Below are 47273 nucleotides of genomic sequence, written 5' to 3' on the forward strand. Positions count from 1 at the left end.
ACCGAACCTGTCAGGCCATGGTTGCCTGCCTTGGTGCCCACGCTGAAACCGCGCGGTACTCACAAGGCGTACCGGGTGATGGCACAGGATTGACCGGCCCGAAACAGATGTAGGAGCGGCCTTGTGCCGCGATGCGCCGCGCGGGCGGCGCTCGATCTGATAGGCGCTGCAACGGTTACGGCGAACACCCCCAGAGCGAGTCAGAGCAACTGGCAAAAAGTAAATGATAAGAATTATCATAAGCACCTTTTCGCCCTCCCCAGAGAGTCGCCGCATGTCTTCAACCCACCGCGACCCGGCACTGGACCTGATCCAGAACCGTGACTCCCAGCCCCAGGGTGGCCGGGCGAAGGTGTCGCGGCGAACGCTGCTCGGCGGCCTGACCGCGACCGGCGTACTTCTCGCCAGTGGCTATGGCGTGAACCAAGGTGGCGCGCTGCCAACGCTGTTCAGCGATTGCGCCACCGGCACCGGACAACGACGCGGTTGGCGACTGGCACCGGGCCTTTCGGTGCTACTGGACAGCCGCAGCGCACTGGACAACGCTGGCCGCGCCGTGACCTTGCAACGTGGGCGGGTGCTGCTGGAGGTGACACAGGGCGCCGGTGTCAGCCTGCGAACCACCCAGGTACGGATCATGCCGGGGCAGGCGGCGCGCTTGATCGTCCAGCAACAAGCATCCGCGACCGTGGTGCAGATGCTTGATGGCGTGGCATCGATCGCGTGGGGTTCGGCCGCTCCGCTGGCACTGGAAGCCGGGTGGCAGCAACTGTTCGGCGACACGGGCAGTACCCCGAGGGTCGCACTGCCAACTGGGGCCGGAGCCTGGACCCATGGACACCTGGTGGCCGAGCGCATGCCCCTGGCCGAGGTGCTCGAGGAACTCGACAACTATCGCCCAGGCGTGCTCAGGTGCGACCCGCAGATCGCGCGATTGCAGGTCAGCAGGTCATTGTCCCTCGACCAACCGGATGCCAGCCTGATGCTGCTGACCGAGACCCTGCCGGTTCGGATCCAGCGGGTACTGGGGTACTGGGCCAACGTGGTGCCGGCCTGAGCCCACTCACTTCACCTGGCCGTTGTACACCACGGTCGCGGCGCCATCCTTCTTGATGGTCAGCTTGTTGCCTTCGGCCATGCTTTCGACCATTTCCGAACAGCCGTCCACCTCAGCCTTGCCGTCCACGTACTCGCCGCTGGTATCGAAGCTGAAGACATAGGTGGACGCCGGGCAGGCATTGCCGCCTTCGCCCGTGGACACCACCAGCACATAGCGGCTCGGGCCGAAGGCGTAGGCTTTCTCGATGGCGACGTAGCCGGTGCCTTCGGCGTCGGCGACGACGGACTCCATGACGTTCATCACGCCTGCCCGGGACTGGTAGTTCAACGCGGTGCCCATTTCCATGCCCTGGACGCTGAACGGACCGGCACCTTCGTCGCTGATCGGCAGCGGCTCATAGGCGATGCTCGGCGCCAGCGGTGCGCTGACGGTAGGCTTGGCCAATAGCGCGGCCTGAGGCTGCGGGTTGACGCACTGGCCGCTTTCACAGATGCGCTCACCCTTGCAGTCGGTGTCCTTGGCGCATTGGCCGGTCGCCGCGGTGGTCTGGTCGGCCTTGTCGCAGCCGGCGATGGCCAGGGTGAGGAGGGTGAGGGCAAGCAGTCGCTTCATCAGCGAAGTCCTTTTCATGGATGAGGGCTGAGCAGTATCGCCAAACTGTGGGCCGATGTCGCGGGCTGTATCTCAATCTAGTTGTTCACCAACAACTCCGGCCCCAGGTACCGGTTGATCTGGTCGATGTCGTCATCCCCCAGGCTGCCCACCGCCGAGGCCAGGCGCAGGCGCGACATCAGGTAGCGCAGCTTGGCCTCGAACAGGTCATGCCGTGCCACGAACAGCAGCTCCTCGGCGTCGAGCACATCGGCGTTGGTGCTGGTGCCGCCGGCACTGAAACCCTTGCGTGCCGATAGCAGCGAGCGTTCGTTGGAGGCCACCGCCTTTTCCAGCGCGTGCACGCGCAGGGCGCCGCTTTGCACGCCGCGAAACTCGCGGGTGGTGCCAGTGATGACTTCCTGTCGCGTGGCATCGAGCTCGTCCAGGGCCTTGGCGCTGTTGGCGCTGGCCTGGCGGCTCAGCGCGCTGACGCCGCCGCCGCTGTACAGCGGGATGTTCAGCTCCAGGCCGATCGAACTGTAGTGGTTGCGCTGGTTCAGCTCGGAGATCGACTGGCTCTTGCCAGCGGTGTAGCCGGCGACGAAGTCCAGGGTCGGCCAGTGGCCGGCCTTGGCGCGCTTGACCTCTTCCTCGGCCAGCGCGTAGCTGTGCCGGCGCGCCTGGATCACCGGGCTGTCGGCCTGGGCCCTGGCCAGCCAGTCGCGCAGGTTGTCCGGTAGCAGGGGCGGGGTGGCGAAGTCCGCCTGCAGGGTGGTCAGCGACACGGGTGTCTCGCCGATGTACTCGGCCAGTTTGCGGCTGGCGTTGGCCAGGTTGTCCTGGGCCTCGATCAGCTCGGCCTCGGCAAGGTCGCGCCGGGCCAGGGACTCGTCGATGTCGGTGATGGTGCCGGCCCCCAGCTGCATGCGTCGCCTGGCCGAGCCGAGCTGCTCCTCGAAGGCACCGAGCTTGGCCCGGGCCAGGGTGATGGTCTCGCTGGCCAGGAGCACGTCGAAGTAGCTGTCGGCCAGGCGCACGGCGGCGTCCTGGCTCTTGGCGTCGAATACCGCCACGCTGTAGTCGGCGCGTTGCTGGCCCTGGCGGTATTCGGCCATCTTCTGCTTGTTGAACAGCGGCTGGCGCAGGCGCAGGTTGGCGCCGGTGGCGTCATAGTCGAGGTCGTTGTCGATGCCGTGCTGGCGCTGGCTGCCGTCGATGCGGTTGGCGTAGGCCGAGGCGTTGACCTGCGGCAGCAGGCCGGCCTGGCCGATGGCGCGGTTTTCCAGGCCGGCCTGCTGCTCATGCACCGCGGCGCGGTAGATCGGCCCCTGGTACTGCAGCAGGTCCCAGGCCTGCTTGAGGTCCATGGCGCCGGCCGGCAACGCCAGCGTCAGCAGGCACAGGCCAAGGCAATGGCGATTCATCTCATTGCTCCTTGAACGCGGCGTCGACGCGTTCGAGCAGGGGTTTGAGCAGGTAGCTCAGCAGGTTGCGCTCGCCGGTCTTGATGGTGACGGTGGCGGGCATGCCGGGGCGGATATGGTTGCTGCCGAGTAAAGCCATGCCGTCGGCGGTGACTTCCACCTGGGCCAGGTAGAACGGCTGCTTGCTCTCCTCGTCGAGCAGGCGGTCGGCGGAGACGGTCAGCACGCGCCCGGGAATGTTCGGCGTGCTGGCGTGGTTGAAGGCGGGGAAGGCGATGTCCACGGCCAGGCCCGGGGTCATGCGGTCGATGGCCTGCACCGGGATCATCGCGTCGACCTGCAGTGGCTCGTCGAGCGGGACGATCTCCATGATCCGGCTGCCGGGCTGGACCACCCCGCCGACGGTGGCGATGCTCAAGGCCTGGACCATGCCGTCGATGGGCGCGCGGATGATCGTATGGGTCACTTCGTAGTCCAGGGCGCGCAGGCGGTCGGCCAGGGTGGTGCTTTCCTTGGCGGTGTCGGTCAGCTGCGACTGCACCTCCTTGAGGTAGTCGTGGCGGCGCTGCAGGACGCGCAGCCTGAGCTCGTTGATCTGGCTGCGCACCCGGGCGATGTTGTTGAGGTTCTCGGCCTGGCCGGCGGAGAGGTCGGCGTTGCTGCGCTCAAGCTCCAGCAGGCGGTTGCGCGGTACATAGCCTTCGGCCGCGAGCATGCGCGTGCCTTGCAGTTCCTGGCCGAGGAAGCCGATCTGCGAGGCGCGGGCGCCATACACCTGCTGCAGGCCCTTGAGCTGCACCGCCGAGGCGGCGATGTTCTCCTCGAGGATGCCGATTTCGCCGGCCAGGCCCGCGCGCCGGGTCGCCAGCAGGTGCTGTTGCAGGTCCATGGCCGCCAACAGCCGCGGATCGTCTTCGAACTGGCGCAGCAGGGCAGGGGCGAAGGTCACCGTGTCGTGGCCGTCGCGTTCGGCCTCCAGGCGATTCTCCACGGTCTTGCTGACGATGTACTGGGCGCTGACCGCGCCTTGCTCGGCCAGCGCATGCAGGGCGTCGAGGCGCACCAGCGCCTGGCCTTTGTTCACCCGCTCACCCTCGTGCACCAGGATCGCCTCGACGGTGCCGCCGGTCAGGTGCTGCACGGCCTTGCGGTTGCTGGTGACCTTGACCGTGCCGGTGGCGACCACGCCGGCGTCCAGGGGCGCCAGCCATGACCACAGGAGGAAACCGCCGAAGCCGGCGAGCACCAGCCACAGGCCCCAGCGCACGGGTTTGCCGACGTCGAGGTCGATCGGGTTGGCGTCGGCCGGAAGCAGTTCGGTTTGCATGGAATGGATCATGATCGGTCACTCCCGTACCTTGACGGCGGCCAGCGGGGTCGCGGCGCCAGCGGGGATCACGCTGGCCGTGCGCAGGGCGGCGAACACTTCTTCACGGCTGCCGAGCATCTGCACGGCGCCGTCGCGCAGCATCAGCACCTTGTCGACGGCGCAGAGCACGTTGGGGCGGTGCGAGATCAGCACCACCGTGGCGCCGCGGCCCTTGAGTTCGGCCAGGGCGTCGACCAGGGCTTTCTCACCGAGGTCGTCGAGGTTGGCGTTCGGTTCGTCCAGCACGATCAGGTTGGGTTCGCCGTACAGCGCGCGGGCCAGGGCGATACGCTGCTTCTGACCGCCGGACAGCGGGCCGCCGTCGCTGTCCAGGCGGGTGTCGTAGCCTTGGGCAAAGCGCAGGATCATGTCGTGCACGCCGGCGCTTTTGGCGGCGCGGATCACCGCCTCGCTGTCCACCTCGGCGAAGCGGGCGATGTTGTCGGCGATGCTGCCTTCGAACAGCTCGACATCCTGGGGCAGGTAGCCGAGCCAGGGGCCCAGTTCACGCTTGTTCCAGGTGAAGATGTCGGCGCCGTCCAGGCGCACCTTGCCGGCCTGGGCCGGCCACACCCCGACCAGCAACCGCGCCAGGGTCGACTTGCCCGAGGCTGACGGGCCGATCACCCCGAGGCTTTCACCCGGGGTCAGGCCCAGGCTGACACCGCGCAGGATGGTGCTGCCGGTGCCGGGCGCGCCGGCATACACGTTCTCCACCGCCAGCATGCCCAGCGGCCGTTGCAGCGACATGCTCGGCGGGCGCTGCGGATAGTCCTGCAGCAAGCCGTTGAGCCGGCCCCAGGCCAGGCGGCAGCCGAGCAGTGGCTTCCACGCGGCGATCACCTGTTCCACCGGGCCCAGGGCCCGGCCGGTCAGGATCGAGCAGGCGATCATCATGCCCGGGGTGATCTTGCCCTCGATCGCCAGCAGGGCCCCGGTGCCGAGGATCAGCGACTGCAGGGTGATGCGCACGAAGCGCCCGATGCTGCCGATGACGGCGGCGCGGTCGGAGGCCAGGGTCTGCATCTGCAGGATGCGCAGGTGGCTCTGGAACCAGCGCTGGCTGATCGACGCCAGCATGCCCATGGCCTCGATCACCTCGGCGTTGCGCAGGTTGTTGTTGGCGTAATGGGCGCAGGCGAGGGCGGCGTGGTTGGCCTCGCCCAGGGGCTGCTTGGTGGCCTTTTCGGTGAGCCAGGCCAGTGCCGCGAGGATCAGCGAGCCGACCAGCGTGACCAGGCCGAGCAGCGGGTGGATCAGGTAGGCGACGAGCAGATAGATCGGTGTCCAGGGCGCGTCGAAAAAGGCGAACAGGCCGTTGCCGGTGAGGAACTGACGCACCTGCGCCAGGTCCTGCAGGGCCTGGCCGGGGCTGCCACCGGCACGGCTGAGGTTGCGCTCGAAGGCGGCGCTGAACAGGCGCCGGTTGAGCGCCATGTCCAGGCGGTTGCCGACCCGCACCAGCACCCGGCTGCGCAGCATCTCCAGGGTGGTCATCAGCAGGAACAGCCCCACCACCAGCACCGTCAGCATGCCCAGGGTCGTGAGGTTGCGGCTGACCAGCGCGCGGTCGTATACCTGCAGCATGTACACGGCGGGCGTCAACATCATGACGTTTATCACCCCGCTGAACACCGCCAGGGCATAGAAACTGCGTCGCAGTTGAAACAGTGCCTCGGCCAGCTCGGAGCGGGTACCTGTCTGCCTGGTCATCGGGGGAGCCTCCCTCTGCGAAAAATGCCGGCCGCCGTTGCGGTGGTCGGGCTAAAAGCCTTGTGGTTACTGGCCTGCAGAAGGTTTTGTCGCTCTTTTGGCGGGTTATTCCAAATACGCTGCAGGGAGCCCACAAACAGCAGAGTAGGTTGCGTAGAAATATCTTGTAATATCTTTTTGCTCTATTGATTCCTTCAAGTTCCTATTAAAAACAGTGGCTTGATAAGCATTATCGATGCGCGACATTTTTTGCTGACGAGATATTGACAATATTTTGCCGCGCAACTTTAGTCTTAATCAGTTCGTGGGAACTTTCGCCGCAGGCCAGCTGTCGCCCCGACCCCTCGCGAATCCTTGTCGACATTCCTGTGGGAGCAGAACATGACTCGTATCCTGTTCTTGTACCGAGTGAATGGGCTCTACAGGACGTTCCCCTGCCATTCGAGAAACCATGGCCCGCCCCGGGCCCGGGAGCGCCGCGCCTGAGCGACGGCGAGCCCTGAACCTTCGCGAATCCGAGGCACGTAGCCCGCACGACGGGTAACGCTGTCGCGCACCCGTATTCGCCATAAAAAAATCAACTGCATGACCGTGCACGCCACCGACCGGGCGCGACGGGCGCCTGCGCCTCGCTCCCGACAGACAGAGGTCAACCATCATGGCCAATTTCAGCAAGTCCGACCTGCAATTCATCCTCCAGCAGATTTTCATCGCCGAGGCCCACGCCAAGGGCGCCAGCCTCATCGACCTGCTGCCCAACAGCCAGGTGCCGTTCGGCCTGCGCACCGTCGATGGCAGCTACAACAACCTGGTGACCGGGCAGAGTGAGTTCGGCGCCTCGGACAACGCCTTCCTGCGCCTGATGGATGCCCAGTACCGCGCGGCGTATGCCGGCACCGGCACGGTGAGCGACAGCCAGCCGCGCACCATCAGCAACCTGATCGTCGACCAGACCGCCAACAACCCGGCCGCGGTCGACGCCAACGGCGGCGCCGCTCCGGTGCTCAGCCCCGGCATCGACGGGGTGTTCGGCACCGCCGATGACAAAGAGGTGTTCTTCATCCCCAACCAGTCGCCGGACGTCGGCCTGACCGCCGGCTTCAACGCCTGGATGACCTTTTTCGGCCAGTTCTTCGACCACGGCCTGGACCTGGTCACCAAGAGCAGCAGCCAGATGGTGTTCATCCCGCTGCAACCGGACGACCCACTGTACGTGGCCAACAGCCCGACCAACTTCATGGTGCTGCCGCGTGCCGTGCGCACGGCCGGCGCCGATGGCGTGGTCGGAACCGCCGACGATGGCCAGCCCAACACCACCTCGCCCTTCGTCGACCAGAGCCAGACCTACAGCTCGCACCCCTCGCACCAGGTATTCCTGCGCGAGTACGCCCTCGACGCGGCCGGTCACCCGGTGGCCACCGGGCGCTTGATCACCAACCGTGACCTGGGCGCCGATGGCAAGTTCGGCACCAGCGACGATGGCAACGGCGAGAACGGCGGCATGGCCACCTGGGCCGTGGTCAAGGCCCAGGCCCGCGACATCCTCGGCATCAACCTGACCGACGCCGACGTGCACCGGGTGCCACTGCTGGCCACCGACGCCTATGGCAACTTCCTGCGCGGACCCAACGGCATGCCGCAGGTGGTGATCCGCGTGGGCAATGGCGCCGACGGTATTGCCGGCACCGCCGACGACGTCACCCAGCTGGTCGAAGGCAACCGCGCCGCGCCCATCAGCCTGGTCAATGCCGTGAGCAGCGGCCATGGTTTTCTCGACGACATCGCCCACAACGCCGAGCCGGTGCTGGTCGGCGGGGTGCTGCAGGCCGATGCCGACAGTGCCGTGGGCAATGCCCAGCCCATGGGCCCGGGCGGCAACAACCTGACCTACGACAACGAACTGCTCGACGCCCACTACATTGCCGGTGACGGCCGGGTCAACGAGAACATCGGCCTGACCGCCGTGCACCACGTGTTCCACGCCGAGCACAACCGCCTGGTCCAGCAGACCAAGGACACCATCCTCGCCTCGGGCGACCTGGCGTTCCTCAACGAGTGGCTGATCGACGATGTGGCCGCCTTGCCCGCCACGCCCGCCGAGGTGGCGGCGCTGGTGTGGAATGGCGAACGCCTGTTCCAGGCGGCCAGGTTCGGCACCGAGATGCAGTACCAGCACCTGGTGTTCGAGGAGTTCGCCCGCACCATCCAGCCACAGATCGACGAGTTCCTCGCCCCCAGCGGCTATGACACCTCGATCAACCCGGCGATCCTCGCCGAGTTCGCCCATGTGGTGTACCGCTTCGGCCACTCGATGCTGACCGAGACCGTCGACCGCTTCGACCCGGCGTTCAACCCGATCCTCAGCGACCCGGACAACCCGGACCAGCAACTGGGCCTGATCGCCGCCTTTCTCAACCCGCTGGCCTTCGCCGGCAGCGGCGCCACCGCCGATGAAGCGGCCGGGGCGATCATCCGTGGCGTGACCCGCCAGCTCGGCAACGAGATCGACGAATTCGTCACCGAGGCGCTGCGCAACAACCTGCTCGGCCTGCCCCTGGACCTGCCGGCGCTGAACCTGGCCCGTGGCCGCGACACCGGCATCCCCTCGCTCAACGAGTCGCGCCGCGAGTTCTACGCCATGACCGGCGACAGCCAGCTCAAGCCCTACATCAGCTGGGTCGACTTTGCCGACCACCTCAAGCACCCCGCGTCGCTGGTCAACTTCATCGCCGCCTACGGCACGCACGCCTCGATCACCTCGGCAACCACCCTGGCCGACAAGCGCGCCGCCGCCCTGGCCCTGGTGCTGGGCGGCAGCGGCGCGCCGTCCGACCGCCTGGACTTCCTCAACGGAAGCGGCGCCTGGGCCAACGTGACCAAGGCCGGCAAGGATGGCGTGCTGGGCACCGCGGACGACCTGAGCGGGGTGACGGTGACCGGGGTCGACGCCATCGACTTCTGGGTCGGCGGTTTGGCCGAGCAGAAGATGCCCTTCGGCGGCATGCTCGGCTCGTCCTTCAACTTCGTCTTCGAGACCCAGCTGGAGGCCCTGCAGAACGGCGACCGCTTCTATTACCTGTCGCGTACCGCCGGCCTTAACTTCGGCGCTGAGTTGGAGAACAACTCGTTCGCCAAGCTGATCATGGCCAACTCCGATGTCACCCACCTGTCCAACACCGTGTTCCTCACCCCGACCTTCACCCTCGAGGTCAACCAGGCCAACCAGTTCACCGGTCTTGGCGGCGACGGTCGCGCCGACCCCACCGGAGGGATCGAGATCAACGGCGTGGAGATCGTGCCGCTGGTCATTCGCGACAACCCCGACACCGTCGGGCCGGACGACAACTACCTGCACTACACCGGCGAAGACCACGTGGTGCTCGGCGGTACCTCGGGCGATGACATCATCCTTTCCGGCGAAGGCGACGACACGCTCTATGGCGATGGCGGCAACGACTACCTCGAGGGCGGCGCCGGCAACGATGCCGTGCTCGGTGGCGCAGGCGACGACATCATCACCGATTCGTTCGGCGACAACCGCCTGGAAGGTAACGCCGGCAACGACGTGATCGTCGCCGGCAGCATGCTTGCCGCCGGCAACCTGATCCTCGGCGGCGACGGCCAGGACTTCATCATCACCACCGAGGACATCAGCACCACCTTCGGCGGCCAGGGCGATGACTTCATCCTCGGCGCCAAGACCAACCTGCCGCCCACCGGCAACGAAGGCGATGACTGGATCGAGAAGGGCACCCAGGACGGCGCGCCGGGCGACAACTTCGCGCCGCTGCTTACCGATGAAGTGGTGGGCAACGACATCTTCGTCGGTGGCGGCGGCTTCGACGAAATGATCGGCGAGGGCGGCGACGACATCTTTGTCGGCAGCGATGCTCAGGACAAGATGGACGGCATGTCCGGCTTCGACTGGATCACCTACAAGAACGACCAGGTCGGCGTCACCGCCGACCTGAGCCTGGCCGCGCTGGCGCAGCCCCATGGCAACGCGCCGAACCAGAACGCCGGGGTGTTCAACCCGGTCGGCGCTTCGCCGGCGTCGATCCTCGATCGCTTCGCCGAGGTCGAGGGGCTGTCCGGTTCGCGCTTTGCCGACGTGCTCAAGGGCGACGATGTCGATGCGGTCACCATCCTCAACCACGGCGGCACCACCGGCAGCGCCCTGAGCAATGTCGCGCTGATCCGCGGGCTGGCGCAGTTCCTCGCCGACGCCGGGCTGCCGACCACCGGCTTTGCCACCGGCAACATCCTGCTGGGCGGCAATGGCAGCGACCTGATCGAGGGCCGTGGCGGCGACGACCTGATCGACGGCGACAAGTGGCTCAACGTGCGTATCGCGGTCTACGCCGCCGATGACCTCGACCACACAGGGCCAGAAATCGCCAGTTTCGACAGCATGGTCGAGATGATCCCGTTCATGCTCGACCGCACCTACAATCCCGGCCAGCTCAAGGCCATCCGGGAAATCCTGCCCGGCACCTCGACTGGCGGCGCGGCCTTCGACACCGCGGTGTTCTCCGGGGTGCAGGCCGAGTACGTGGTGACCCAGGACACCCGCGGCACCGCCGACCTGGCGGACGATGTGTGGACCGTGGCCGATACCGTGGCCGGGCGTGACGGCACCGATACCCTGCTGCACATCGAGCGCCTGCAGTTCGCCGATGCCCAGCGCGTGCTGGTGCCGGGGCTGAACGCGCAGCCGACCGGCAGCCCGAACCTCAGTGACGGCAACGGTGGCGCGATCACCGTGGGCGATATCCTCAGCGTGAGCATGGCCGGGGTGCGCGACGGCGACAACGTCACGGCGGGCAACCCGCTGGGCACCCTGGCCAATGCTTCGGTGTCCTACTACTGGCAGTTCGAGGCCGACCCCGGCAGCGGTGTGTTCGAGGACATCATCCTGCTGCCGGCCGGCGACCTGGCGTTCCAGAGCGCCGATGGCACCGCGTTCAAGGTGTCGCCGGACCTGGTCGGCCTGTCGCTGCGGGTCAAGGCGATCTACCAGGACGCCCACGGCACCACCGAGGTGCTGTTCAGCGCGCCCACCACCGTGGTCGAGGCCGGCGCGCCGGTGGTGCCGACCGCGCCCACGCCGGTGGTCGATGCCAGCGCGGGGGGCGAGGGCCTGCACATGGTCCGTTCCGACCTCAACTTCATCCTCGCCCAGATCAAGATCGCCGAAGCGGATGCCGCCGGGCAGGACATCCTCTCGCTGATCCCCAACATCCGCGCGCCCTTGGGCCTGCGCGCGGTCGACGGCTCTAACAACAACCTGATGAACCTCAATGGCCATGACCATACCGAGTATGGCGCCGCCGACAATGTCTTCCCGCGCCTGACCGACCCGGTGTTCAATACCGCCGAGGGCGCGCCCGCCGGGTTCTTCGGCCCCGGCTCGCCGGCCATCCCCGGCTCGTCGTACCAGCAGACCAGCGGTTACGTGTTCGACTCAGAGCCGCGCACCATCAGCAACCTGATCGTCGACCAGACCTCGAACAACCCGGCGGCCTACGCCAGCGCCTACGACCCCGGCGCCAACGGCGTGCTGGACTTCGGCACGCCGGGCAACGACGACCAGCTCAAGGACGGTGTGCGGGTCGTCGCCAGCCCCGGCATGGACGGCCAGTTCGGCACCGGCGACGACCATGATGTCTTCCTGTTCGAGAACACCTCGGCGGATGCCGGGCTGTCGGCGCCGTTCAACGCCTGGATGACCTTCTTCGGCCAATTCTTCGACCACGGCCTGGACCTGGTCACCAAGGGCGGTTCGGGAACCATCTTCATTCCCCTGCAGCCGGACGACCCGCTGTACGTGCCGGGCGGCGCCGCCAACTTCATGGTGCTGACCCGGGCCACCAACCTGCCGGGGCCGGACGGCATCCTCGGCAACGCCGACGACATTCACGAGCACACCAACACCACCACGCCGTTCGTCGACCAGAACCAGACCTACAGCTCGCACCCCTCGCACCAGGTGTTCCTGCGCGGCTACCAGCTCAGCGCCAGCGGCCCCATCGCCACCGGCCGGCTGATCACCAACCGTGACCTGGGCGCCGACGGCAAGTTCGGCACCGCTGACGACAGCGAGATCGGTGGCATGGCCACCTGGAAGGTGGTCAAGGCCCAGGCCAACGACATCCTCGGCATCCACCTGACCGACGCCGACGTCGACAACGTGCCGCTGCTGGCCACCGATGCCTACGGCAACTTCATCAAGGGGCCGCATGGCTATCCGATGGTGGTGATGAAGGGCGCCGACGGCTTGGGCGGCACCGCCGATGATGTGCTGGTCGAAGGCAACCCGTTGGCGCCGATCGACCTGACCAATGCCGTGCGCACCGGCCATCAGTTCCTTGCCGACATCGCTCACAATGCCGTGCCGGTATCCATCGGTGGCGTGCTCGCGCCGGATGCCGACAGCGCCACCGGCAACGCCGTGCCGGTCAATCCGCACACCGGTGCCAACCTGGCCTACGACAACGAACTGCTGGACGCCCACTACATCGCCGGCGATGGCCGGGTCAACGAGAACATCGGCCTGACCGCCGTGCATGCGATCTTCCACTCAGAGCACAACCGGCTGGTGGCGCAGACCCAGGACACCGTGCTCGACTCGGGCGACCTGGCCTTCCTCAACGAGTGGCTGCTGACCCCGGTCAGCGCCTTGCCCGTCAGCCAGGCCGAGATCGACGCCCTGGTGTGGAACGGCGAGCGACTGTTCCAGGCGGCCAAGTTCGGCACCGAGATGCAGTACCAGCACCTGGTGTTCGAGGAGTTCGCCCGGACCATCCAGCCGCGCGTCGACCTGTTCTTCGCCCCGACCCAGGTCTACGACGTCGACCTCGATGCCTCGATCGTCGCCGAGTTCGCGCACACCGTGTACCGCTTCGGCCACTCGATGCTGACCGAGACCGTCGACCGCTTCGACATCGACTTCAAGGTGATCGGCGATCCGGCCAGCGCCAACCCCGAGCAGCAGATGGGCCTGATCGCGGCGTTCCTCAACCCGCTGGCCTACGCCGCCAGCGGCGTGACCCCCGAGGAGGCAACCAGTGCCATCGTGCGCGGGGTGACCCGCCAGGCCGGCAACGAGATCGACGAGTTCGTCACCGAGGCGCTGCGCAACAACCTGCTCGGCCTGCCGCTGGACCTGCCGGCGATCAACATCGCCCGTGGCCGCGATGTCGGCATCCCCTCGCTCAACGCCGTGCGCCGCGACATCTTCGGGCAGACCGGCGATACCCAGCTCAAGCCGTACACCAGCTGGGTCGACCTGGTGCAGCACCTCAAGCACCCGGAGTCCTTGATCAACTTCATCGCCGCCTACGGCACCCACGGCTCCATCACCTCGGCCACCACCCTCGACGGCAAGCGCGCCGCGGCCCTGGCCCTGGTGTTCGGTGGCGCGGACGCGCCGTCCGACCGCCTGGACTTCCTCAACGGCAGCGGCAGCTGGGCTAACGTGACGCTGGCGGGCAAGGACGGGGTGCTGGGCACTGTCGATGACCTCAAGGGCGTGACCGTGACCGGCGTCGATGCCATCGACCTGTGGATCGGCGGCCTGGCCGAGGCCAAGACCCCGTTCGGCGGCATGCTCGGCAGCACCTTCAACTTCGTGTTCGAGAACCAGCTGGAGAAACTGCAGGACGGTGACCGCTTCTACTACCTGGAGCGCACCGCCGGCCTGTCGATGAACGCCGAGCTGGAAAGCAACTCGTTCGCCAAGCTGATCATGGCCAACACTTCGGCCACGCACCTGCCAGGCCTGGTGTTCTCCGACCCCGGGTTCTACCTGGAGCTGGACCGCAGCAAGCAGTACAACGACGGCCTGGGCAACGCCGACCCGCTTGGCGACAACGGCCAGCAGGTGGTGTTCCGCGACAGCCCGCTGACCGTCGGGCCCGACAGCAACTACATCCGCTATGCCGGTGACCAGCACATCGTGCTGGGCGGCACCCAGGGCGACGACATCCTCGTCTCCAGCGAAGGCGACGACACGGTCTGGGGCGACGGCGGCAACGACCGTATCGAAGGCGGCTACGGCAACGACCAGCTGCGCGGCGGTGCCGGCGACGACATCATCAGCGACATGGGCGGCGACGACAACATCCAGGGCGGCGACGGCAACGATGTGCTGCATGGCGGCAATGGCGTCAACCTGATCATCGGCGGCTTCGGCAATGACTTCATCGTCACCGGCGAGGATGCTTCCGAGGCCATCGGCGGCCAGGGCAACGACTTCATCCTCGGCAGCAAGGCCAACGAGCAGGACATGGGCAACGAAGGCGACGACTGGATCGAGAAGGGCACCTCGGACGGCGCCCCCGGCGACAACTTCGACCCTCTCGGCAACGATCCGGTGATCGGCAACGACGTGTTCGTCGGCGGCAACGAGAACGACAAGTTCAACGGTGAAGGCGGCGACGACATCATGGTCGGCAGCCTCGGTTTCGGCGATCGCTACATCGGCGGCTCCGGCTATGACTGGGCGACCTTCAAGGGGCTGGCCCAGGGCGTGACCGTCGACTACAGCGACCGCTTCTTCGATGTGCCGCCGGTACCGGGCTCGGGGGCTTCGGCGCTGGTGCGCTTCGACATCATGGAAGGCCTGTCGGGCTCGGCGCACGGTGACTTCCTGCGCGGCGACAACGAGGACGCCACCTCGCTGCCGACCGCCGGGGCCACCGGCAGCGTGCTCACCAACATCAGCCTGATCAACGGCCTGGCCGGGCTGCTGCCTGTTGGCGCGACCTTCTACGACGGTGGCAACATCATCCTCGGCGGCAGTGGCAGCGACCTGATCGAAGGGCGTGGCGGCGACGATATCCTCGACGGCGACAAGTGGCTGAACGTGCGCATCAGTGTGCGGGCCAACAGCGATGGCAGCGGGCCGGAAATCGCCTCGTTCGACAGCATGGAGCCGATGGTGCCGCTGATGCTCAAGGGCACCTACAACCCCGGCCAGCTGGTGATCGTGCGGGAGATCCTCAGTGGTACCGACCAGTACGACACCGCGCTGTTCTCCGGCATCGCCACGGACTACCGCATCGTCGTCGAAGGCAACACGGTGATCGTCACCGACACGGTGGTCGGCCGCGACGGCGTCGATCGCCTGACCGGCATCGAGCGTCTGCAGTTCGCCGACGGCGCCCAGGCTTCCGGCGTGGGCAGCGCGCTGAACAACGGCCCCAGCGGCCACCTGGCGATCGTCGACGATGCCACCGGTCTGCGCGATGACACGCCCGTGGCCGGGCAGTTGCTGCGGGTCAGCGACCTGGCGGTGCATGACGCCGACAACCAGGGCGCGAGCAACCCCAGCGGCGCGCTGAGCGGGCCGGTGGCCTACTACTGGCAGGTGGAGAACATCCCCGGCACGGGCGTCTACGAGGACATTACCTTCGTCGCCGCCGGCGAGGTCTCGCGGGCGATCGGCAGCACCTACCGGGTGGCGGACGATGTCGCCGGCCTGAACATCCGCGTGCGGGCGGTGTACCAGGACGCCAAGGGCACCCTGGAGATCGTCGACTCCTCGGCCAACAGCGCGCCCAGCAGCGGGCCCGCCGTGGCCGGGCTGCTGGTGCAGAACCAGGTGCTGAGCGCCAACCCGGCGACCATCGTCGACGCCGACGGCATCGGCAGCGCGCCGTTCACCTTCCAGTGGCAGATGAACAACGGCGCGGGCTGGGTCGATATCGCCGGTGCCACCGCCAGTACCTTCACCCTTGGCCAGCCCCAGGTCGGCCAGCATGTCCGGGTGCAGGTGGGCTACGTGGACACCTTCGGCGTGGCCGAGCGCGCCGCCTCCGACATCCTCGGCCCGGTGGCCAACGTCAACGACGCGCCGACCGGCACGGTGCTGATCAGCGACACCACGCCGGACCAGGGGCAGTTGCTGACCGCCTCGACCGCCGGCATCGCCGACCTCGACGGGCTGGGCACCTTCAGCTTCCAGTGGCAGCAGGGCGTGGGCGGCATCTTCGTCGACATCGCTGGCGCCACCACGGCGAGCTACACCCCGGGCTTCGCCCAGGGCAACCAGCAACTGCGGGTGATCGTGCGCTACACCGACGGCTTCGGCGCCCAGGAAACCGTGACCTCCGCCGCGACCACGGCGGTGCGCCTGCTGACCGGCGTCACCCTGGTGGGCACCAATGCGGCGAACACACTCACCGGCGGCGCTGGCAACGATGTGCTGCGCGGCCTGGGCGGCAACGACACGCTCAATGGCCTGGGCGCGGTGGACCAGCTGTTCGGTGGGGCGGGCAACGACATCCTCAACGGCGGTGACGACGCTGACTTGCTGTTCGGCGAGGACGGCAACGACACCCTCAACGGTGGCCTTGGCGCGGATGCCATGGACGGCGGCCTCGGCAACGACACCTTCGTGGTCGACAATGCCGGCGACAGCGTTGTCGAGGCGGCTGGGGGTGGTACCGACCTGGTGCAGACCAGCCTGCTCAGCTATCAGCTCGGCGCCAACATCGAGAACCTCACCTTCACTGGCAGCGGCAACTTCACAGGCTTCGGCAACACGCTGGCCAACACCCTCACCGGCGGGGCCGGCAATGACCAGCTCGATGGCGGTGCCGGCGGTGACCGTATGGTGGGCGGTGCCGGCAACGACACCTATATCGTCGACTCCACCTCGGATGTGGTGGTCGAGGCGGGTGGTGGCGGCATCGACACCGTGCTGACCGCGCTGGCCAGCTACAGCCTGAGCGCCAACGTCGAGAACCTGACCTACACCGGCGTCGGCAACTTCATCGGCAGCGGCAACGGGCTGAACAACGTCATCACCGGTGGTGCCGGCAACGACACCCTCAGTGGCGACGGCGGCAACGACACCCTGGTCGGCAACGCCGGCAACGACACGCTCAACGGCGATGCCGGCAACGACCAGCTGATCGGTGGCCTCGGCGCCGACAGCCTGAACGGGGGCGGCGGCGACGACAGTCTCGACGCAGGGGAGGGCGATGACACGCTCAATGGCGGTGTCGGCAACGACACGCTGCTGGCCGGAGCGGGCAACGACAACCTCGACGGTGGTGTCGGCATCGATGTGGTGGTCGGCGGCGACGGCAACGACACGGTGCTGGGCGGTGGCGGCAACGATGTCGTGCAGGGCGGCAACGGCAACGACTTCGTCAATGGCGGGGCCGGTGACGACATCGTCAGCGGTGGTGCCGGCAACGACTCGCTGGTGGCCAACGACGGCAACGATATCTTCCAGTTCGCGGCAGGCTTCGGCACCGACCAGGTGTTCGGCTTCGACGCCGCCCCGGCAGGGGGGCAGGACCGGCTGGATATCACGGCGCTGAGCATTACCGCGGCGAGCTTTGCCGTCAGTGTCAGCATTGCCGATGTGGGCGCCGATACGCTGGTCAGTTTCGGGGGGCCTGACTCCATCCGGCTGGTCGGGGTGGGGGATGCGACCAGTGTGACGGTGGCGGACTTTATCCTCGCGTCTTGAGGGAGGGCGATGTGTTTGGCGAGAGAGTTGTAGCGCCTATGCGATCGAGCGCCGCCCGCGCGGCGCATCGCGGCACAAGGCCGCTCCTACATTTGTTGCAACGTGCCGAACCTGTCAGGCCATGGTTGCCTGCCTTTGTGCCCACGCTGAAACCGCGCCGTACTCACAAGGCGTACCAGGTGATGGCACAGGATTGACTGGCCCGAAACAGATGTAGGAGCGGCCTTGTGCCGCGATGCGCCGCGCGGGCGGCGCTCGATCTCGAGAGCGCTGCAAGACTATCGCCTGGCACCAGCCCCCCCACACCCGCTCAAAAGTCATAACTCAGGCTGGTGTAGTAGAACGCCCCCTGCGCCCCTTCGGGGCTGGTGATCGAATACTTCTGCACACCATACAGCTGCGCGCCCTCGAGCTTGTCGGGGTGGCTGTCGAACAGGTTGATCGCACCCACCGACAAGGTCAGCCCCAGCCCGAAACGGTAGGCCACGTCCAGGTCGGTCACCCACTGCGCGCCGAAGGTCTGGTCCAGCGCCGGGTTGGCGGCGTTGCGGTTCTGCCACTGGCCGTAGCGGCGCTGGGCCACGGTCACGCTCCAGCCCTGGTACTGCCAGTTGGCGCTCAGGGTCAGCTTGTCCTTGGGCGTGCCGTCCTCGATCAGCCCCTGGGTGTTGCGGCCGATGATCTGGTTGCCGGCAATGCCGCCGACATCGTCCAGCCCGGTGATGCGGGTGTTGGTGCGGGCATAGCCGCCGTTGAGGTCCAGCCGGCCCCAGGCGCCGAGGTCGAGCTGGTAGTGCCCGGCCAGTTCGATGCCGTCGGTGCGGGTGTCGGCGATGTTGCTGTAGAACGCCGCGCTCTGGATATTGGCGTAGGGCGTGCCGGCGAAGATCGGCCCGACCACCGACGCCGGCAGTTGGTCGGACAGGGTGATGCGGTTGTCGATGTCGATGCGGTAGGCATCGACGGTCAGCGACGCGTTGGCCAGCGGGCGCCACACCAGGCCGACCGAGAAGTTGGTCGACTCCTCGGGCTTGAGCGCCTTGCCGCCCAGCAGTTGCGCTTCGGGGCTGTCGGCGCGCAGGATGCGCTGTTGCACCTCGACCCAGTTGCCGCTACCCGGCGGTTGCTCGACCACCTGCACGCTGAACGACGACAGCCCCGACTGCACCAGGGACGGTGCGCGGTAGCCGGTGCTGGCGCTGGCCCGGGCGGCGATCTCGGGGGTGAAGTCGTAGCGCAGCGACAGCTTGCCGTTGGTGGTGTCGCCGAAGTCGGAGTAGTGCTCGCTGCGCAGGGCGAAGCCGGCCTGGAGTTGCTCGGTGATCTGCCCTTCGAGGTCGAAGTAGGCGCCGATCACCCGGCGGTCGAGGGAGGCGGCGTCGACCTGGGTAATGCCCGAATAGTAGCCGGGGATGCGCCGCCCGGTCAGCGGGTCGACGGTGTTGAACAGCGGCCCGTTCTGCCAGCCCTGGGCGTCGCCGGCGCTGAGCTGGTAGTTCTCCTCGCGCCAGGCCAGGCCGGCGGACACCGTCAGTGGCTTGAACAGCAGGTCGGTGGCGAAGTCGCGGGTCCAGTCCAGGGTCAGGTTGGTCTGGTCGGCCTCGCGCCGGCCGGTGTAGATCGTCGAGGCGCTGGCCGTCCCCCAGCTGGGGTTGATGGCATCGCGGTCGGTGGAGTCGAGGCGGTTGTTGCCATGGTTCAGGGCCAGGTCGAAGTGCCCGAGGGTCTCGTCCTGGTAGCGCAGGCCGCCGGTGACGGCATGGTCCTCCAGGCCGTAGCGGGTGATCGGCAGGCGCCCGTCCGGGTAGCGCGCCAGGGCCACGCTACCGTAGTTGCTGCGCAGGGTGGTGGGCGGGTCGAAGAAGTTCTCGGCGTCGGTGTTCTTGTGCGCGTAGGTGGCCAGGCCGTAGGCGCTCAGGCCATCACCCAGGCCCATTTCGGCGTTGGCGGTGAAGTTGTACTGGTCCGAGACATTGCCCGAGCCCCAGCGCCAGTTGCGGTAGCGGTTGTTCTGCTCGCGCGGGGTCGCGGTGCTGGTGGAGCCGGGGTAGAAGATCCGGTTGTCGTCGCGGGTGTCGCTGGCCGGGTCCTGGCTGCCGGCATCGAAGGCCAGGGTGAGGAAACCGTCATTGGGCAGGGCGAAGCCTTTCCAGCCGCTGAGCTTGCGCTGCAGGCCGTCGCCCTTGTCGTAGCCGCCGAAGCGGTAGCCGAGGTTGCCGCCTTCGTCGCGCTCCTTGAGCACGATGTTGATCACCCCGGCGATGGCGTCCGAACCGTACTGGGCGGCGGCGCCGTCGCGCAGGATCTCCACCCGCTCGACTGCCACCAGCGGAATCAGGCTCAGGTCCACCGCCGCCGCGCCACGGCCGTTGGCCAGGCCCTGGCGGGTGACGTTGGCGCTGGTGTGGCGGCGCTTGCCGTTGACCAGCACCAGCACCTGGTCGGAGGCCAGGCCGCGCAGCGAGGCGCCCTGGGCGATGGAACCGGCGAAGGCGCCTTGTGGTGATTGCGGGTAGTTGAACGAGGGTGACAGGGCGGTGAGGGCGCCGGACAGGTCGCGGGCGCCGGTTTCCTGGAGCTTTTCGCCGCTGAGCACGTCCACCGGGGCGGCGCTTTGCAGGGCGGTGAGGTCGCTGCGGTGGGTGCCGACCACGACCACGGTGTCGAGGCGGTCGGTGGATTCGGCGGCCAGCGCGGGCACGGCGAGGCTGCCGATGGCCAGGCTCAGGGCCAAGGGGGTGTGGTGGGGCATGGGGATGTCCTTTTGAAGGGCAATGGGGCCTCTGCGAGGCCCTTTCGCGGCGCAAGGCCGCTCCTACAGGGGCCGCGCAAACCCTGTAGGAGCGGCCTTGTGCCGCGAAAGGGCTGCGCAGCAGCCCCAGGGGGCAGAAAAATCAGAACCGGCTGGTAACGCTCATCCCCACGGTGCGCGGGTCGCCGTAGGTGATCACGTACTGCCCGGCACCGCCGTTGGGCCGGCCATGCACCTGGTAGCGGCGGTCGGTGAGGTTGTTGACGAAGCCGGTGACGCTGAGCTTGTCGTCGGCGCTGAACCAGCTCAGGCGCGCATTGGCCAGGGTGTAGTGCGGCTGGCTGAGGGTCTCGTCGGCGCTGCTCTGGCGGTCGGCGAGGAAGTACTCCTTGTCGCGGAAACTCACGTCGCCACCAGCCACCACGCGCCCGGGCACGTCCAGCGCCAGGGTGTAGTCGGCGCCCAGCGACACCACGTTGCGTGGTGAGCGCACGAAGCTGTTGCCGCTGTAGTCACCGGTCACCGCGCCGGTGGTGGGGTTGGTGTTCTTGAAATCGGTGTACTCGGTGTCGAGGAACGACACGGCCGCGCGCAGGTGCAGGCGTTCGGTGGGCTGGCCCTCGATCTCAAGCTCGGCGCCCTTGACCTTGCCCTTGGCGCCGTTGGTCAGGGCGGTGGTGAGCACGCCGTTGTTGACCGTCAGCAGGTTTACCTGGATGTCCGAGTAGTCGTAGTAGAAGACGTTGGCGTTGACCGTCAGGCGCCGGTCGAACCACTCGGACTTGAGCCCCAGCTCGTAGGCGTCCAGTTCTTCCGGATCGACCGTGGTCAGCTGCGCCAGGCTGGTGGAAAGCCCCGTGTTGAAACCGCCGGAACGGAAGCCATGGGCATAGCGGAAGAACACCCGCAGGTTGTCGTTGATGCGGTATTCCGGGGTCAGGTCGTAGGTCCAGGCTTCCCAGGTCTTGTCCTGCTGGCGGTTGCCGTTGCTGCCAACGCCGGCGATGGGGATCAGCGGGCCGTTGGCGCTGGCGCGGGTCAGCTGCACCAGGTCCAGGTCGATGTCCTTCTTCTCCTGGGTCCAGCGCAGGCCGCCGGTCACGCTGAAGTCGTCGGTGAAGTCGTAGGTGACGTTGCCGAACAGCGCGTAGCTGTCGGTGCGATGGTCGAAGCCCAGGTCGCGAAACGCCGTGCTGCCGACCTGGTTGGAGCCGCTGCCGTTGGGTGTCGGGCCCGGGGTGACGATGCGCTGCGAGGCGCTGTCGAGGTCTTCGTGGAAGTAGTGGGCGCCGAGCAGCCAGTGCAGAGAACGGTCCTCCGGCGAGGCCAGGCGCAGTTCCTGGGACCACTGGCGATAACGGTTGTCGGTAATCGAGGCGCCATTGACCTCGTAGGGGGTGTAGTCGGCGTCGGTGGTGGAGCGGTTGCGGATGTCGTCGTAGGCGCTGATCGAAGTCAGGGTGTAGTCGCCCAGGTACCAGTTGAAGGTCAGCGAGGCGCCGTCGTGGTCGAGGCGGTAGTCCTCGTTGACGTTGAGCGAGATGTCGCGGCCGTTGGGGCGCTGGTAGCCGACGTTGTAGTAGCTGCCCACCGGCAGCGAGCCGTTGCTGCCGTCGCCCTTGAACTGGCGGCTGTGGATCTTCAGCAGGGCGTCCAGGTCCGGGTTGAGCTGGGCGAGGAACTGCAGGCGCACGGCCTTCTTGTTGACGTCGCCGTAGCTGTTGCCGTCGAAATCGTTGTGCTGGAAGCCGTCGCGTTCCTCGGAATACAGCGACACCCGGCCGGCCAATTTGTCGTCCACCAGGGTACCGCCGAGGGCGCCGTTGAGGATGCGCTCGTTCTTGCTGCCGAAGCCGACCGTGCCATAGCCGTCGGTGTCGAAGGTCGGTTTCTTCGAGATCACGTTGACCGCGCCGGCGGTGGTGTTCTTGCCGTACAGGGTGCCCTGCGGGCCGCGCAGGATCTCGATGCGCTCCAGATCGAACAGCGGCCCGCCGCCGGCGATGGGCGCGTTGAGGTAGACGTCGTCGGCGTAGATGCCCACCGGGTAGACCGTCGCCGCGCCGGTGTCGCCGGTGCCCAGGCCACGGATGTACCAGCGCGGGCGGCCGTCGCCGTCGGGGTTCTTGGCCGAGGCGTTGGGCACGAAGGTGGTGATGTCGCCCATCGAGCGCACACCGTCGGCGACCAGTTGCGTGCCCTTGATCGCCGACACGGCCACCGGCACTTCCTGCAGGGTCTGTTCGCGGTGCTGGGCGGTGACGGTGACGGTCTCCAGGGCCGGCTCGGTCTTGTTCTCGGCGGCGGCGAAGGTGTGGCTGGCGGTGCTGCCGAGCAGCAGCGCGAGGCTGATCTGGCGGGCTAGTGGATGGCGCTGGTGCATGTGGAATCTCCCCGAGTGAACGCGTTGTTGGGGAGGACAGAGCAGGGACTGTGCCAAGCTCGTAATACACTGTTTTTATTCGTATTTATTGGTCTTTCAAGCGGTCGGTGCGGATGCTGCAGCAGTGGGGTGTTTGGCGGGTGTTGCTGGGGCAGCAGGGCCGCCCCAATCGCGGGGCAAGCCCGCTCCCACGCCCCCCGTGATGCGATCAGACAGCCAATCGCGAGGTGGAGCCGATCACCTGCTCCAGCACGCTCGAATCGATCCACTCGCGCACATCGATGCGCCGCGGGATGAACCCCCAGCGATGAAGGAACTCGCTGAAGTCCTGCAACGCCGCGATGGAGCGGCCATCCAGCGCCGTGCGCAGGCGCCGGTGGGCATCCTCGCCATAGGCCGCCGCCACCCAGTACTCGCTGGTGTTCAGCTCGCGGGCGAGAAAGCGCCGGGTGTCCTCGTGGTTGGCCCAGGCCCATTGCTCGGTGCGCAGCACGGTGTCGACCAGGGTGCGGCTGGCCTCGAAATGCTCGTGCAGCAGGTGGGTGTCCACTGTCAGCGTGCGTGGCGTGCCGTTGTTGCTGCGGATCAGCGGGTCGGGGTGGCTGCCGGTGTCGACCACCACCCGCAGGCCGAACTCGTGGGCCAGCTGCACCGCGTGGGCGCCCTTGAGGAAGATCGCGTCGATGTCGCCGCGCAGCAGGCCGATCAGCTCGTTGTTGCGCCGACTCACGCGGCGGGTGTCCAGTGCCACCTCCGAGCCGTACAAATGCTGCTTGGGTTCATCGCTGTAGGTGCCGCCGTAGGGGTAGTCGACCAGCTCGACGTCGGCCACGTTCAGGCCTTCGAGCTTGAGCGCGTTCTCCAGGCCGCGCAGGGCCTGGGCGCGGGTGAAGTCGATCTGCACGTTGGCCCACTTGGGCAGGCCGAAGCGGCGGTTCTTCAGGTCGCGGATGCCGCGTACGCCGCTTTCTTCAGTGGTGAGGATCAGCTGTACCTCGTCGATCCAGCTCAGCCCCAGCACCCGGGTCTCGACGCCGCTGGCGTAGGCCCAGATCGCCGGGATGCTGCCGCCGTGGCGCACCGAGTTCTGCAGGTGGTGGTCGTAGTGGGCCTCGCGCACCTCGCGCTCGCTGGACTCGCGCAGCGACTGGATGCGCGTGCCGAACGGCGCGAAGGCCTGGGCCAGGCGCCCGGACTGCACGGCGATGCCAAGGCCGGTGGGTACCGGGCTGTGGGTGTACCAGAGGGTTTCCAGGGGCTTGCTCATAAGGCGACGGGTTTCCTGTCCATGGCAGAAGGGGCGGCAAGCAGCGCGTCCAGCGGCTGCCGGTCGATCCAGTCGCGTACCGCGAAGCTGGCCGGGATGAAGCGCCAGCGCGCGAGGAACTGCACGAAGTCCTGCAGCGCGTCGATGGCCTGTTCGTCCAGGGCGGTGCGCAGGCGCAGGTGGGCGTCATTGCCATAGGCCATGCCGACCCAGTATTCGCTGCTGTTGGTTTCGCGGGCGAGGTAGCGACGGGTCTCGTCCGGGTGCTGCTGCGCCCAGTGCTCGGCGCGCAGCACGCTGGACAGCAGCGTGCGGGCCACCTGCGGGTGCCGTTCGAGCAGATGGCTGTCCACCGCCAGCGTGCGCGGCGTGCCGTTGTTGCTGCGGATCAGCGGGTCGGGGTGGCTGCCGGTGTCGATCACGGTGCGCAGGCCGAAGGCGTGGGCCAGTTGCACGGCGCTGGCGCCCTTGAGGAAGATCGCGTCCACCTCGCCGCGCAGCAGGCCGGCCAGCTCTAGGTTGCGGCCCTCGCCCTGGCCGGTGGACACCGGCGTGCCGGCGACATTGCGCACCGGACGGTCGCTGAAGGTGCCGTGGTAGCGGTAGTTGACCAGTTGCAGGTCGCCCACCTGCAGGCCGTGCAGCTTCAGGGCGTTTTCCAGGCCGCGCAGGGCCTGGGCGCGGGTGAAGTCGATCTGCGCCGCGCTCCAGTCGGGCAGGCCGAAGCGCTGGCCCTTGAGGTCCTGCACCGTGTGGATGGCGCTGTCCGGGCGGGTCAGGATCAGTTGCGCCTCGTCGGCCCAGGACAGGCCGAGCACACGGGTCTCGCGGCCCTGGGCGCGGGCCCAGATCGCCGGGATGCTGCCGCCGTGACGCACCGAGTTGCGCAGCGTGTGGTCGAAGTGCGATTCGCGCACGGCCTGTTCGTCGGCTTCGCGCAGCGACTGCACGCGGGTACCCAGAGCGGACAAGTCCTGCTGCAGCCAGCCTTGCTGCACGGCGATGCCCAGGCCGGTGGGCACCGGACAGCGGGTGTACCAGAGGGTGTCGAGGGGTTGGCTCATGGTCGTTCTCCTCAGGCGCTGGCCTTGAGCGGCGTGGCGGCGGCCTGCTGCACCAGCGGCAGGACTTCCTGGCCGATGCGCAGGGCCTCTTCCAGGTGCGGGTTGGCCGCCAGGATGAAGGTCGAGAAGCCGGCGTCGCGGTATTCGGCCAGGCGCTCGGCGATGTTCTGGTGGCTGCCCACCAGGCCCACGGTCGGGCCGGGCTTGGCCTTGGCGAAGCCGGCCCAGAGATTGCGCGCCAGCTTCAGTTCGTCGAAGTCCTGCAGGTGCTGGTGATAGGCTGCCTGGCGCGCGCCGCCGACCGAGTCGGAGCCGCTGGCGAAACCCTTGGCGATGGCGCTGCTCTTGCCTTCGAGGCGTTCGAACTGCTGGCGCAGCTCGCGCCAGGCCTGCTCTTCGGTTTCGCGGGCGAACAGGTCGACGCGCAGGCCGAAGCGCACCGTGCGGCCCTGCTTGTCGGCCAGTTCGCGCACCCGCTCGAGATGCGGCTTGAGCTTGTCGATCGGCTCGGCCCAGTTCAGGTAGACGTCGGCGTGGCGGGCGGCGACCTCCAGCGCGGCGTCGGAAAAGCCGGAGAAGTACACCCCGGGCTTGCGCTCGTGGGCCAGGCCCGGCGGCAGGCTGCCGTGCTCCAGGCGGTAGATGTCGCCTTCGTAGGAGAAGCTGTCGTTGGCCCACAGGCCCTGGATCACGTCGAGGAATTCGCCGGTGCGCTTGTAGCGCAGGTCGTGTTCGAGGAAGTCGCCGTTGGCGCGCTGGCTGGCCGGGTTGCCGCCGGTGATGATGTTCCAGTCCAGCCGCCCGCCGCTGAGGTTCTGCAGGATCGCCGCCTGCTGCGCGGCGTAGGCCGGCAGGGTCCAGGTGGCCTGGAAGGCGATCAGGAAGCGGATGCGCCGGGTCTCGCGGGCCAGGGCCGCGGCGGCGATCCATGGCTCGGGGCCGGTGGGCAGCAGGGCGCCTTCGAAACCGGCCAGCTCGGCGGCCTTGGCCACCTGGGCGATATAGTCGATGTAGGTGAAGCCGTCGGCCTCGCCGCCGGGCAGGCGGCCGGGGGCGATGTGGCCCGGGCGGTGCTGCGGGTTGCCACGGGTGTGGCGGTCGGTGGAGAGTTGCGGGCCGTCGGTGCCCAGGGGCAGGCGCCAGAAGAATTCGGTGGTCATGGGGGCTCCTGAAGGGGAGGTGGTCGATGGGGAGGGTGGTGCAACGGCTGTGCCATGGCACTGCAGGGCCGGAACGGCGTGGGGTGGCAAGGGTGGGGTGCTGCTGTGGCAGCAGTCAGGCAGCAGCCGTTGCCCGGTGAGCAGCAGGGGAACGCAATTTCCCTGTAGGAGCGGCCTTGTGCCGCGAAAGGGCTGCGCAGCAGCCCCGGCGATATGTGCGTTACCCTGAGATCCTGGGGCTGCTGTGCAGCCCTTTCGCGGCACAAGGCCGCTCCTACACGGGTTGCGTGGTTCCGCCAACCTGCTCCCCGGCACTGCGCAGATACGCCGCGTACAACCCTGCATACACCCCGCCGGCCTCCACCAGCGCGGCATGCCGGCCCAGCTCGACCACCTGCCCATGGCGCACCACGGCGATCCGGTCGGCGTCGCGGATGGTCGCCAGGCGGTGGGCGATGATGATCGCCGTGCGGCCCTGGCACAGCCGGCGCAGCGCCTGCTGGATGCGCCGCTCGGTGTGCACGTCGACCGCCGAGGTCGCTTCGTCGAGCACCAGCACCGCAGGGTCGGCCAGATAGGCGCGCACCAGGCACACCAGCTGGCGCTGACCGTGACTCAGGTGGCTGCCCAGCGGGCCGGCTTCGGTGTGGTAGCCCAGCGGCAGGCGCTCCAGCACCTCGTCGGCACCCAGTTCGCGGGCGGCGGCGATCAGTTGGGCGTCGTCGGCGCCGGGCCGGGCCAGGCGCAGGTTGTCGAGGAGGGTGCCGCTGAACAGCACGTTGTCCTGCAGCACCACGCCGACGTTGCGCCTCAGGTCGTGCTGGGCCAGCTCGCGCAGGTCGATGCCGTCGAGCTTCACCGCCCCGCGTTGCACGTCATAGAAGCGCGTGAGCAACTGCACCAGGGTGCTCTTGCCATGCCCCGAGGGGCCGACGATGGCCAGCACTTCACCCGCCGGGATATGCAGCTCGAGCCCGTCGAGCACCGGGCGGGCGCTGGCGTTGTAGGCGAAGCCGACCTGCGCGAAGTCCACCTGGCCACGGGCCCGGCCCAGCGCCCGTGGTTGCGCGGGGTCGAGCACCTGGGCGCGGGTGTCGAGCAGCAGGAAGATGCGCTGCGCCGAGGCGCTGCCGGTGGCGTAGCGCTCGAACAGGTCCGACAGCTCCTGCAGCGGGCCGAGGAACAGGAACACGTAGAACAGGCTTTCGGCCACCTGGCCGACGCTCACCCGGCCTTCGGCCAGGCCGAAGGCGCCCACCAGCAACAGCACGGCCATGCCCGCCGTGCCCAGCAGCGCGGTGAACGGCGCGAACCAGCCGGTGCGCAGGCTGCCGCGGATCAGCGCCTGGTTGAACACCTCCAGCAGCTGCCGGTAGCGCCGCTGGTTGCTGGCCTCGCGCCCGCACTGCTGGATCAGCCGCACGCCGCTGACGCTTTCGACCAGGTGCGCGGTGAAGCGGCTGCGCTGCTCGGCGACCTTGGCCCAGTTGCGCTGCGACACCCGCTTGAAGCGCCAGGTGGCCAGTGCCAGCAGTGGCACGGTGGCCGCCAGGCTGTAGAAGAAGCTCGGCTCGATGCGCCACAGCATCACCCCGGCCAGGCCGCAGCGCAACAGGGCGCCCAGCAGCTCCGGCGGGCCTTGCACCAGCAACGGTTCCAGCGCGTCGACGTCGCGGTCGGCACGGGCGATGATGCGCCCGGCGCGGGTCTGGTCGAAGTAGCTCACCGACAGCGCCTGGACATGGGCGAACACCTGCACGCGCAGGGCGTTGAGCACGCCGATGGCGGCACCGCCAGCAATCAACTGCGAGATGCCCGCCAGCAGGAAGCGGCCCAGCCAGCTGGCGGCCAGGCCCAGGCCGAGCCACAGCACCAGGCGCTCGTCCAGCAGCCAGTGGCCGGCGTTCTGGATCAGCCCGCGGTCGAGCAGCTCGCGGACGAACCACGGCCGCAGGAACACGGTGAACACCAGCAGCAGCTCCAGGCCGATCACGCTCAGGATCGCCCCACGGATCGGCCGCAGCAGCGGCAGCAAACGGCCCAGCATGCCGCGGTCGAGGGCCTGGCGGGCCAGGCGCTGTTCGATGTCGATTTCGCTTTCAGCCATGCTCGATCCCCAGCAGGTCGCGGTAGTGGGCGTTGTTTGCCGTCAGCTCGGCGTGGCTGCCGCTGGCGCGGATGCGCCCGCCGTCGAGCAGCAGCACGCGGTCGGCCAGCAACAGGGTGGACAGGCGGCTGGTGATCAACAGCAGGGTCGGTGCACGGCCGGTCTGGCTGCGTTGACGGCGCAGGTTGTCGAGCACGCGGCGCTCGCTCTGGGCGTCCAGGGCGCTGGTGGCGTCGTCCAGGCACAGGATGTCGGGCGCGCCGAGTAGGGCGCGGGCCAGGCACAGGCGCTGGCGTTGGCCGCCGGAAAGGGTCACGCCACGGTCGCCCAGTGGCGTATCCAGGCCGTGGGGCAGGCGCTCCAGCACGTCCTCGGCGGCGGCCTGGCGCAGGGCCTCGCGCAGCTCGCTGTCGCTGGCGTCGGGCGCGGCCAGGCGCAGGTTGGCGGCGAGCGAGTCGGAAAACAGGAAGCTTTCCTGCGCCAGCACCTGCACCCGGCGGCGTAAGGCCGCCAGGTCGAGGTCGCGCACATCGTGCCAGCCGTGAGCGTCGCTGCCGACCCGCACGCTGCCACCGTCCACCTCGGCCAGGCGCGGCAGCAGGCTGGCCAGCAGGCTCTTGCCGCTGCCGGTGGCGCCGACCAGCGCCACCACCTCGCCGGGGCGCAGTTGCAGCGAGCAGCCGTGCAGCAGGTCGCGGCCGGCATCCGGCGCACGTACGCGCACCTGCTCCAGCTTCAGGCCCAACGGCCCTTCGGGCAGTGCGCACTGACCGCTGATGATGGCGGGGCGTTCGTCGAGCAGTTGCCAGATGCGTTCGGCGCTGGCGCGGGCGTCGGCGAAGGTCTGCATGACCCGGCCGATGCCTTCGATGCGGAACACCAGGGTGGTGGCTACCAGCAGCGAGGTCACCAGCTCGCCGATGCCCAGGCGGCCGGCGGCCACCTGGTGGGCGCCGTACACCAGGATCCATACATGGCCGAGGGCGACCACCGCCTGCGGCAACGGAATGCGCGAGCTGGCGTAGGCCAGCGCCGCACGGGCGTGGCCGCTGAACAGTGTCACCTGCTCGGCGAAACGAGCGATGCGCCGTTGCTCAAGGCCGAACGCCTTGATCACCCGCACGCCGCCGATACCTTCGGCCAGATCCTGGCTGACCTGGTCATACGCCGAGGCAACTGCCCGATCAAGGGTGACAAGGCGCTCGGTCTGACGTACGAACAGCCACAGCCCGGCACCGGTCAGCAGCAACGGCACCAGGCCCAGCAGCGGGTCGTACCAGCCCAGCAGGCCGACCGCCGCCAGCACCACCAGTGGCGTCTCGACGATCTGTCGCCAGAAGGTGATCAGCGCATCGCGCACCTTGTCGGCATCGCGAGTGGTGCGGGTCACCAGCTCGCCCATGCCATGGCGCCAGTGGTAGCCCAGGTGCAGGGCCTGGACCTGTTCGAGAATGCGTTCGCGCAGGCGCGTCAGCAGGGCCTGGCTGAGCACCAGCGACAGCACTGCGGCGGCGTACTGCAGCAGGCCGCGGGCCAGGGCGATGGCCAGCAGGGTCCACAGCCAGTGCCAGCCCAGGCTGGCGTCGAGGCTGCCGTCGGCCAGGCGGGTCACGGCGCGGCCGGCGCCGACATCGTCGACCGCGTGGCCGATCAGCCATTGCTGCCAGGCCAGGCCCAGGTTGCCGGCGATGTACAGGGTGGTGACCAGGGTGAAGCGCCAGGGCATCTCGCGGTAGATGGCCAGGGCGCGCAGGAGGGGGTGTCTGGAGGTCATGCAGGGCTCGGGTCTGGTGGTGGCGGGAGGTCTTCGAGGTCGCCGGGGGCGCTGCGCGCCCCTTTCGCGGCACAAGGCCGCTCCTACAGGAATCGCGCGGTCTCTGTAGGAGCGGCCTTGTGCCGCGAAAGGGCTGCGCAGCAGCCCCAAGGGCGCAACCCCTCAGCGACGTGTAGCGCCTTGCGCTTCCTTGGCATTGAGCACTGCCGTGTACTCCCCCGGATCCACCCCGTTGAGGTAGTAGTTACCGACGTTGTGCAGGCGCCAGCGGATCGGGTCATGGGTGGTGTGCACCCGGGCATCACGCCAGAAACGGTCCAGGTTCCACTTGCTCAGCGAGGCGCTGGCCCCCAGCAGCGAGAACAGGTCGCTGGCGATCTTCAGCGCCGCGCCATCGGCATGCGCCCGGGCGGTGGCCACCGAGAGGATCAGCTCATCCTCCAGCGCCTTGTCCGCCGGGTCGCGCTCATGGGCGTCAAACACCCGCGCCGCCTCGCGCAGCACCGACTCGGCGCCGCGCAGGGCCACGGCGTATTCGCCGACCTGGCGGATGATGTGCGGCTCGTCGCTGGCCCGTTCGACGCCGCTCTCGACCCAGGCCCGGGCGTGCTCGCGCAGGTAGTCCACCGCCGCCTGCAGGGCGCCGGCGGCGATGCCGCTGTCGATGGCGGCGTGAAGGATCTGCGGGAAGGTCAGGCCGGTGCGCTTCATCGGCCCACTACGGAAGGTGACGAAGCGTTCGTCGAGGACGATCTCGTCGAACTTCACCGTGCCGCTCACCGAGTGCTGCTGGCCGAAGGCGTCCCAGTCATCGACCAGGGTCAGGCCGGGGGTGTCGCGGTGCAGCAGCACGCCGGCGCCACCGTCCTCGCTGGCGGCGGTCAGCGAGATCCACTCGGCCAGGTAGGCGCCGGTCGAGTAGAACTTGCTGCCATTGAGCACCAGCTTGCCGTCGGCGCGGCGTTCGACGCGGGTCTTGAGGGCGAACTTGTTGTTGCCGCCGACCTCGGCCAGGGCATTGCCCAGGCGCTTGCCGGCCAGCACATCGGCCAGCACGCGGTCGCGGACCTCGTCGGGGTAGCCGCCGAGCACGCCGCGCAGCATCACGTTGTGGATCTGCAGCAGCTGGCCGACGCCGCCATCGGCGGTGGAGATCAGGCGCACGGTCTCGACGATGGTCGCGACCGAGGCGCCGAGGCCGCCGAACTGCGTGGGCACGCCGATGGCGGTGAGGCCGCTGCTCGACAGCAGCTCGGCCTGGCGGCGGGGCAGTGGCCGGTTGTTGCCCGGGTCGGCGGCGAGGGCGGCGATTTCGCCGGCGACCTGGCGGGCGATGTCGATGGCTTCGGATTCGCGGGTGATGCGCCGGGCTGGCGGGTGTTCGATGGTGGTCATGGGTTACCTCGGTGGCAGTGTATGGCCCATCGCGGGTCGGTGTGGGAGCGGGCTTGCCCCGCGATGCCTGCAAACGCCAGAGCAACTTCTTTGCCACAGCCCTGAAGCCCACGCAGTACCGAGCTTTCAGCGCACCCTTGCTGCTCCAGCAGCACCTCTGATCGTCGCTTCTGCTGATCAGGCAACACCCGCGCCGCAATCCTGCATCCTGATCAGCAGTCGCCACTCTGGCCATCACCGAAAAGCCCGGTATTCCGGGCATCCCAGCCCTTGGCACGAGCGCTGCAACGGTCCTTGCACGACGTCCAAGGAGCCACCCATGACCCTCGCTCAAGCCACTCCCAAACCTGAAACCCTGGAGCGCCTCTGGTTCACCCGCTGCCCGGTACCCACTGCCTCGGGCATCGCCTACAAGCTCGGCTGGCTGCAAGATGAATTCGCCGCCGACGGCCTGCCCATCGATACCCTGCAGGAGGCCCGCCAGCTCGGCCATCACCATTACGATCACCAGCTTCCCGGCCTGTTCCGCGAGGGCGGCAACCTGCCGGCCCTGGCCGCCCGCGCCGCCGGTGCGCCGACACGGCTGATCGGCCTGACCTGGATCGAGGAGTGGCAGACCATCCTGGTCCGCCCCGACAGCGACATCCGCCGCCCTGAAGACCTGCGCGGCAAGCGCCTGGCCCTGCCGGCCTGGGGCGACAACCGCCCCGGCAGCATCGCCCGGGCCATGAGCCTGCATGGCTACAAAGGCGCGCTGGCCTCGGCCGGCCTGGGCTTCGATGACGTGCATCTGGTGGAGGTGGCGCTGCTCGACCAGTTCGATGCCGGCACCCCGCAACTGGGCCTGCAACGGCTGTGGTCGGGCCTGGATCCGCTGGTGCGCGGTGAGGTGGATGCGGTGTACGTCAAGGGCGCCGCCGCCGCCGATGCCGCCCGCCGCCTGGGCCTGGTGGTGGGCATCGACCTCGATGCCCTGCCTGATCCGCGCCACCGCATCAACAACGGCACGCCGCGGCCGATCACCGTGCACCAGCGCCTGCTCGACGAGCATTTCGACCTGGTAACGCGCTTCCTCGCCCAGACCCTGCGCGCCGCCGACTGGGCCGCCGGCAACCGCGACGCGCTCAACGGCATTCTCGAGGACGAGACCCGCGCCGGCAGCCAGGGCGTGGCCGAAGCCTATCGCGGCGACTTCCACACCACCCTGGCACCGGACCTGTCGCCCCAGCGCCTGGCCTACCTCGACACCCAGAAGACCTTCCTCAACCTGCATGGCTTCCTGGAACGCGACTTCGACCTCGCCGACTGGGTCGACCACCGTCCCCTGCAAGCCGCCCATGACCTGCTGGCCCAGCGCCGCGCCTGATACCGGAGACCGACCATGACCGTACTGATCAACGAACGCCCCCTCAGCACCGAGCTGCAAGCCTTCACCGACCAGGTGCTGGCCGAGGCAGAAGCGGCCTTCAGCGTGTTCCGCGAAACCCGCACCATCACCGCCAACGGCACCGTCGGCTTCATCGAGCGGGTACCCGGCGAGGAACTGCTGGTGTCGGTGAACTACGGCGGCCCGTGGAACCACCGCAAACCGCTGGAGGCGACCGTCAGCGACTTTGCCGGCAATGTCATCCTCGGCAAGGGCAAGGGAGGGCTGGGCCGCTACACCAAGCTGTTCCAGACCCACGCCGACATCACTACCGTGTCCCACGTGCACAGCCCCTACCTCGGCGCCTGGGCCCAGACCCACCGCAGCCTGCCGTTCCACTACGTGCCGGTGCAGCGCTACCAGCTGGCCCGCGAGCTGCCGGTGTACATCGACCGCCGCCAGGCCGAGGTGGATTTCATCCTCGAGCAGATCGCCGCCAACCCGTTCAACCTGGCCATTCTCGAGGCCAACGGCGGCGCCACCGTGTGGGGCAAGCAGGGCCTGCGCGCCACCGCCGAATTCATCCTGCTGCTGGAGGAGGGCGCGCAGATCCAGCTGCTCGCCGACGCCCTCGGCGGCTCGCGTCCTTACGGCCCGGGTGTGCTCACCCAGCAGTGGAAGATGAGCGGCCTGTACGAGCGCGCCAGCGAACTGGGCCTGGTGCCCGGCATCGACCGTCGCAACTGATACCCCACCTTTCGCGCATGGAGGTCAAGATCCTCGAGAACCTCACCACTCCCGACTGCCCCTATTCCTGGCACTCGCCGAGTGTGCATCGGGGGAGGTGATTGTTCCGCTCGCCCGTGAGCGTCGTCCGTTTAGCGGGGGATATCTTGCGGGAGGTGCTTCGACAGCTCCATCGCGTCGTGAAGGACACGTACGACTTCGACGACCTGATCCATCTGTTGTCGATAGAGGATCAGGTGCCTGGGGCGTGCGACTCGTCCTGCCTTGGACACGCTGCGGCAATGCATCAGGTGAAGGCTGCGCAGGCCAGCCGCGACCTCCGCACGTTTGCAACTGCCCGCTTGCTCCGGTGCTTCACTGATCGAACGCAATGCCGCCTGGAGCAGCCCTTGGTAGCGTCGCCGTGCAGCGTCACCGAACTGCACCTGGGTGAAACGAAGAATTTCGCTGATGTCATTACGAGCCGCGTGAGACAGGCGGATCGTTGCTGTGGTCATTCTTTGTCAGCCTGCCCCAGGCTCCCCAGGTACTCATCCAGATTGTCCAGGTCGACCTCATCGAACTGACCGGCGTTCAGTTGCATGATGCCGATGCTGGCAGCGGTACGCAGGGCCTCGAGGCGCGCCTGCTCCTGAGCTTCGTGATCGATGAGCATGCGTAGGCCCGCACGCACCACTTCGCTGAAGTTCTGGTAGCGACCCGTTTGCACAAGTTCTTCGATGGTCTGCTCCATGGGGCCTGGGACAATCACATTGTGAGTGGCCATGCTGTGCTCCAGGTAATGAAGGGATATGGCGATTTATGCCATATCCCTGCCTCAAACGCCAAAGGTGACGGCAGAACAACCGATCTATGGCACCCTGCAGGCCACCTGCGCCTGCGGTTGGGCGCACTGTAGGAGCGGCCTTGTGCCGCGAAAGGGCTGCAGAGCAGCCCCGACAATCTAGGCCAGTGCGCAGCTCCCGGGGCCGCTGCGCGTCCTTTTCGCGGCACAAGGCCGCTCCTACAGGGGGCAGTGCCCAGCCTTTTAGCCAGATATTCCCGAAGCGCCAGGCACTGAACAGCGAGCGCTCTGGCTGCGCCGAGGTCAGGCCTGGCTCGGACGGGTGAGCGGGGCGCGTTGCTCACGGAAATGCGGCAGGATGTGTTCGCCGAGGCGGTAGGCCTCCTCCAGGTGTGGGTAGCCGGCGAGGAAGAACAGGTCGATGCCGATGGCATGGTATTCGCGGATCCGCGCCACCACGTTGGCGTGGCTGCCGACCAGGGCGCAGCCCGGCGGGATGCCGATGTAGCCGAAACCGGTCCACACGTTGGGATGGATGAAGAAGTCGTCGAAGGCACGCGCTTCGTCTTGCTCGGCGTATTCGTGCTCGTAGCTCAGCTTGCGCGCGGTGCGCAGCCCGGCATGGGCGGCGCGGGCCTTGACCGTGCCCTTGGCCACGCCCTCGTCGAAGAAGCGCTTGGCCTCGGCCAGCGCGGCGTGCTCGGTGTCGCGGGTGATGACATCGATCGACAGGCCGAAACGGATATCGCTGCGCCCGTGCTTCAAGGCGCGTGCGCGGATATCGGCGATCAGCGCGGCGATTTCGTCGGGGTGCTCGGCGCGCATCAGGTAGAAGTCGGCGTGCCGGGCGGCGAACTCCCGGGCCGCCTCGGACGAGCCCGCGGTGCAGATCAGCGGCAGCTCGGCCTTCTTCAACGGCCCGCGCAGGCCACCGCCTTCGGCGCTGTAGTAGCGGCCCTGGTAGTGGAAGTCGGGGTTGTGCCAGTAACCGCGCACCACGTCCATGAACTCGGTGGCGCGGGCGTAGCGCTCATCGTGCCCTTCGAAGTCGCCGACCTGGCGCTGGATCGCGTCCGAGCCGCCGTTGATGATGTTCCACACCAGCCGGTTGCCGGTGGCGCGCTGGTAGGTGGCGGCCTGCTGCACCGCCACCCAGGGCGTGTAGTGGTAGGGTTGGAAGGCGGTGACGAACTTCAGCGTGCGGGTCTCGCGGGCCAGCAGCGAGCACACTGTCCACGGCTCCTCGCCGGTCGGCGCGTTGACCATCAGCGCGCCGCCGAAGCCGTTGATCTCGGCGGCGCGGGCCACCTGGCCGAGGTAGTCGATGTAGCTGAAGTGATCGCCCACGGCGAAGCCCGAGACGGCCCCGGTGCTGGGGCCGCCGGCATGCCAGTCGCCGCGGTTGCGCGGGTCGCCCGGGAGGAACTGGGTCTCGCCGTGCAGCGGCAGGCGGGTGAAGAATTCGAGGCTCATGGTCGTGCTCCTGGCTTACTGGACACTGGGGTTGCAGATCGGGGTGACGGGCTGGCCGCTGATGACCTGACGGGCGAACGGGATCGAGTCCCGGAGCGAGGCGTTGACCGTCTCGCTGTGGCCCAGGCCCTTGTACAGGTGGCCCTGGACCACGGAACCGGCCTTGCAGGCGTCCTGCATCAGCGCCACCTGGGTGCTGGCGGCGGGGGTCTTGTCCTCGGCACCGGTGCCGATGAAGATCGGTTGCGCCAGCTTGAGGGTCGGGTACGACACCTGGGCCAGCCAGGCCTTGAGCTGGTCGCCCTGATAGTCTTTTTTGGCATTGGCCGGGGTCAGCCCGCTGCCGACCACATCGCTGACCAGGGCGGACAGGCAACTGCTGCGCGCCTGCTCGAACAGCGGCAGGGCCTTGTCGGTGTAGAAGTCGCGCGGGTCGATGCTCGGGTCGTACTGCTGCGCCGCCAGCAGGGTGTAGAAACCGTAGGCCAGCGCCGGGTCGACCTTGTTCACATCCTGCTCGCCAACGTTCTGCGCGCCGATGGTGTAGATCACCCCGGTGCCGATGCTGCCCTTCACCCCCAGGTCCGGCGCATAGGTGGCCGCATAGGCACCGGCAGCGAAGGCCCCGGCGCCGCCTTGCGACTGGCCGACGATCAGCACCTTGTTGGCCAGGCCCGGCACGCCGGCGACCACGGCCCTGGCCGCGTCGAGGATGCCGTAGGCGGCCATGCGGTTGTTCAGCAGCGGGTGGCCGCCGGGCACGCCCAGGCCCTGGTAATCGGTGGCGACGATGGCATAACCCTCGTCGAGCCAGCGGTTGAGGTACTGCACATCACGGTACGAACGGCCGGCCCAGGACGGCGCGCAGATATCGGCGACACCCACGGTGCCGTGGCCCCAGCTGGCCACCGGCCAGCCGCCGGCGGGCGCCTTGCCCTTGGGGATGAACAGCGCGCCGGAGACCACGATCGGCGTCTTGCCGTCGATGCCGTCCAGCGAGGTGTAGAGGATGCGTTGCGCGCTGGCGGCGTTGGGCAGGCTCAGGGCGCTGTCCAGCGGCTCGCTGCGCAGCAGCTTGCCGGGGGTGGCCGGGATGGCCTTGCTCCAGGTGTAGAAGGCCGAGACCCGGCCGTCGCCCTGCTGCGGGTCGGGCTTGGGAGCGAAGGTGTCGGCGGCCACGGCGGCGATGGACAAGGCCAGGGCTGACAACCCCAGGGCGAATGTAACGGGCAGTTTCATGGGCGGATCTCTTGATCAGTGTTGGCTGAGCTGGGCGTCGAGGGACGGCCAGTAATGGGTGAGCTGCAGGTCGCTCAGGGCCTGGCGGGTGAAACCGGTGGCCAGGTCCGGGCCGATGTCGTAGGGCGTGCGGATCAGGCGGTTGTCCAGGGCGTAGCGGGCCAGAGCCTGGTAATGGGCCTTGAGCTGGGCATCGCTCTTCGGCGCCCAGCGCGCCTGCCAGGCCACCGGGTCGTCCTGGTCGTCGCGGCGCAGCACGCTCTCGGCCACGCCGGCGCGGGACGACAACTTGTAGTAGGCGTCGCGGTTCTGCTCCTGGGAGATCCACCAGGCGGCCTTGACCCAGGCGGTGGCCACCAGCTGGGTGAGGTCGGCGTGCTGCTCGACGAAGCGGTCGGTGGCCCACAGGTCCGAGACCAGCCGCCAGTCGTCGGCGCCTTGCTTGGTCGACCAGAGGATGCGCGCCACGCCCTTGTCTTCCAGGGCATAGGCTTCGTTGAGCAGCACCGCCGCATCCACCTTGCCCGCGGACACCGCCGCCGCGCCAACCTGCGGGTTGAGGTTGGCGATCTTGAAGTCGTTCAGTTGCAGCCCCTGGCTTACGAGGAAGTTGCTGAAGGCGAACTCCCATGGCCGGCCACGGTGCAGGGCCAGGCGCTTGCCCTTGAGGTCCTGGATGCTGCGGGCGCTGGAGTTGGCCGGCACCACCAGGTACACGTTGTTGCCGCTGCCACCGGGCACCACCAGCTTGCCCGGCACGTTGCCGGCGCCGGCGATCACTGAGGGCAGGTCGCCGCGCACGGCGAAGTCCAGGCTGTCGTTGCTGAAGCCTTCGTTGATCTGCGGACCGGCGCCGGCGTGGGGCAGGGCGACCCAGTCCAGGCTGATGCCGCGCTGGGCGAGCTGCTGGGTCAGCCAGCCATCCTCGATCACCCGCCCGGGGATGCCGCCGAACACCGGCACGCCGCCCTGGGTGAAGGCAACGATGGCGATACGCACGGATTTGGGCGGTTCGCCGGCCCAGGTGGTGAGGCTCAACAGCAGGCCGAGCAGGGCGAGGCCATGGCGCCAGAGGATTTTCATGATGTTGCGCTCCCGACAGTGTGCGGGCCGCGTGTTTGGGCGGCCCAGGCGTTTGTCAGGCAGGAGCGAAATGCATGCCAGGGCGCTGCGGGCAGGGCTGCAGCCCTTGTGCGACAAGGGCTAGGCGCTACAGTGAAGGCATTGGCGCGCGGTTCGGGGTGCTGATCGGCAGGCAGGCCGTTGCTGACCGGTTGCTGCTCCAGCAGCACTGCAACGATTGGTTTTCTATATATTCACTAATCGAATATATAAATATTTATTAATAATTTTTCGGTCTAACTTGTTTCATGCACTATGAGGGCGCGCACACACTGCCAGGAATGCCCCCATGTCGCTGATTACCCATCCCAATGCCCGCGAGCTGACCAAATCCGTGCGCGCCACCGTGCTCGTGTTCAAGGACCCGCGCTCCCAGGAGCTGCTCAGCCGCATCGAGCGCCTGGCCCCCAGCGAAGCCAACACCCTGATCATTGGTGAGACCGGCACCGGCAAGGAGCTGGTGGCCCGCCATATCCACAAGCTCAGTCGCCGTCATAGTGAGCCTTTCGTCGCGGTGAACTGCGGCGCCTTCGCCGAGACCCTGGTGGAGAGCGAGCTGTTCGGCCACGAGAAGGGCGCCTTCACCGGCGCCACCTCGAACAAGGCCGGCTGGTTCGAGGCCGCCAACGGCGGGACGCTGTTTCTCGACGAGATCGGCGACCTGCCGCTGAACATGCAGGTGAAGCTGCTGCGCGTGCTGCAGGAGCGTGAAGTGGTGCGCCTCGGCTCGCGCACCCCGGTGCCGATCAACGTGCGCCTGGTGGCGGCGACCAACGTCAACCTGGCCGACGCCGTGGTGGCCGGGCACTTTCGTGAAGACCTGTTCTACCGCCTGCACGTGGCGACCATCCGTCTGCCGCCGCTGCGCGAACGGCCCGGGGATATCCTGCCGCTGGCCGAGTTCTTCATCGAGGAGCATTGCCGGCGCCTGGGTTACGAGCGCGCCAGCCTGAGCATCGAGGCCGAGCGCAAGCTGCTGGCGCATAGCTGGCCGGGCAACATCCGCGAACTGGAGAACGCCATTCACCATGCGCTGCTGGTGTGCCGCCAGCAGCAGGTGGCGCCGGGGGACCTGCACCTGGTGGACATGCGCCCACAGGCGCTGGGGCAGCCGGAGGTGACCGGGTTGCCAGCGCCGGGCGCGGTGGCGCCGGTGAGCCTGGAAAGCGCCTTGCTTGCATTGTTCGAGCAGAATATTCCGGACCTCTACGAACACATCGAGGAGACCGTGTTCCGCGCGGCGTACCGTTATTGCCATGGCAACCAGTTGCAGACCGGGCGGTTGCTGAACATCAGCCGCAATATCGTGCGGGCACGGTTGGAGAAGATCGGGGAACTCGGAGGGCGCTGAGTGTGATGGCGAATGACAGCCCATGCGCGTTTCCCTGTAGGAGCGGCCTTGTGCCGCGAAAGGGGCGCGTAGCGGCCCCGGCGATATCAGCTTGAGGCACAAGTTCTGGAGGCGCTTCGCACCCCTTTCGCGGCACAAGGCCGCTCCTACAGGAGTCGTGGATGGCTTGGGATATCGTTACACCTCTGCCGGCCGCTCGACTTCATCCACATAGGATTCGAAGAACCAGTCGGGAATTTCTTCGTTACGGTATTCCAGCTGCACGCCATCGGTGATTTCTGCCAGCCAAACCGCGCTCTGGCCGGAGTTGTCGAACACGTAGGCGCGATGGCTGGCGGCGATGGCCTCGGGCAGCAGGTCGAGGGAACGTTCGTAGCGGCTGCGTACCAGGTCGTCCCTGACCGGATGCCCGCCGGCGCGCACGCGAATGGCGACCCGCTCGATATTGATCCGCGGGTTCTCGGTCGAGACGAAGTAGAGGTAGGTGCGATAGCCCTGGGCCTGGGCCAGGCGCATGAATTCGATCTTGCTCGGGTGCGACATGACACTTTCGAAGGTGAAGCTCTGCTTTGCCTCCAGCAGGCGCTGGCGAATGAAATCGGCGATAACCGAGGCGAAGTACGAGTCCACCGGCACCGCGCGGTAGTCGATCCGGTTATTGAGCAGTTGCAGCAGCCGCGCCTGCGCAACCAGCTGCCGGGATGCGATCAGATGATGCTTGAGATGGAAGGCGTGTAATTCGGCCTGGGTGGCCTGAATGCCGAACGGGGCGAGGTCGATGAAGCCGGTGTCTTTCGCCTCGTGTTCGAGTTCGTCGGCATTGACGAAAAGGCGTGTCAGCGCCGCAGGCAGGCTGGCCTTGATGGTGCTCTTGCCCGAGCCGTTGGGCCCCGCGAAAACCCGCAGTCTAGGCACGCCCGCCGGCCGTCTCGTCATCGACCCTGCGCACGCTGATTACCTCGCCGACCCGCACCTTGCGCCGGGGGCTGGCCTTGCCCAGCACGGTTCGGGCGCCATCGGCCTCGACGCGCACCAGTTCGCCTTCATCGACACACAGGACGCCGCGCTGGCTGGCCTGCAGGGCACGCAGGTAGGCCGAATGCGTGGCCTCGCTGGCGTGCAGGGGGATTTGTTGCTCAAGGGCATCGAGGTCTCGTTCGGAGACTTTCTTTGCTTTTGCTGCCATCGCTGGACACCTCCGCGCAACGCGAAACCGCTTGCGCACATGGGAAGCATCATAGCGCCGACATTGTAAAAAGGCATCAAGGAGGGTCATCGGGCTGTCCTGGAGTGGAGTCGACCTGCAGTCTGGCACAACGCTGCGCTCACGGTTTCCCAGGCTCACGTAGTCCGTTTCCTAAAGCTGAAACGGGGCCGTCGAGCGGCCCCGCAGATCCGGCGTCGCTCCTCAGAAACCGAAGTCGCTCAGCCCAGGATGATCGTCCGGGCGGCGTCCCAGCGGCCAGTGGAACTTGCGCTCGGCCTCGCTGATGGGCTGCTCGTTGATGCTGGCGTGGCGGTTGCGCATCAGGCCGTCCTCGGCGAACTCCCAGTTCTCGTTGCCGTAGGCGCGGTACCACTGGCCGCTGTCGTCGCGGTACTCATAGGCGTAGCGCACGGCGATGCGGTTGTCGGTGAAGGCCCAGAGCTCCTTGATCAGGCGGTACTCCAGTTCGCGGTTCCACTTGCGGGTGAGGAAGGCCTGGGCCTCTTCGCGGCTGCTGCAGAACTCGGCGCGGTTGCGCCAGTGGGTGTCGAGGGTATAGGCCAGGGCCACCTTGGCGGCGTCGCGGCTGTTCCAGCCGTCTTCGGCCAGGCGCACCTTCTGGATGGCGGTTTCACGGGTAAAGGGGGGCAGTGGTGGGCGGGACATCGTGGTCGATCCTTGCGGGAAGTGGGTTTGCAGGACCGAGATTAGACCCGTCGCCGGGCAGGGAGAATCGGTGCGCCGGGCACTTCATAATTGTCCTCGGAGGAACAATCCGCGCGGGAGTGCCAGGCCTGGCTGTCTATAGTTACCGCACAAGTTACCGCCAGCCCCACTGGAGCCCACTCATGAACCTGATCAGCCGCGAACCCTGGTGGCTCGTCCCGCCCAAGCCCGGGCAGACCGAGCAGGACCTGCACTGGGGCTACCTGGAAATCTACGCCGACGGCCGCACCGTGTTCGTCGACCAGCGCCCCAGTGAGCGGGAGCTGGCCGAACGCAAGAGCTGCCGCAATTTCCCCGACGCCGAAAAGCCCTGAATCAACCTTCGAGCTGGGCCAGGCGCGCCTCCAGCGCCGCCACTCGGGCTTCCAGCGCTTCGATGCGCTCGTCCGCCGCGCTGGCGGAGCGGGTGCCGCCGTCTTGCTGGCGGGCGGCGAGAATCGCCTCGATCTCGGCCGGGTCGCCCAGGGCGTGGGTGTAACGGTCTTCGCGCTGGCCGGCCTGGCGTGGCAGGTGCAGGGCCAGACCGCGTGAAATCAGGCGCTCCAGCTGGTGCTGGATCTGTTCGGTGTCATCGAACTCGTGCAGGCGGTTGCTGCGGGTCAGCAGCTCACTGAGGGTCTGCGGGCCGCGCAGGAACATCAGCCCCATCAGCACCAGCTGCGCCGGTACCAGCTCCAGGGCCTTGTCGACCCGCTGCTCCCAGCGGTCGGCGCGGCTGCCCATCTGCAGGCGTGCCATTTCCTGGTTCTCCAGGGCGCGCAGGGCCTGGCCGACCTGGCCGGGGGAGAGGTTCATGACGGGTTCGCGGCTGGTCTTCTGGTTGCAGGCCAGGACCAGGGCATTGAGGGTCAGGGGGTAGGTTTCCGGGCTGGTGGCCTGCTTCTCGATCAGCGAGCCGAGCACGCGGATCTCGATGCTGCTGAAACGGCCTTCGCCGGTGGTTTCGTGTTCTGACATGGCCCTGTCTCATTGCGAGGAAAAGGCCACTAGCCTAGGTAAAGCGCCGGGCTTAAGCAATCACCGGGGGCATCGGGGGTCAAGCCCGCTCCCACAGGGCGTGGGAGCGGGCTTGACCCGCGACAGCGGCCTCAGGCGCTGCGCTGCTCCATGGCCTGGCACGCCGCCGCAGTGAACAGCACGTCAGTGGAGGAGTTCAGCGCGGTTTCCGCCGAATCCTGCAGCACGCCGATGATGAAGCCGACCGCCACCACCTGCATGGCAATCTCGCTGGGGATGCCGAACAGGCTGCAGGCCAGCGGGATCAGCAGCAGCGAGCCACCGGCCACGCCCGAGGCGCCACAGGCGCAGACCGCCGCCACCACGCTGAGCAGCACCGCGGTCGGCAGGTCCACCGGGATGCCCAGGGTGTGCACGGCGGCCAGGGTCAGCACGGTGATGGTGATCGCCGCGCCGGCCATGTTGATGGTCGCGCCCAGCGGGATCGACACCGAATAGGTGTCCTCATGCAGGCCGAGCTTTTCCGACAGCGCCAGGTTGACCGGGATGTTGGCCGCCGAGCTGCGGGTGAAGAAGGCAGTAATGCCGCTCTCGCGCAGGCACAGCAGGGTCAGCGGGTAGGGGTTGCGGCGAATCTTCCAGAACACGATCAGCGGGTTCATCACCAGCGCCACGAACAGCATGCAGCCGATCAGCACACCGAGCAGGTGCAGGTAGCCGAGCAGCGCGTCCAGGCCCGATTGCGCCAGGGTGGCGCTGACCAGGCCGAAGATGCCCAGCGGGGCGAAGCGGATCACCACGCGCACGATCAGGGTGACGCCGTTGGACAGGTCCTCGACCACGGTGCGGGTGGTGTCGTTGGCATGACGCAGGGCCACGCCCAGGCCGATGGCCCAGGTCAGCACGCCGATGAAGTTGGCGTTGAGCAGTGCGTTGACCGGGTTGTCCACGGCGCTGAGCAGCAGGTTCTGCAGCACCTCGCCGATCCCGCCGGGGGCGCTCAGCGCGGCATCGCTGGTGGTCAGCGCCAGGTTGGACGGGAACAGCATGCTCGCCGCCACGGCCACCACCGCCGCAGCGAAGGTGCCCAGCAGGTACAGCCAGAGGATCGGGCGGATGTGGGTTTCCTGGCCATGGCGGTGGTTGGCGATCGAGGCCATCACCAGGATGAACACCAGCACCGGCGCCACGGCCTTCAGGGCGCTGACGAAGACCTTGCCGAGGAACGCCAGGTCACGGGCCACGGCGGGGGCGAGCAGGGCAAGGAGAATGCCGGCCACCAGGCCGATGCAGATCTGCGTCACCAGGCCGGTGCGGTTGATGAGGCGGAGGATGGGGGTCATGTGCAGCGCAATCCGATTACGTGAAAGCGCGCGACTTTATCACAGACCTGCGGGGCATAGCGTGGGAGCGGGCTTGCCCCGCGATCACTGGCCGAAGCGGTTTCGCCTGAATCGCGGGTCAAGCCCGCTCCCACGCACCCTGTGTACCCGTCGGGTTACCAGTGGAACAGCTCCCGCCGCGCGCCCTCGGTGATCGCCAGGATCCCTGGGTGCTTGACCTTGCGCTCCACCGAAATGGCGTAGAACGACTCGTTCACCGCCTCGGTCTGGCCGATCAGGCGCACCCCGTACTGGCGGCAGACTTCCTCGGCGATCACGCTGGGGGCGACGAAGATGCCGCTGCCCGACTGGCCGAAGGCCTGCATCAGTGCGCTGTCGTCGAATTCGCCGACGATGCGCGGCTGCACCTGCTGTTCGGCCAGCCAGCGCAGTAGTCGGCTGCGCACCACGGTCTCCTGGCCGGGGATCAGCAATGGCGCGTCGTCCAGGCAGGCGGGGAAGGGGCGGTCGAGGCGTTCGGCCAACGTGGGCGTGGCGAAGAAGCTCAGGCCGCACTCACCGAGTTTCTGGCTGTAGCCCTTGATGTCCAGGTGGCTGGGCATGGGGCTGTCGGAAATCACCAGGTCCAGGCGCTGGATCGCCAGGTCCGCCAATAGCCGTTCGAGCTTGTCCTCGCGGCAGCTGATGCGCAGCACTTCGTCCAGCTCCATGGTCGGCGCCAGCAGGCGGTAGACGATGGACTTGGGCACCACGTCGGCCACCCCCACGCGAAACAGGATCTGCTCCTGCGGCCCGGCGCGCAGCATGGCTTCCAGCTCGCCGCCGATCTGGAACATCTGCTCGGCGTAGACCAGCGCCTGGCGCCCGGTCTCGGTCAGCTCCAGCTGGCGGCCGACGCGCTGGAACAGCTCCAGGTTCCAGGTCTGCTCGAACAGGCTGATCTGCCCACTGATGGTCTGCGGGGTGAGGTTCAGCTGCTCGCTGGCGCGGGCGATGCTGCCGGTCTTGGCCACGGCCCAGAAATAATGGAGCTGACGGTAGTTGAGCATGGCCTGTCTCAGTTCGTAAAAACCGAAGTATACACGCTGAAAAAACGAATTTTCCGGATGTTTCAGCCTCTTTAGAATGCCTCCCCATCAGGCGCACGACGCGCCGCCCGGAATTCGACAAGCGAGGACCTCATGCTACAACTCAAATCCATTGGTACACCGTTGGTGCTGGTATTGGCCCTGTTCGCCATGTCCGGTTGCGACCAGGCCGAGAAATCCGCCCAGCAGATGCTCGACCAGGCCGCCGAAACCGCCAAGCAGGCCATCGACAAGACCAACGACGCCGCCCAGCAGGCCCTGAGCGACGCCATCGGCAGCGATGCCGAGAAGGCCAAGGCCGAAGACGACAAGAAAGACACCCAGGACATCTGAGAGCAGGACTGACCAATGGAATATTTGCTGGAACTCGCCGCAAGCCCCACCGCCTGGGTTGCCCTCGCCACCCTGGTGGCCATGGAGGTCGTGCTCGGCATCGACAACCTGATCTTCATCTCGATCCTCACCAACAAGCTGCCTGAGGCCTACCGTTCCAAGGCACGCCGCATTGGTATCAGCATGGCCCTGATCATGCGCCTGGCGCTGCTCAGCACCGTGGCCTGGATCGTCCAGCTGACCGAGCCGGTGATCGAGGTGTTCGGCCACACGTTCTCGTGGAAGGACATGATCCTCATCGCCGGTGGCCTGTTCCTGCTGTGGAAGGCGACCAAGGAGATCCACGAAAGCGTCGACCCGCATGGCGCCAAGGAAGAGTCCAAGGCCGGCAACGCCGTGACCATCGGCTTCACCGCGGCGATCTTCCAGATCCTGCTGCTGGACATCGTCTTCTCGATCGACAGCATCATCACCGCCGTGGGCATGACCGAGCACCTGCCGATCATGATCATCGCCGTGATCAGCGCCGTGATCGTGATGCTGGTGGCCGCCGACCCGCTGGCCAAGTTCATCAACGACAACCCGACCGTGGTGATGCTGGCCCTGGGCTTCCTGATCATGATCGGCATGACCCTGATCGCCGAAGGCTTTGGCGCCCATGTACCGAAAGGGTATGTGTATGCGGCCATGGCGTTCTCGACCGCGATCGAGATCCTCAACATCCTGGCGCGCCGGGCGCGCTTGAAGCGTGAGGCGGCCGAGGGCTGATCTCGACTGAGGCCATCGCGGGGCAAGCCCGCTCCCACGCTTTGCACCATTCCACGCCAGGAATCATTCTTGGTGGGGAATGGTGCAAAGCGTGGGAGCGGGCTTGCCCCGCGATGCTTTTCAGGAAGGTTTCAGGTCAATGCGCCCCGGCATGGCGTCGTGCGCGACGCACGGGCTGTTTGGCCACGGCCTGTGGTGGCAGGTGATGAGGGTGGGAATGCCGGCGCACGATGCGCAACACCCCCCAGAGCATGGCCGCCGCGACGCTGAGCCACATGCCGACCAACACGAGAATTGCCATTGTCAGGCTCATGTGTGCCTCCTTCTCTCTGGCGAGCCGTGCTCGCCATCCAGACACAGCTTCAGTCTAGCCTGTCGGCTGTGACGTTCCATTGACCGAAGGTCTAGTCCTTGGGCCGTTTCGTTCCAAGACCGCGCCGGGCTATACCCGCGGACGCCGGCATCCTATGATCGGGGTTCTTGGTCGGGCGCCGCCTGCCTGGCCGCGGAACAAGCGAGTGTCCACGTTGCAAAAGCTCTCCAAGTTTCGGGCCCTGGGCCCACGTCGCCTGCTGGTCGCCTGCCTGGTGGCGGCGACCCTGTCTGGCTGCGCCGGCACGCCACCGGCCGCGCTCAAGGGCCTGCCGCAGCGGGTCGAGATCAGCAGCGTGCCGTTCTACCGCGGCAACGCCAACCACAGTGGCTCGATGGCCCTGGCCGCGGTGCTGTCGCAACAGGGCGCGCCGATCACCCCGGGCCTGCTCGACAAGGCGCTGGGCCTGCCCAAGGCCGCCGAATCGCTGGACACCGGCATTCCCCGGGTAGCCCGTGAGTACGGTCGGGTGGTCTACCCGCTGGACAAGCACCTGGACGCGCTGCTCGCGCAGGTGGCCGCCGGTTATCCGGTGCTGCTGCGTTATCAGGAAGGTTCGGCCTGGTGGAGCGAGCCGCGCTATGCGGTGCTGATCGGCTACGACCGCTACAAGCAGCGGGTGCTGCTGCGTTCGGGCATGCATCGGCGCCAGTTGATGGCCTTCGATGATTTCGAGTCGGCGTGGGCCAAGGAGGGCAATTGGGCGGTGCTGCTGCAGTCGCCACGGCAACTGCCGGCCCAGGTGGATCGCCAGCGTTGGTTGCAGGCGGCGGACGAGCTGGCCCGTGCCGGGCAGGAGATCGCGGCGAAGCAGGCGGTCAGCAGCCTCGGGCATTGAGGCCGAAATGA

General features: G+C 67.4%; 33 protein-coding genes. 9 read left to right on the forward strand and 24 right to left on the reverse strand.

Features of this window, described 5'->3' with window-relative positions:
* The first annotated feature begins 274 nt into the window (after nucleotides 1–274).
* Entirely contained in the window at nucleotides 275–1057 is a 783-nt protein-coding gene (locus tag NMG10_RS22620; RefSeq protein WP_254465174.1) for a FecR family protein, read from the forward strand.
* Nucleotides 1058–1063: 6 nt separating this feature from the next.
* On the opposite strand, the gene NMG10_RS22625 is transcribed toward NMG10_RS22620, so the two are convergent.
* The 4 genes from NMG10_RS22625 to NMG10_RS22640 all read right to left on the reverse strand — a co-directional run bounded on the left by NMG10_RS22625 (nucleotide 1064) and on the right by NMG10_RS22640 (nucleotide 6160).
* Nucleotides 1064–1672 (reverse strand): hypothetical protein, encoded by a 609-nt coding sequence (locus tag NMG10_RS22625; RefSeq protein WP_203647283.1) that lies wholly within the window; start codon nucleotides 1670–1672, stop codon nucleotides 1064–1066.
* 77 nt (nucleotides 1673–1749) lie between these two features.
* Entirely contained in the window at nucleotides 1750–3078 is a 1329-nt protein-coding gene (locus NMG10_RS22630) for a TolC family outer membrane protein (RefSeq protein ID WP_254465175.1), read from the reverse strand.
* Between the two features lies 1 nt (nucleotide 3079).
* Complete coding sequence (locus tag NMG10_RS22635; protein WP_232856887.1) at nucleotides 3080–4405, reverse strand: HlyD family type I secretion periplasmic adaptor subunit; 1326 nt, start codon at nucleotides 4403–4405, stop codon at nucleotides 3080–3082.
* Between the two features lie 18 nt (nucleotides 4406–4423).
* Nucleotides 4424–6160: a type I secretion system permease/ATPase gene (locus tag NMG10_RS22640; protein WP_110739527.1), complete on the reverse strand. Its 1737-nt coding sequence runs from the start codon at nucleotides 6158–6160 to the stop codon at nucleotides 4424–4426.
* A 658-nt stretch (nucleotides 6161–6818) separates the two neighbouring features.
* On the opposite strand from NMG10_RS22640, the gene NMG10_RS22645 reads away from it, so the two are divergent.
* Nucleotides 6819–17645 (forward strand): peroxidase family protein, encoded by a 10827-nt coding sequence (locus NMG10_RS22645; RefSeq protein ID WP_254465176.1) that lies wholly within the window; start codon nucleotides 6819–6821, stop codon nucleotides 17643–17645.
* A gap of 310 nt (nucleotides 17646–17955) precedes the next feature.
* Here the strand turns inward: NMG10_RS22645 and NMG10_RS22650 are convergent, their stop codons facing one another.
* From NMG10_RS22650 to NMG10_RS22685, 8 genes are all read right to left on the reverse strand, one after another.
* A complete protein-coding gene (locus NMG10_RS22650; protein ID WP_254465177.1) occupies nucleotides 17956–20397 on the reverse strand; it encodes a TonB-dependent siderophore receptor in 2442 nt (813 codons plus the stop codon).
* A gap of 142 nt (nucleotides 20398–20539) precedes the next feature.
* Nucleotides 20540–22780, reverse strand: a complete 2241-nt coding sequence (locus NMG10_RS22655; RefSeq protein WP_254465178.1) for a TonB-dependent receptor — start codon at nucleotides 22778–22780, stop codon at nucleotides 20540–20542.
* 208 nt (nucleotides 22781–22988) lie between these two features.
* Entirely contained in the window at nucleotides 22989–24047 is a 1059-nt protein-coding gene (locus NMG10_RS22660) for an ABC transporter substrate-binding protein (protein WP_254465179.1), read from the reverse strand.
* A complete protein-coding gene (locus NMG10_RS22665) occupies nucleotides 24044–25111 on the reverse strand; it encodes an ABC transporter substrate-binding protein (protein WP_254465180.1) in 1068 nt (355 codons plus the stop codon). The genes NMG10_RS22660 and NMG10_RS22665 overlap by 4 nt, the downstream gene beginning before the upstream one ends.
* Before the next feature lie 11 nt (nucleotides 25112–25122).
* Nucleotides 25123–26271 carry an LLM class flavin-dependent oxidoreductase gene (locus NMG10_RS22670; RefSeq protein ID WP_203647277.1) on the reverse strand — a complete coding sequence of 383 codons (1149 nt, stop codon included), beginning with the start codon at nucleotides 26269–26271 and terminating at the stop codon, nucleotides 25123–25125.
* Between the two features lie 274 nt (nucleotides 26272–26545).
* Nucleotides 26546–28378 carry an ABC transporter ATP-binding protein gene (locus tag NMG10_RS22675; protein WP_254465181.1) on the reverse strand — a complete coding sequence of 611 codons (1833 nt, stop codon included), beginning with the start codon at nucleotides 28376–28378 and terminating at the stop codon, nucleotides 26546–26548.
* The gene (locus NMG10_RS22680; RefSeq protein ID WP_254465182.1) at nucleotides 28371–30152 is read right to left on the reverse strand and encodes an ABC transporter ATP-binding protein; all 1782 of its coding nucleotides are present in this window, start codon (nucleotides 30150–30152) and stop codon (nucleotides 28371–28373) included. Before NMG10_RS22680 ends, NMG10_RS22675 begins: the two co-directional genes overlap by 8 nt.
* A gap of 162 nt (nucleotides 30153–30314) precedes the next feature.
* Entirely contained in the window at nucleotides 30315–31547 is a 1233-nt protein-coding gene (locus NMG10_RS22685; protein ID WP_254465183.1) for an acyl-CoA dehydrogenase family protein, read from the reverse strand.
* A gap of 319 nt (nucleotides 31548–31866) precedes the next feature.
* On the opposite strand from NMG10_RS22685, the gene NMG10_RS22690 reads away from it, so the two are divergent.
* Both NMG10_RS22690 and NMG10_RS22695 read left to right on the forward strand, forming a co-directional pair.
* On the forward strand, nucleotides 31867–32913 hold the full coding sequence (locus NMG10_RS22690) for an ABC transporter substrate-binding protein (protein WP_203647273.1): 1047 nt from the start codon (nucleotides 31867–31869) through the stop codon (nucleotides 32911–32913).
* Nucleotides 32914–32928: 15 nt separating this feature from the next.
* Nucleotides 32929–33660 carry a class II aldolase/adducin family protein gene (locus tag NMG10_RS22695; protein ID WP_203647272.1) on the forward strand — a complete coding sequence of 244 codons (732 nt, stop codon included), beginning with the start codon at nucleotides 32929–32931 and terminating at the stop codon, nucleotides 33658–33660.
* Nucleotides 33661–33791: 131 nt separating this feature from the next.
* Here the strand turns inward: NMG10_RS22695 and NMG10_RS22700 are convergent, their stop codons facing one another.
* The 5 genes from NMG10_RS22700 to NMG10_RS22720 all read right to left on the reverse strand — a co-directional run bounded on the left by NMG10_RS22700 (nucleotide 33792) and on the right by NMG10_RS22720 (nucleotide 38239).
* Nucleotides 33792–34157: a type II toxin-antitoxin system RelE/ParE family toxin gene (locus tag NMG10_RS22700; RefSeq protein ID WP_232856865.1), complete on the reverse strand. Its 366-nt coding sequence runs from the start codon at nucleotides 34155–34157 to the stop codon at nucleotides 33792–33794.
* Entirely contained in the window at nucleotides 34154–34426 is a 273-nt protein-coding gene (locus NMG10_RS22705) for a type II toxin-antitoxin system ParD family antitoxin (protein WP_186713448.1), read from the reverse strand. Before NMG10_RS22705 ends, NMG10_RS22700 begins: the two co-directional genes overlap by 4 nt.
* Nucleotides 34427–34747: 321 nt before the next feature.
* Nucleotides 34748–35917, reverse strand: coding sequence for an LLM class flavin-dependent oxidoreductase (locus NMG10_RS22710; protein WP_203647270.1), 1170 nt, complete (start codon nucleotides 35915–35917; stop codon nucleotides 34748–34750).
* Between the two features lie 15 nt (nucleotides 35918–35932).
* Nucleotides 35933–37156, reverse strand: coding sequence for a lipase family protein (locus NMG10_RS22715; protein WP_254465184.1), 1224 nt, complete (start codon nucleotides 37154–37156; stop codon nucleotides 35933–35935).
* Nucleotides 37157–37171: 15 nt separating this feature from the next.
* Nucleotides 37172–38239 (reverse strand): PhnD/SsuA/transferrin family substrate-binding protein, encoded by a 1068-nt coding sequence (locus tag NMG10_RS22720; protein ID WP_254465185.1) that lies wholly within the window; start codon nucleotides 38237–38239, stop codon nucleotides 37172–37174.
* A gap of 328 nt (nucleotides 38240–38567) precedes the next feature.
* Between NMG10_RS22720 and NMG10_RS22725 the strand changes: the two genes are divergently transcribed.
* Nucleotides 38568–39629 (forward strand): sigma-54-dependent Fis family transcriptional regulator, encoded by a 1062-nt coding sequence (locus NMG10_RS22725; protein ID WP_203647267.1) that lies wholly within the window; start codon nucleotides 38568–38570, stop codon nucleotides 39627–39629.
* Between the two features lie 177 nt (nucleotides 39630–39806).
* On the opposite strand, the gene NMG10_RS22730 is transcribed toward NMG10_RS22725, so the two are convergent.
* The 3 genes from NMG10_RS22730 to NMG10_RS22740 form a co-directional block, all read right to left on the reverse strand.
* Complete coding sequence (locus NMG10_RS22730; RefSeq protein ID WP_254465186.1) at nucleotides 39807–40565, reverse strand: zeta toxin family protein; 759 nt, start codon at nucleotides 40563–40565, stop codon at nucleotides 39807–39809.
* Nucleotides 40537–40815 carry a hypothetical protein gene (locus NMG10_RS22735; protein WP_198745276.1) on the reverse strand — a complete coding sequence of 93 codons (279 nt, stop codon included), beginning with the start codon at nucleotides 40813–40815 and terminating at the stop codon, nucleotides 40537–40539. Before NMG10_RS22735 ends, NMG10_RS22730 begins: the two co-directional genes overlap by 29 nt.
* 222 nt (nucleotides 40816–41037) lie before the next feature.
* Nucleotides 41038–41502, reverse strand: a complete 465-nt coding sequence (locus NMG10_RS22740; RefSeq protein ID WP_254465187.1) for a DUF1348 family protein — start codon at nucleotides 41500–41502, stop codon at nucleotides 41038–41040.
* Nucleotides 41503–41684: 182 nt separating this feature from the next.
* Between NMG10_RS22740 and NMG10_RS22745 the strand changes: the two genes are divergently transcribed.
* Nucleotides 41685–41876: a hypothetical protein gene (locus NMG10_RS22745; protein WP_110738951.1), complete on the forward strand. Its 192-nt coding sequence runs from the start codon at nucleotides 41685–41687 to the stop codon at nucleotides 41874–41876.
* Nucleotide 41877: 1 nt separating this feature from the next.
* Here the strand turns inward: NMG10_RS22745 and NMG10_RS22750 are convergent, their stop codons facing one another.
* From NMG10_RS22750 to nhaR, 3 genes are all read right to left on the reverse strand, one after another.
* Nucleotides 41878–42519, reverse strand: a complete 642-nt coding sequence (locus NMG10_RS22750; protein WP_254465188.1) for a YceH family protein — start codon at nucleotides 42517–42519, stop codon at nucleotides 41878–41880.
* Between the two features lie 131 nt (nucleotides 42520–42650).
* Complete coding sequence (sstT, locus tag NMG10_RS22755; protein ID WP_232856859.1) at nucleotides 42651–43862, reverse strand: serine/threonine transporter SstT; 1212 nt, start codon at nucleotides 43860–43862, stop codon at nucleotides 42651–42653.
* Nucleotides 43863–44017: 155 nt separating this feature from the next.
* The gene (gene nhaR / locus NMG10_RS22760) at nucleotides 44018–44911 is read right to left on the reverse strand and encodes a transcriptional activator NhaR (RefSeq protein WP_050705208.1); all 894 of its coding nucleotides are present in this window, start codon (nucleotides 44909–44911) and stop codon (nucleotides 44018–44020) included.
* Between the two features lie 132 nt (nucleotides 44912–45043).
* On the opposite strand from nhaR, the gene NMG10_RS22765 reads away from it, so the two are divergent.
* Both NMG10_RS22765 and NMG10_RS22770 read left to right on the forward strand, forming a co-directional pair.
* A complete protein-coding gene (locus NMG10_RS22765; RefSeq protein ID WP_198745280.1) occupies nucleotides 45044–45283 on the forward strand; it encodes a hypothetical protein in 240 nt (79 codons plus the stop codon).
* Between the two features lie 15 nt (nucleotides 45284–45298).
* A complete protein-coding gene (locus NMG10_RS22770) occupies nucleotides 45299–46051 on the forward strand; it encodes a TerC family protein (RefSeq protein ID WP_232856858.1) in 753 nt (250 codons plus the stop codon).
* A 136-nt stretch (nucleotides 46052–46187) separates the two neighbouring features.
* Here the strand turns inward: NMG10_RS22770 and NMG10_RS22775 are convergent, their stop codons facing one another.
* A complete protein-coding gene (locus NMG10_RS22775) occupies nucleotides 46188–46364 on the reverse strand; it encodes a hypothetical protein (RefSeq protein ID WP_232856857.1) in 177 nt (58 codons plus the stop codon).
* Nucleotides 46365–46518: 154 nt separating this feature from the next.
* Between NMG10_RS22775 and NMG10_RS22780 the strand changes: the two genes are divergently transcribed.
* Entirely contained in the window at nucleotides 46519–47262 is a 744-nt protein-coding gene (locus NMG10_RS22780) for a peptidase C39 family protein (protein ID WP_254465189.1), read from the forward strand.
* Nucleotides 47263–47273: the final 11 nt, after the last annotated feature.

This window comes from Pseudomonas sp. DVZ6 (genome assembly GCF_024259445.1).
Taxonomy (GTDB): domain Bacteria; phylum Pseudomonadota; class Gammaproteobacteria; order Pseudomonadales; family Pseudomonadaceae; genus Aquipseudomonas; species Aquipseudomonas peradeniyensis.

Coding starts and splice junctions, on each gene's coding strand:
- NMG10_RS22690 (WP_203647273.1), top strand. CDS start 31,867: ATGACCCTCGCTCAAGCCACTCCCAAACCTGAAACCCTGGAGCGCCTC.
- NMG10_RS22765 (WP_198745280.1), top strand. CDS start 45,044: ATGCTACAACTCAAATCCATTGGTACACCGTTGGTGCTGGTATTGGCC.
- NMG10_RS22775 (WP_232856857.1), bottom strand. CDS start 46,364: ATGAGCCTGACAATGGCAATTCTCGTGTTGGTCGGCATGTGGCTCAGC.
- NMG10_RS22655 (WP_254465178.1), bottom strand. CDS start 22,780: ATGCACCAGCGCCATCCACTAGCCCGCCAGATCAGCCTCGCGCTGCTG.
- NMG10_RS22720 (WP_254465185.1), bottom strand. CDS start 38,239: ATGAAAATCCTCTGGCGCCATGGCCTCGCCCTGCTCGGCCTGCTGTTG.
- NMG10_RS22700 (WP_232856865.1), bottom strand. CDS start 34,157: ATGACCACAGCAACGATCCGCCTGTCTCACGCGGCTCGTAATGACATC.
- NMG10_RS22725 (WP_203647267.1), top strand. CDS start 38,568: ATGTCGCTGATTACCCATCCCAATGCCCGCGAGCTGACCAAATCCGTG.
- NMG10_RS22665 (WP_254465180.1), bottom strand. CDS start 25,111: ATGAGCCAACCCCTCGACACCCTCTGGTACACCCGCTGTCCGGTGCCC.
- NMG10_RS22710 (WP_203647270.1), bottom strand. CDS start 35,917: ATGAGCCTCGAATTCTTCACCCGCCTGCCGCTGCACGGCGAGACCCAG.
- NMG10_RS22750 (WP_254465188.1), bottom strand. CDS start 42,519: ATGTCAGAACACGAAACCACCGGCGAAGGCCGTTTCAGCAGCATCGAG.
- NMG10_RS22730 (WP_254465186.1), bottom strand. CDS start 40,565: ATGACGAGACGGCCGGCGGGCGTGCCTAGACTGCGGGTTTTCGCGGGG.
- NMG10_RS22740 (WP_254465187.1), bottom strand. CDS start 41,502: ATGTCCCGCCCACCACTGCCCCCCTTTACCCGTGAAACCGCCATCCAG.
- NMG10_RS22645 (WP_254465176.1), top strand. CDS start 6,819: ATGGCCAATTTCAGCAAGTCCGACCTGCAATTCATCCTCCAGCAGATT.
- NMG10_RS22715 (WP_254465184.1), bottom strand. CDS start 37,156: ATGAAACTGCCCGTTACATTCGCCCTGGGGTTGTCAGCCCTGGCCTTG.
- NMG10_RS22680 (WP_254465182.1), bottom strand. CDS start 30,152: ATGACCTCCAGACACCCCCTCCTGCGCGCCCTGGCCATCTACCGCGAG.
- NMG10_RS22735 (WP_198745276.1), bottom strand. CDS start 40,815: ATGGCAGCAAAAGCAAAGAAAGTCTCCGAACGAGACCTCGATGCCCTT.
- NMG10_RS22620 (WP_254465174.1), top strand. CDS start 275: ATGTCTTCAACCCACCGCGACCCGGCACTGGACCTGATCCAGAACCGT.
- NMG10_RS22630 (WP_254465175.1), bottom strand. CDS start 3,078: ATGAATCGCCATTGCCTTGGCCTGTGCCTGCTGACGCTGGCGTTGCCG.
- NMG10_RS22675 (WP_254465181.1), bottom strand. CDS start 28,378: ATGGCTGAAAGCGAAATCGACATCGAACAGCGCCTGGCCCGCCAGGCC.
- NMG10_RS22695 (WP_203647272.1), top strand. CDS start 32,929: ATGACCGTACTGATCAACGAACGCCCCCTCAGCACCGAGCTGCAAGCC.
- NMG10_RS22660 (WP_254465179.1), bottom strand. CDS start 24,047: ATGAGCAAGCCCCTGGAAACCCTCTGGTACACCCACAGCCCGGTACCC.
- NMG10_RS22745 (WP_110738951.1), top strand. CDS start 41,685: ATGAACCTGATCAGCCGCGAACCCTGGTGGCTCGTCCCGCCCAAGCCC.
- sstT (WP_232856859.1), bottom strand. CDS start 43,862: ATGACCCCCATCCTCCGCCTCATCAACCGCACCGGCCTGGTGACGCAG.
- NMG10_RS22635 (WP_232856887.1), bottom strand. CDS start 4,405: ATGCAAACCGAACTGCTTCCGGCCGACGCCAACCCGATCGACCTCGAC.
- NMG10_RS22625 (WP_203647283.1), bottom strand. CDS start 1,672: ATGAAGCGACTGCTTGCCCTCACCCTCCTCACCCTGGCCATCGCCGGC.
- NMG10_RS22705 (WP_186713448.1), bottom strand. CDS start 34,426: ATGGCCACTCACAATGTGATTGTCCCAGGCCCCATGGAGCAGACCATC.
- NMG10_RS22770 (WP_232856858.1), top strand. CDS start 45,299: ATGGAATATTTGCTGGAACTCGCCGCAAGCCCCACCGCCTGGGTTGCC.
- NMG10_RS22670 (WP_203647277.1), bottom strand. CDS start 26,271: ATGACCACCGAATTCTTCTGGCGCCTGCCCCTGGGCACCGACGGCCCG.
- nhaR (WP_050705208.1), bottom strand. CDS start 44,911: ATGCTCAACTACCGTCAGCTCCATTATTTCTGGGCCGTGGCCAAGACC.
- NMG10_RS22650 (WP_254465177.1), bottom strand. CDS start 20,397: ATGCCCCACCACACCCCCTTGGCCCTGAGCCTGGCCATCGGCAGCCTC.
- NMG10_RS22685 (WP_254465183.1), bottom strand. CDS start 31,547: ATGACCACCATCGAACACCCGCCAGCCCGGCGCATCACCCGCGAATCC.
- NMG10_RS22780 (WP_254465189.1), top strand. CDS start 46,519: ATGATCGGGGTTCTTGGTCGGGCGCCGCCTGCCTGGCCGCGGAACAAG.
- NMG10_RS22640 (WP_110739527.1), bottom strand. CDS start 6,160: ATGACCAGGCAGACAGGTACCCGCTCCGAGCTGGCCGAGGCACTGTTT.